This is a genomic window from uncultured Pseudoflavonifractor sp., from assembly GCF_944387805.1.
GTDB lineage: Bacteria > Bacillota > Clostridia > Oscillospirales > Oscillospiraceae > Pseudoflavonifractor.
The window spans coordinates 1-56,493 of the sequence record NZ_CALXGI010000004.1 but is presented as its reverse complement, the minus strand read 5'-3'; the positions used below and the strand labels follow the sequence as shown (position 1 = coordinate 56,493).

At 61.3% G+C, this 56,493-nt stretch carries 51 protein-coding genes and 2 tRNA genes (1 of these 53 only partly in view); 30 read left to right on the top strand and 23 right to left on the bottom strand.

The window, feature by feature from the left end; all coding sequences use genetic code 11:
- The 3 genes in view from infC to rplT are tightly spaced (at most 54 nt apart) and all read left to right on the top strand, a layout consistent with a single transcriptional unit that may run on beyond the window.
- On the top strand, window positions 1-188 hold the 3' end of the coding sequence (infC, locus tag Q0K06_RS02135; RefSeq protein WP_294547931.1) for a translation initiation factor IF-3. 376 nt of this gene lie to the left of the window's left edge; the window shows 188 of its 564 coding nt (coding positions 377-564); its start codon lies beyond the left edge, outside the window; the stop codon is at window positions 186-188.
- A 54-nt stretch (window positions 189-242) separates the two neighbouring features.
- Window positions 243-446, top strand: a complete 204-nt coding sequence (rpmI, locus tag Q0K06_RS02130; RefSeq protein WP_006574162.1) for a 50S ribosomal protein L35 — start codon at window positions 243-245, stop codon at window positions 444-446.
- 41 nt (window positions 447-487) lie between these two features.
- Window positions 488-844 carry a 50S ribosomal protein L20 gene (gene rplT / locus Q0K06_RS02125; protein WP_006574163.1) on the top strand — a complete coding sequence of 119 codons (357 nt, stop codon included), beginning with the start codon at window positions 488-490 and terminating at the stop codon, window positions 842-844.
- 124 nt (window positions 845-968) lie between these two features.
- Here the strand turns inward: rplT and Q0K06_RS02120 are convergent, their stop codons facing one another.
- The 3 genes from Q0K06_RS02120 to Q0K06_RS02110 all read right to left on the bottom strand — a co-directional run bounded on the left by Q0K06_RS02120 (window position 969) and on the right by Q0K06_RS02110 (window position 6,550).
- Window positions 969-3,482 (bottom strand): hybrid sensor histidine kinase/response regulator, encoded by a 2,514-nt coding sequence (locus Q0K06_RS02120; RefSeq protein ID WP_294547924.1) that lies wholly within the window; start codon window positions 3,480-3,482, stop codon window positions 969-971.
- Window positions 3,483-3,530: 48 nt separating this feature from the next.
- Window positions 3,531-5,072, bottom strand: coding sequence for a cardiolipin synthase (gene cls / locus Q0K06_RS02115; RefSeq protein ID WP_294547922.1), 1,542 nt, complete (start codon window positions 5,070-5,072; stop codon window positions 3,531-3,533).
- A 155-nt stretch (window positions 5,073-5,227) separates the two neighbouring features.
- On the bottom strand, window positions 5,228-6,550 hold the full coding sequence (locus Q0K06_RS02110; protein WP_294547919.1) for a putative ABC transporter permease: 1,323 nt from the start codon (window positions 6,548-6,550) through the stop codon (window positions 5,228-5,230).
- A gap of 184 nt (window positions 6,551-6,734) precedes the next feature.
- On the opposite strand from Q0K06_RS02110, the gene Q0K06_RS02105 reads away from it, so the two are divergent.
- A tRNA-Leu gene (locus tag Q0K06_RS02105) sits at window positions 6,735-6,821 on the top strand.
- 309 nt (window positions 6,822-7,130) lie between these two features.
- Window positions 7,131-7,697: a GNAT family protein gene (locus Q0K06_RS02100; protein WP_294547917.1), complete on the top strand. Its 567-nt coding sequence runs from the start codon at window positions 7,131-7,133 to the stop codon at window positions 7,695-7,697.
- A 214-nt stretch (window positions 7,698-7,911) separates the two neighbouring features.
- Here the strand turns inward: Q0K06_RS02100 and Q0K06_RS02095 are convergent, their stop codons facing one another.
- The 5 genes from Q0K06_RS02095 to Q0K06_RS02075 all read right to left on the bottom strand — a co-directional run bounded on the left by Q0K06_RS02095 (window position 7,912) and on the right by Q0K06_RS02075 (window position 16,793).
- On the bottom strand, window positions 7,912-8,247 hold the full coding sequence (locus tag Q0K06_RS02095; RefSeq protein WP_294547914.1) for a hypothetical protein: 336 nt from the start codon (window positions 8,245-8,247) through the stop codon (window positions 7,912-7,914).
- A gap of 263 nt (window positions 8,248-8,510) precedes the next feature.
- Window positions 8,511-12,773 (bottom strand): EAL domain-containing protein, encoded by a 4,263-nt coding sequence (locus tag Q0K06_RS02090; RefSeq protein WP_294547911.1) that lies wholly within the window; start codon window positions 12,771-12,773, stop codon window positions 8,511-8,513.
- 346 nt (window positions 12,774-13,119) lie between these two features.
- Window positions 13,120-14,496: a germination protein YpeB gene (ypeB, locus tag Q0K06_RS02085; RefSeq protein WP_294547907.1), complete on the bottom strand. Its 1,377-nt coding sequence runs from the start codon at window positions 14,494-14,496 to the stop codon at window positions 13,120-13,122.
- Window positions 14,497-14,581: 85 nt separating this feature from the next.
- Window positions 14,582-16,189: an ASKHA domain-containing protein gene (locus tag Q0K06_RS02080; RefSeq protein ID WP_294547904.1), complete on the bottom strand. Its 1,608-nt coding sequence runs from the start codon at window positions 16,187-16,189 to the stop codon at window positions 14,582-14,584.
- 142 nt (window positions 16,190-16,331) lie between these two features.
- Complete coding sequence (locus Q0K06_RS02075) at window positions 16,332-16,793, bottom strand: pyridoxamine 5'-phosphate oxidase family protein (RefSeq protein ID WP_294547901.1); 462 nt, start codon at window positions 16,791-16,793, stop codon at window positions 16,332-16,334.
- A gap of 274 nt (window positions 16,794-17,067) precedes the next feature.
- On the opposite strand from Q0K06_RS02075, the gene Q0K06_RS02070 reads away from it, so the two are divergent.
- The 3 genes from Q0K06_RS02070 to Q0K06_RS02060 all read left to right on the top strand — a co-directional run bounded on the left by Q0K06_RS02070 (window position 17,068) and on the right by Q0K06_RS02060 (window position 20,384).
- On the top strand, window positions 17,068-18,591 hold the full coding sequence (locus Q0K06_RS02070; protein ID WP_294547899.1) for a 4Fe-4S dicluster domain-containing protein: 1,524 nt from the start codon (window positions 17,068-17,070) through the stop codon (window positions 18,589-18,591).
- Window positions 18,592-18,841: 250 nt separating this feature from the next.
- A complete protein-coding gene (locus Q0K06_RS02065) occupies window positions 18,842-19,729 on the top strand; it encodes a hypothetical protein (protein ID WP_294547897.1) in 888 nt (295 codons plus the stop codon).
- Window positions 19,730-19,985: 256 nt separating this feature from the next.
- On the top strand, window positions 19,986-20,384 hold the full coding sequence (locus Q0K06_RS02060) for a DUF6465 family protein (RefSeq protein ID WP_294547894.1): 399 nt from the start codon (window positions 19,986-19,988) through the stop codon (window positions 20,382-20,384).
- Window positions 20,385-20,442: 58 nt separating this feature from the next.
- Here the strand turns inward: Q0K06_RS02060 and Q0K06_RS02055 are convergent, their stop codons facing one another.
- The 5 genes from Q0K06_RS02055 to Q0K06_RS02035 form a co-directional block, all read right to left on the bottom strand.
- Window positions 20,443-21,018 carry a Crp/Fnr family transcriptional regulator gene (locus Q0K06_RS02055; protein ID WP_294547890.1) on the bottom strand — a complete coding sequence of 192 codons (576 nt, stop codon included), beginning with the start codon at window positions 21,016-21,018 and terminating at the stop codon, window positions 20,443-20,445.
- Window positions 21,019-21,211: 193 nt separating this feature from the next.
- Window positions 21,212-22,087 (bottom strand): Hsp33 family molecular chaperone HslO, encoded by an 876-nt coding sequence (gene hslO / locus Q0K06_RS02050; protein WP_294547888.1) that lies wholly within the window; start codon window positions 22,085-22,087, stop codon window positions 21,212-21,214.
- Window positions 22,088-22,221: 134 nt separating this feature from the next.
- Complete coding sequence (locus tag Q0K06_RS02045) at window positions 22,222-22,971, bottom strand: class I SAM-dependent methyltransferase (protein ID WP_294547885.1); 750 nt, start codon at window positions 22,969-22,971, stop codon at window positions 22,222-22,224.
- Complete coding sequence (locus Q0K06_RS02040; RefSeq protein WP_294547882.1) at window positions 22,958-23,269, bottom strand: YerC/YecD family TrpR-related protein; 312 nt, start codon at window positions 23,267-23,269, stop codon at window positions 22,958-22,960. Before Q0K06_RS02040 ends, Q0K06_RS02045 begins: the two co-directional genes overlap by 14 nt.
- 120 nt (window positions 23,270-23,389) lie before the next feature.
- A complete protein-coding gene (locus tag Q0K06_RS02035) occupies window positions 23,390-23,671 on the bottom strand; it encodes an acylphosphatase (RefSeq protein WP_294547879.1) in 282 nt (93 codons plus the stop codon).
- Window positions 23,672-23,782: 111 nt separating this feature from the next.
- Here Q0K06_RS02035 and Q0K06_RS02030 point away from each other — a divergent pair, with 111 nt between their 5' ends.
- From Q0K06_RS02030 to Q0K06_RS02015, 4 genes are all read left to right on the top strand, one after another.
- Window positions 23,783-24,454 (top strand): RsiV family protein, encoded by a 672-nt coding sequence (locus Q0K06_RS02030; protein WP_294547875.1) that lies wholly within the window; start codon window positions 23,783-23,785, stop codon window positions 24,452-24,454.
- A gap of 181 nt (window positions 24,455-24,635) precedes the next feature.
- On the top strand, window positions 24,636-25,910 hold the full coding sequence (locus tag Q0K06_RS02025; RefSeq protein ID WP_294547873.1) for an adenylosuccinate synthase: 1,275 nt from the start codon (window positions 24,636-24,638) through the stop codon (window positions 25,908-25,910).
- A 189-nt stretch (window positions 25,911-26,099) separates the two neighbouring features.
- Entirely contained in the window at window positions 26,100-27,296 is a 1,197-nt protein-coding gene (locus tag Q0K06_RS02020; RefSeq protein ID WP_294547871.1) for a coenzyme F420-0:L-glutamate ligase, read from the top strand.
- Window positions 27,297-27,616: 320 nt separating this feature from the next.
- Window positions 27,617-28,747, top strand: coding sequence for a DUF3048 domain-containing protein (locus tag Q0K06_RS02015; RefSeq protein ID WP_294547869.1), 1,131 nt, complete (start codon window positions 27,617-27,619; stop codon window positions 28,745-28,747).
- Between the two features lie 57 nt (window positions 28,748-28,804).
- Here the strand turns inward: Q0K06_RS02015 and Q0K06_RS02010 are convergent, their stop codons facing one another.
- The 3 genes from Q0K06_RS02010 to Q0K06_RS02000 all read right to left on the bottom strand — a co-directional run bounded on the left by Q0K06_RS02010 (window position 28,805) and on the right by Q0K06_RS02000 (window position 30,377).
- Window positions 28,805-29,224, bottom strand: a complete 420-nt coding sequence (locus tag Q0K06_RS02010) for a cell division protein SepF (RefSeq protein ID WP_294547866.1) — start codon at window positions 29,222-29,224, stop codon at window positions 28,805-28,807.
- Window positions 29,225-29,613: 389 nt separating this feature from the next.
- Complete coding sequence (locus tag Q0K06_RS02005; RefSeq protein WP_294547864.1) at window positions 29,614-29,823, bottom strand: hypothetical protein; 210 nt, start codon at window positions 29,821-29,823, stop codon at window positions 29,614-29,616.
- A gap of 480 nt (window positions 29,824-30,303) precedes the next feature.
- A tRNA-Gly gene (locus tag Q0K06_RS02000) sits at window positions 30,304-30,377 on the bottom strand.
- A gap of 554 nt (window positions 30,378-30,931) precedes the next feature.
- Here Q0K06_RS02000 and Q0K06_RS01995 point away from each other — a divergent pair.
- Window positions 30,932-31,615 (top strand): VTT domain-containing protein, encoded by a 684-nt coding sequence (locus tag Q0K06_RS01995; RefSeq protein ID WP_294547862.1) that lies wholly within the window; start codon window positions 30,932-30,934, stop codon window positions 31,613-31,615.
- Window positions 31,616-31,669: 54 nt separating this feature from the next.
- Here Q0K06_RS01995 and Q0K06_RS01990 read toward each other — a convergent pair whose 3' ends face one another.
- Complete coding sequence (locus tag Q0K06_RS01990; RefSeq protein WP_294547860.1) at window positions 31,670-32,515, bottom strand: hypothetical protein; 846 nt, start codon at window positions 32,513-32,515, stop codon at window positions 31,670-31,672.
- Window positions 32,516-32,881: 366 nt separating this feature from the next.
- On the opposite strand from Q0K06_RS01990, the gene Q0K06_RS01985 reads away from it, so the two are divergent.
- From Q0K06_RS01985 to Q0K06_RS01975, 3 genes are all read left to right on the top strand, one after another.
- Window positions 32,882-33,256, top strand: coding sequence for a MarR family transcriptional regulator (locus tag Q0K06_RS01985; protein ID WP_294547858.1), 375 nt, complete (start codon window positions 32,882-32,884; stop codon window positions 33,254-33,256).
- Window positions 33,257-33,322: 66 nt separating this feature from the next.
- Window positions 33,323-35,056, top strand: a complete 1,734-nt coding sequence (locus Q0K06_RS01980; RefSeq protein WP_294547856.1) for an ABC transporter ATP-binding protein — start codon at window positions 33,323-33,325, stop codon at window positions 35,054-35,056.
- Entirely contained in the window at window positions 35,049-37,091 is a 2,043-nt protein-coding gene (locus Q0K06_RS01975; protein WP_294547854.1) for an ABC transporter ATP-binding protein, read from the top strand. Before Q0K06_RS01980 ends, Q0K06_RS01975 begins: the two co-directional genes overlap by 8 nt.
- 60 nt (window positions 37,092-37,151) lie before the next feature.
- Here the strand turns inward: Q0K06_RS01975 and Q0K06_RS01970 are convergent, their stop codons facing one another.
- The 3 genes from Q0K06_RS01970 to Q0K06_RS01960 are packed head-to-tail and all read right to left on the bottom strand — an operon-like array spanning window position 37,152 to window position 41,385.
- Window positions 37,152-39,467 carry a transglutaminase domain-containing protein gene (locus tag Q0K06_RS01970; protein WP_294547852.1) on the bottom strand — a complete coding sequence of 772 codons (2,316 nt, stop codon included), beginning with the start codon at window positions 39,465-39,467 and terminating at the stop codon, window positions 37,152-37,154.
- Window positions 39,464-40,471, bottom strand: coding sequence for a DUF58 domain-containing protein (locus tag Q0K06_RS01965; protein ID WP_294547850.1), 1,008 nt, complete (start codon window positions 40,469-40,471; stop codon window positions 39,464-39,466). Before Q0K06_RS01965 ends, Q0K06_RS01970 begins: the two co-directional genes overlap by 4 nt.
- On the bottom strand, window positions 40,471-41,385 hold the full coding sequence (locus tag Q0K06_RS01960; RefSeq protein WP_294547848.1) for a MoxR family ATPase: 915 nt from the start codon (window positions 41,383-41,385) through the stop codon (window positions 40,471-40,473). Before Q0K06_RS01960 ends, Q0K06_RS01965 begins: the two co-directional genes overlap by 1 nt.
- 421 nt (window positions 41,386-41,806) lie before the next feature.
- Here Q0K06_RS01960 and rimP point away from each other — a divergent pair, with 421 nt between their 5' ends.
- From rimP to ribF, 10 genes are all read left to right on the top strand, one after another.
- Window positions 41,807-42,262 carry a ribosome maturation factor RimP gene (gene rimP, locus Q0K06_RS01955; RefSeq protein WP_294547845.1) on the top strand — a complete coding sequence of 152 codons (456 nt, stop codon included), beginning with the start codon at window positions 41,807-41,809 and terminating at the stop codon, window positions 42,260-42,262.
- Window positions 42,263-42,308: 46 nt separating this feature from the next.
- The gene (gene nusA, locus Q0K06_RS01950; protein ID WP_294547843.1) at window positions 42,309-43,499 is read left to right on the top strand and encodes a transcription termination factor NusA; all 1,191 of its coding nucleotides are present in this window, start codon (window positions 42,309-42,311) and stop codon (window positions 43,497-43,499) included.
- A gap of 42 nt (window positions 43,500-43,541) precedes the next feature.
- Window positions 43,542-43,814 (top strand): YlxR family protein, encoded by a 273-nt coding sequence (locus Q0K06_RS01945; RefSeq protein WP_294547840.1) that lies wholly within the window; start codon window positions 43,542-43,544, stop codon window positions 43,812-43,814.
- Entirely contained in the window at window positions 43,807-44,397 is a 591-nt protein-coding gene (locus tag Q0K06_RS01940) for a ribosomal L7Ae/L30e/S12e/Gadd45 family protein (protein WP_294547837.1), read from the top strand. The genes Q0K06_RS01945 and Q0K06_RS01940 overlap by 8 nt, the downstream gene beginning before the upstream one ends.
- 125 nt (window positions 44,398-44,522) lie before the next feature.
- A complete protein-coding gene (gene infB / locus Q0K06_RS01935; RefSeq protein ID WP_294547829.1) occupies window positions 44,523-46,919 on the top strand; it encodes a translation initiation factor IF-2 in 2,397 nt (798 codons plus the stop codon).
- A gap of 203 nt (window positions 46,920-47,122) precedes the next feature.
- Complete coding sequence (locus Q0K06_RS01930) at window positions 47,123-47,533, top strand: hypothetical protein (RefSeq protein ID WP_294547827.1); 411 nt, start codon at window positions 47,123-47,125, stop codon at window positions 47,531-47,533.
- A gap of 54 nt (window positions 47,534-47,587) precedes the next feature.
- Window positions 47,588-47,977, top strand: a complete 390-nt coding sequence (gene rbfA / locus Q0K06_RS01925; protein ID WP_294547817.1) for a 30S ribosome-binding factor RbfA — start codon at window positions 47,588-47,590, stop codon at window positions 47,975-47,977.
- Between the two features lie 5 nt (window positions 47,978-47,982).
- On the top strand, window positions 47,983-48,930 hold the full coding sequence (locus Q0K06_RS01920) for a DHH family phosphoesterase (RefSeq protein ID WP_294547813.1): 948 nt from the start codon (window positions 47,983-47,985) through the stop codon (window positions 48,928-48,930).
- 10 nt (window positions 48,931-48,940) lie between these two features.
- Window positions 48,941-49,810, top strand: coding sequence for a tRNA pseudouridine(55) synthase TruB (truB, locus tag Q0K06_RS01915; RefSeq protein ID WP_294547810.1), 870 nt, complete (start codon window positions 48,941-48,943; stop codon window positions 49,808-49,810).
- Between the two features lie 3 nt (window positions 49,811-49,813).
- Window positions 49,814-50,719: a riboflavin biosynthesis protein RibF gene (gene ribF / locus Q0K06_RS01910; RefSeq protein WP_294547807.1), complete on the top strand. Its 906-nt coding sequence runs from the start codon at window positions 49,814-49,816 to the stop codon at window positions 50,717-50,719.
- A 50-nt stretch (window positions 50,720-50,769) separates the two neighbouring features.
- On the opposite strand, the gene Q0K06_RS01905 is transcribed toward ribF, so the two are convergent.
- Both Q0K06_RS01905 and Q0K06_RS01900 read right to left on the bottom strand, forming a co-directional pair.
- On the bottom strand, window positions 50,770-51,879 hold the full coding sequence (locus Q0K06_RS01905; RefSeq protein ID WP_294547804.1) for an LCP family protein: 1,110 nt from the start codon (window positions 51,877-51,879) through the stop codon (window positions 50,770-50,772).
- Between the two features lie 124 nt (window positions 51,880-52,003).
- The gene (locus Q0K06_RS01900; RefSeq protein ID WP_294547802.1) at window positions 52,004-52,279 is read right to left on the bottom strand and encodes a hypothetical protein; all 276 of its coding nucleotides are present in this window, start codon (window positions 52,277-52,279) and stop codon (window positions 52,004-52,006) included.
- Window positions 52,280-52,414: 135 nt separating this feature from the next.
- Here Q0K06_RS01900 and Q0K06_RS01895 point away from each other — a divergent pair, with 135 nt between their 5' ends.
- Genes Q0K06_RS01895 through Q0K06_RS01880 form a run of 4 tightly spaced genes read left to right on the top strand, consistent with a single transcriptional unit; the run spans window position 52,415 to window position 55,617 of the window.
- Entirely contained in the window at window positions 52,415-53,077 is a 663-nt protein-coding gene (locus Q0K06_RS01895) for a Crp/Fnr family transcriptional regulator (RefSeq protein ID WP_294547800.1), read from the top strand.
- Window positions 53,078-53,112: 35 nt separating this feature from the next.
- Entirely contained in the window at window positions 53,113-54,189 is a 1,077-nt protein-coding gene (locus Q0K06_RS01890; RefSeq protein WP_294547798.1) for an ABC transporter substrate-binding protein, read from the top strand.
- Window positions 54,164-55,030: an ABC transporter permease subunit gene (locus Q0K06_RS01885; protein ID WP_294547795.1), complete on the top strand. Its 867-nt coding sequence runs from the start codon at window positions 54,164-54,166 to the stop codon at window positions 55,028-55,030. Before Q0K06_RS01890 ends, Q0K06_RS01885 begins: the two co-directional genes overlap by 26 nt.
- Entirely contained in the window at window positions 55,027-55,617 is a 591-nt protein-coding gene (locus Q0K06_RS01880) for an ATP-binding cassette domain-containing protein (protein WP_294547792.1), read from the top strand. The genes Q0K06_RS01885 and Q0K06_RS01880 overlap by 4 nt, the downstream gene beginning before the upstream one ends.
- Before the next feature lie 50 nt (window positions 55,618-55,667).
- Here Q0K06_RS01880 and Q0K06_RS01875 read toward each other — a convergent pair.
- Window positions 55,668-56,493 (bottom strand): DUF1846 domain-containing protein (locus tag Q0K06_RS01875; RefSeq protein ID WP_294547790.1); only part of this gene is annotated, 826 nt, incomplete at its 5' end.

The following is a 56,493-nucleotide window of genomic DNA, read 5'->3' as shown; positions in this document are numbered from 1 at the left end:
ACCGGGTCAAGGTGACGGTCCGCTTCCGCGGCCGCGAAATGGCTCATACCGAGATCGGCAAGGATCTGCTGCTCAAGTTTGCCGAGCAGTGCGCCGAGGTGGCCACGCTGGACAAGGACCCCAAGCTGGACGGACGGCACATGTCCATCTTTCTGTCCTCCAAGGTCGGTAAGGACGCCAAGAAGTAAAACCGCCGTCCCGGCGGCTGTCCCAGGTATTTAACAGTAAAGGAGATCACGAAAATGCCTAAGCTCAAAACCCACAGCGGCGCCAAGAAGCGCTTCAACCTCACCAAGAGCGGCAAGGTCAAGCGCGCCCACGCCTTCAAGTCCCACCTGCTCAACGGCCACGGTAAGGACACCAAGCGCAAGAGAGGCCTCCGCGCCGGCGCTTACGCGGACAAGACCAACGAGTCCGCCATCAAGCGCATGATTCCCTACAAATAAGAATACTACCTTTTACTCATAACATAGGAGGCTTTTAACAAATGGCTAGAGTTAAGGGCGCGATGATGACGCGCAAGAGAAGAAATAAGGTCCTCAAGCTGGCCAAGGGCTACTGGGGCGCCAAGAGCAAGCACTTCAAGATGGCCAAAGAGCAGGTCATGAAGTCCCTGAAGTACGCCTACACCGGCCGCCGGCTGAAGAAGCGCGACTTCCGTCAGCTGTGGATCACCCGTATCAGCGCCGCCTGCAAGATGAACGGCATGAACTACTCCACCTTCATGAACGGCCTGAAGAAGGCCGGCGTGGAGATTAACCGCAAGATGCTCGCCGAGCTGGCCGTCAACGACAAGGCCGCCTTCACCGCCCTCACCGAGATGGCGAAGGCTCAGCTGGGCTAAGTCCTGAAATCCAGCCCGATACAGAGCGGGGCATGGCAGACGCCATGCCCCGCTTTTCTTAACTTCCGGCGGATTTTCCGCCCCTTCTCCAAGCAAGAGTCCCACTCCGCAGGCAGGCTGTATCTCACCCGCGCTTCATGCACTTCTCCAGCGTCTGGTAGAGCAGCGCCACGTCGATGGGCTTGGAGATGTGTCCGTTCATGCCCGCCTTGGTGGTCTTGTCAATGTCCTCGGCAAAGGCGTTGGCTGTGACGGCGATGATGGGCACTGTGGCCGCGTCCGGCTTGTCCAGCGCCCGGATGGCTTTGGCCGCCTCGCAGCCGTCCATCTCCGGCATCTGCATGTCCATCAGGATGGCGTCAATGGAGTAAGGGGCCGCCGCCTGGAAGATGCGCACTGCCTCCGCGCCGTTGAATGCCTGGAGCACCTCCATGCCGTTCATGGTGAGGATCTCGGTGGCAATCTCCATATTCAGTTCGTTGTCCTCTGCCAGAAGGATCTTCCGCCCGGCCAGCTGGAAGGAGACGTTTGTTTCCGGTTCCTTCCGCTCCCCGGCGCTCTCCTCGCCGGAAACTGCCTCCAGCGGCAGGGTGACGGTGAATTTGCTCCCCTTCCCCAGGGTGCTCTCCACAGAAATTTCACCGCTCATCTGCTGCACCAGGCTCTTGACAATGGGCATGCCCAGGCCGGTGCCCACGGTGGCGGCGCTGGTAAAGCGGGTCTCCCGGGAGTAGGGGTCAAACAGATGCTCCAGAAAGTGTTCCGACATGCCAATCCCCGTGTCCTCCACCACGATCTGGTATTTGCTGTGCCGCTGGAAGTCGAACTGCCGGACCTCCAGCCGGATGTCCGCCCCGGGATTGCTGTACTTCAGCGAGTTGGAGAGAAGGTTGTTGAGGATCTGGCCGATTTTGAATTCATCGCCTACCACAACCTCGTTGTGGAGATCCAGCTCAACGGAAAAGTGCTTGTCCTGCCGCTCCGCCTGGTCCCGGAAAATGCCCGCTGCGTCTTCTACGTACCGCTTCAGGTTGAAGCGCTTATTGTTGAGGGCGTTCTTCCCTGCCTCCATCTTGGACAGCTCCAGAATGTCGTTGATCAGCGCCAGCAGCTGCCGCCCGGAAAATTCTATTTTCTGCATATACTCCCGCATTTTACAGCAGTCCTCCTGGCTGTTCTGGGCCAGCTGGGAGAATCCGATGATGGCGTTGAGCGGAGTGCGCATGTCATGGGACATGCTGCTGAAGAAATCGGATTTGGCCTTTGTACTCTTCTTTGCCGCCTCCAGAGCCTCCTGGAGGATAATGGTGTGCTGGAGCTGCTGCCGCTTTTCAATGTCCACATCCCGGAAGCAGAGGATTACCTCGTCAGGGGCCAGCTTGGCATCGTACAGCGTGCGGATATTCACCCATCTGTACGTCTCTCCAAAGCGCCGGCGGTAGTCGCCGCCATAGTCGGCAATGTGCTCGTTGACCCGCTGGCGGATGCTGTCCAGGGAGAAGTTCAGCTCAAACTCCTGATACGTTCCCGACTCCACCACTTGCTTTACTGTGGCCAGCAGGAAGTCATACCCGCCCGTCTGCGGCGTCTGGGCCTTCAGATCCTTCGACATTTTGAGGGCCTCATAGGTCCCTTCGCGGAAATTCACCCGGTAGACGGCGTAGAAGGAGTCGCTGAGGATTTGAATGGTATTGCCCGCCTTCTTGATCCGCTTATTCTGCTGCAAATCACGTATCACCATAGCGGTCAGCACGCCGAAGAGCAGCACGCCCACGCCGGCCAGCACATTGAGCGCCGTATTGCGGTCCCCCATCAGGATGTCCCGGATGGGAATGGTCATAATCACAGTCCAGCCGTTGCTCATGACCGAGTAATAGGCCCCCCGCTCCACCCCCTCCATGTCCTCAAAGGAGGCATCGTAGGCGGACAGGGACCCGTCCTGAATGCCAGTCAGCAGGTAGTCGAGATAGGTCTGAAGAGTCTCCTCATCTGCCTCCCACTGGGTCACGGAGTAGAGCAGGGTGCCGGCGGTGTCGCAGAGAAAATAGGAGCTGTCCTCCGGCAGGGTCTGGGCCGTGTTATGCAGCCCCTGATTGCGGATATAGACGTCCATGGCCAGCACATCGCCGCTGCGGGCCAGCGCCTTGGAGATGGTAAAAACCGGCTCGCCTGTAATGACGTCGGTGTACACGTCGCTGAACACCACCGCGCCGCCGGCCTCCACCGCGCTGCGGTACCAATCCGTGGTCTGGTATTGGTAGTCCGAATCCCCCGCCCACGGATTGGCCGCCACAATTTTGCCGTCAATCACCGCGTATGGGTCCACTGTGCTCTCGCCCAGTATGGCGGTCAGCTTGGAAAAGTAGCCGCTGAGCCAGTCCTGAACCTGGTCCCCGTTCCCATTGTCAATCTCATCCACATACTGGGCGGCCAGATTGATGAGCTGCCGGAAGCTGTCCAGGTGCATCTCCTCTTCCACTGCGTAGCTCTTGGCCAGCGCCATGCCCAGATTCTGCGTATTCTCCAGCAGCTTGACCCGGACCAGAAGGACGCTGAATATGAGCAGGATGGCCACCAGAGCCAGCATGAGCATGCTCAGCGCCGTGTTGGATGAGACAGAACTCTTTTTCGCTTTCAAGGCTAGTCCTCCCTGCATATCCCGGACAGGCTCCGGGGCGATTGGCCGTTACAGCAGCGGTGCGAACAGCCGCAGCAGGCACTGCCACACCCGCAGCGCGGCGGAACGGCCGGAGCTGTACTGTTCCGTGACCTCCCGGCACTGGGGAAAGGTGTTTTGGAAGTCCTCCTCCACCTGCTTTACCGCGGCGCAGCCGTGAAAAAGTACCGCGTTCTCAAAGTGCAGGTACAGGCTGCGGTAGTCCATGTTGATGGTGCCCACCACAGCGGTCTCCCCGTCGGCCACGCACTGCTTGGCGTGGATAAAGCCGGGGGTATACTCATAAATCCGCACGCCGCTGCGGGCCAGCCCGGCGTAGTAGGACCGGGTCACGCTGTACACCAGCTTTTTGTCCGGGATGCCGGGGGTAATAATGCGCACATCCACCCCGCGCCGGGCCGCCAGGCCCAGCACCCGGGTCATCTCGTCGCTGATAATGAGGTAGGGCGTGGTAAACCACACTCGCTCTCTGGCTCCCTCAGCCATGCTCAGGTACACATTTTCCCCCACAAATTCCTGGTCCAGGGGGCTGTCCGCATAGGGCTGGACAAAGCCGTCCTCCCTGCTCTGATAGGGCACCGCCGCCAGGTAAGCGCTCATGTCGCCGTCCGTGGGACGGATGGCGTTCCACATCTCCAGAAACTGGGCTGTCAGGCTGGTCACCGCATCCCCCTCCAGCCGGATGCCGGTGTCCTTCCACCGTCCGAAGGGGTGGGTCAGATTGAAGTACTCGTCGGCCAGGTTGTAGCCGCCGGTGAATCCCACCGCGCCGTCAATGACCGTAATCTTTCGGTGGTCCCGGTTGTTCAGAAACACGTTGAACACCGGGATGACCGGGTTGAACACCCGGCACTGCACCCCCACCTGCTCCATCCGGCGGATAAAATCCCGGTTGATGAAGCCGATGCTGCCGATGTCGTCATAGATAAAGCGGACCTCCACGCCCTGGGCCGCCTTTTGGGCCAGGACATCCTTCAGCCTTCTGAAGGCCGCGCCCTCCTGCACGGCGTGGTACTCCATAAAAATAAACCGCTCCGCCCGCTCCAAATCCCGGAGCTGGGCCTCCAGCCCGTCGGCCGCCTCGGCATAGAAGGCCACATCCGTATTCCGGCACAGGGGGAACCCTCCGTACCGCTGCAAATAGCTGGCCAGATTGCCTGCCGGACCGCCCCGGGCCTTCAGGTCCTCCACCGCATCCGGCCGGCTGGGTACGGACCGCGCCAGGGTCTGGTCCACTTTTTCAAACCGCCGGGCCATCCGACGGGTTGTCCCGGAGCGGCCCATCAGCAGGTAGAGGCACACACCCAGTACCGGAAATGCCAGCAAAAGCAGCATCCACGGCATTTTAAAGGCCGCGTTGGTGTGCTTTCCGTACAGCTTCAGTACAATTACCAGGGCCGCCAGACGTGTGACGGCACTGAGGACGGCGGAATACTCATTGAGCCTGATATAGAGCAGGACAACCCAAAGCACCTCCAGCAGGATGCACAGTCCCACAAATACCAGGCGGCCAATGCTGTTTTGAACGCTGGTCCTCTGCTCTGTCGTCATAGAGCTCCTCCCCTGTTCTCTTTTTGTTTTATTCTGATCAATTATATCAAAGTTCCATCTCTCTGTTAAGCCCAGGCGGGAAAAAAGCGCCCACTTCCGTACAAAACAGCCCCCAGCTTCCATGCAGGAAGCCGGAGGCTGCGTGCAGGTTCCTTTTAATCCTCCACCAAAATGGCGTTGGGATAGACTCTGGCGATCCGCTCGTCGGGGTAGTGTCGGTCCAAAAAGTCGGAGAGGACGGTAGCGGGCGCGTCGGGATCAGTCTGACGCTGGTTGTACCGGGCCAGGGCCAGGGCGGACAACGCCATATTGCACACCATGAACACCACCAGCACCCAGGTGCCGATGCGGCCGATTTTGGGCGGAATCCGCTCAATCAGGCCGGAGAGCCTGGGGTAGATGCCCTTGAGCCACACCACAGCCGCAATGCCCCAGAAAAAGCAGTAGAGCAGGTTGATGCGTCCCCCCAGGTTGAAGGGGATATGGCTGTAATCCCAAAACACGGTGCCGAATACCAGCTCAGTAAACACACTGCACCCATACTCATAGGCGCCGCCCAGGATGGTTCCCGCCAAAAAGATGTAACGGTCGCTGCGGTCCTTATACTTGTAGAGCACGGCAGTGAACATTACCGCGCCCAGACCCCACACCACACTGAAGGCGCCATAGATCAGGCTGCTCCGGCTCATCCATACTCCCGCCGTCACCCGGCAGAACAGCGTCTCGATGACGTCGCCCAGGAAGGCGGCAATGACAAAGAGCCACACCAGCTTGTGAAAGCAGCAGCCCTCGGCAAAGACGCCGCTCTTCTCCGGCGTCTCCTCCTGGGCCTCCAGCAGCTTTTCCGCCTCCAGGTTGTGGGCGCTCAGGACCCGGCGCTGGACCCGGCGGGTGATGGCGTTGCCGAACAGGTTGGACAGATCGCGGAAGTCCTCCGACAGCCTGGACAGCCGCTTCAGGCGGAACCGGAGCTGGAGCATGGACACCAGGGAGACCACAAAGTCGGCCGCAATCAGCCCCAGGCAGACCAGCAGGGCAATGAGTCCTGCCAGTCTGGGAATTCGGTCCAGCAGCCCGGCCAGCATAGGGTCCAGAAACCGGATAGACGCCAGGGCCAGCAGTCCCCACACCAGCAGCAGCGGGAAGGAGATATACCCCTCAAACTGAAATCGCTGCCTGGTATAATCCCACCAGCGGCGGTGAAAGATGCGCTCCAGCAGGAAGCCGGTGACAAAGGTGACTGCCGCGGCGATGACTGCGCCTCCCAGCACCAGGAAAAAGGGGTGATCGGCCAGTTCAGGCAGAAAGATGGCAAAGAGTACCGCGCCGAAGCCATAGGACGGTTTGAGCGGCAGATTGAGAAAGCCGCTGTTGACAAAGGTGTGCCGCCGTACCGCAGCAGCCGCTACGCTGACGCACCACCCTGCCAGGGAGTAGACCAGGAAAAACCAGGCCAGCTGATAGAGGGTGTAGTCCATAACGTCTCTCCTTCCGGGGTGCGGGCCTCCCCGCGCTCTTACGTGGCTATTCTGCCATACTTTTCCCCATATTGCAACCCATGCGCCTGCGTCATCTCCTCAAAATTCTCCTTGAAATGGCGCTGAATTTCCTGTATAATATGGAGCAACGCATAGAAGCAGGCAGCTGCTTTCTTCTTTATACGCCGGTGTGATGAAATTGGTAGACGTAGCGGACTCAAAATCCGCCGCTGGCAACAGCGTACCGGTTCGAGTCCGGTCACCGGCACCACGTCGGAGCAAAGTCCGCTTTGCTCCGATGTCTTTTTATGCCCGAGGCAAAAAAAGACGTCATCCGCCCGCTCCCTTGCTCCTCCTTTCCAACTGCGACCCGCTGCGCTGGGCTCGCAGTTGGTAGGCCGCCTTGCAGGCGGCATTTTTCTCCATTCAGAAATATCGATTTTAACCGCCCCTTCCAAAACAAAAGGCAGCTGCTTTTGCTGTCGCCTTTTGTTTTGGGTTCTGCCGCCCGGAGGGCGGCTCCCCCCTCCGGCATTGCAATGCCTGGCAGCAGCAAATTCTTCCTGGGAGGTGCAGCTCTGTGCAGATCCAATACAAAAATATTATTCTTCGGGATCCGATCGCTTCCGACATTGAGGACTATGTACGTTGGTTCACCACTGAAACCGAGTGGTCCCATACGGACGCTCCGTGGGAGCCTCTCGAATCGGACGCGGAGAAGGAGCGCGCCGCTTGGCGCAAGTATTATGAGTCCGTGAAGGGCCTTCCCGAAAACGCCCGCCGCTGGAAGTTTGAAATCGAGTGGAACGGCCGGCACATTGGCTGGGTAAGCTCCTATCTCATAGACGAGCACTACAACAGCCTTGGCAAGGTCAAAGACGGTCAGACCGTCCACCGCGCGGTCGGCATTTCTATTTGCGAGTCCGACCTCTGGGGAAACGGCATTGGAACAAACGCTCTCCGCGCCTTTATGGACTACTTCTTTGAAAACGGCGCGGAGGAGCTTTATACGCAAACTTGGTCAGGCAATGTCCGTATGCTTCGCTGCGCGGCAAAGCTCGGCTTTGTAGAGTGCAACCGCAATGTGGGTTCCCGTGAGGTCGGCGGACAGAAATACGATGGACTGACCTTTCGCGTGACAAAATAAACCGGCCGCTCTTCCCACGTCACAGGCAGACGCGCCGAAAGAGCCCCGGGAACCATGGCTCAGGCTTTCGGCGCATGGATTTCTCCGCCGCCGAGCGCGCAGTTTCACCGGCGCGTGCGGCACGACCTGCCCCCATAAACACTTCAGCATCCCGGAACAAAGCAGGGCCGGAGGCACGCCGCTGTGTCCTCCGGCCCTGTTTGTTTTTCCCGTCTTACTGCTTCACCATCTGGGTGGCTACAGGGGTGGCGTTTTCGTCCCCCAGAACGCCGGTGTAGGTCACCTCCACCCGGTCGCCCTCGGCAAAGCCGCTGGTATCCAGCCCCTTGGCAAAGTCAAAAATCTGGTAGCTGTCGTTGTCCAGCAGCAGCACCAAAAAATTGTCCATCCGGTTGATAACGCCTGAGACCGTGGCCGTCTTGGTCTCCACTGTCCCGCTCTCGCTGGGCGCGGGGGAGGCGGACTGCCTGCCGGGGAGACCCAGCTTGGAGCAGGAGGCCAGGGAGAGCACCAGGGCGGCGCCCAGAATCATGGTAGCAATTCGTTTCATATCAGACTTTCCTTTCAAACTAATTCATTTTGTCGTCCCCCTGCCTGGGGGCCAGTGCTCCCACATTATAGCCCTGAATTGTGTAAAATCCATATAGGCTCTCTTAGCATTTGTTAAGGTTATCTTCACATTCGGGCGGATACGCTCTGTGAGTCCTGACGGCCCGCCGGACTCTCTTTGTCCGGTTCAGAGCCCCTGGAAAAAGCGGCAGCCCGCTGCACCGCGCATACTGTGCGCCGCAGCGGGCTGCCGTATTTTTCGTTTCAGCTGTCTGCATCCTCATAGAATTGGAACCGGTTCTTTCCCTGCCGCTTGCTCTTGTACAGCGCCAGGTCGGCCCGTTTCAGATAGCCGTCATAGTCGAAGTCCAGGCAGGAGACATAGGTCAGGCCCACACTGCCTGTCAGTATGGGGCCCGCCGTCTGCTCCAGGCTGGCCATCAGGCTCTCCAGACGCCGTTCCAGCTGCTCCCTCCGGAGGGCTCCCCTGATAAAGACCAGGAACTCGTCGCCGCCCAGACGCCCCACAATATCCTCGTGCCGGAAGGTGGCGGTCAGCGCCCGGGCCACGGTCTGGAGCGCCTTGTCCCCCTCCAGATGCCCCATCTTATCGTTGATCTGCTTGAAGTTGTCAATGTCTAATATCAGCAGCACGCCGCAGGGGGACCGATTGCACTCGCTCACGCACCGGACCACCTCCCGCTCGAAAGCGGTGCGGTTGTACAGGCCGGTCAGCGGGTCCCGGTCGGCCGCCTTGGCCTGGGCAAACTCCCGCTCCTTCTCCGCGTTGATATCCTTCAGATAAATAAGGGTGTACATATTGTGGGTGATATCCTCCCGGAACAGGTAGGTAGTCAGCTCCACCCAGTGGAGGGCGTCTCCCACCGGCCGGCGGTAGCAGAACCGGCTGCTGGTCTCCCCCCGCGCCAGCATCTCTTTCCACGCAGCCGGGTCCCGGTATCGTCTGAGCCGCTCCAGCTCCTCGTCAGAGATTATATGGGACAGCTGCTGTTCCAGTACCTCAATGAAGTGCCGGGAGCTCTGGCGGTAGTCCTGTTTGTAGGCCTGCCACAGCCCGCCCACGGACTTAATCTGTCCGCTCTCCAGGTCCACCTCCGCATAGGCGATGGCCTCGGACAGCAGCGTGTGGTAGAGTTTGCGCATCCGCATGTACTCCAGCTCCATGCCCCGGTCCGCGCCGATGGGCTCCAGCACGGCGATGACCGCCTCCTGTCCCTGCTCCTCCCGGTCCAGCCGCTGGGTTGTCAGCTTGAACCACTCATATGTCCCGCTCTTGGATTTGAGCAGCAGCTCCCGGCGCGCCTTCCCCGCTCCTCCGTGCAGCCCCGGGAAGGCGCTGCGGAATTGCGCTACAAAATGGGGATGGACAATTTCACTGTCAATCCAGCACTGGGGGAAGTCAGACTCGCGGGCCTCCTCTCCCAGCAGCAGCGTGCGCTCCGTGTGGAAGAACATGGTCTTTTCCGCCGCGTTGTACTCGAAGATGTCCCGCACGCAGGCCTCCGGCACCAGATTGGGCCGCTCCATGTCGTTAACAATGCGGTGATACCCCTTCAGGCAGAGCATGCCGTTCTCGTCCTGGAAGCGCATGCCGGTGCAGCGCACCAGCACATTCCCCCGCCGGGGGTGCCGCCAGCTGTACTCCATCTGAACGGGCCGCTTCGATCGGATCATCGTCTGCATTGACTCGTCCACATAGCGCCGGTAGCCGTCGTTGACCCTGCCGTACCAGAACTGGTAGCACTCCTCGGCGCTGGGCACGCCGGAGACGCCCAGAATGTGGAGCATCGCGTCGCTGGCCACCATTTCATGGCGGCCCTTCTCCCGGTCAAGACGGATAATCCACAGGCCCAGGCCCAGCATCTCAAAGACGTCATGGTAGTTGGCCCGAAGCAGCTCCCGGTACCGCTTCTCATTCCGCTCCTGCCGGATGCGGTTGACCAGAAAGCTGGACAGCACCCAAACCTGTGTGTCATCCTGGATCGCATAGCGGGGATTGTCCACGCCGATAAACCCGATGGTACGGCCGCCGTCCCGAAGCGGCACCGCAATCAGCCGTGCAATCCTCTGTGCGTCCAGAATCTGCCATTCCTCCGGGTTCTCCCGGCGCAGGGCATCCAGATTGAGAATGACCACGGAACGCCCCCGGTCAAAGAGCTCCATCCACCGCGCCACGGCCTGCGGCGGCACTTCCTGCAGATTCTGTGCCTGGGCCTCCACGTTGGGCGCGCACCACTCAAAGGTGTTGTCCCAATATCCCTCCCGCCGCGGGCTGGGCTCAAAGAGATAGGCCCGGTCCGCCTGGTAGAAATCACCCACTGAGGCCAGAACCCGGCTGATCGCCTCTCCGTAGTCGGCATTCTCCGCAAGGGTCCTGGTGTATCCGGCAATCTTCTGGGCGAAAATCAGCCGCTCCTGCGTGCTGCGGCTGACAATCTCATGCTTGGTAATATCCAGCGCCACCTCCATCCGCAGCCGTTTCCCCCGGTGGGTGATCATCTTGTCCTTGAGCAGAAAGTGCCGCCCGCAGTACTCGTTCTCCCTGTCCCAGATATAAAATTTGTCCTGCTTCAGCTTGGCGTTGGTGCAGAAGGAGCAGGGCTCATCCAGGCCCTGGAGGACCTTATAGCACTTTCGGCCCCGGTAGTCCCGCAGTCCCATGAGCCGCCGCCCCGCCGGACTGACATAGTAGAGCTCATAGGTATCCATGTCGCTGACATAGAAGATATCATTTTCCGCCTCCATAATGGCGGCGGCCATCTCATCCTCCGGCCAGTCTACCGCGGCGTCAATCTCCGCCGCATGGATCTGGCTCAGGTAGTTCCGCTCCCTTTCCACCCGTTCCATGTAGTCCGGGCTCTCTGTCCGGAAGTATCGCTCCTCCAGCTCCCGGGCGGTACAGGGCCGCGAGAACAGAAAGCCCTGGAGCAGCGCGGGATGGAGCTCCTCCAGCGCCGCCAGCTCCTCTTCCGTCTCCACGCCCTCGCAGCACACCCGAATCTGGCAGCTGTCGGCCAGTTCCAGCATGTTGCCCAGCAGGCGATAATTGTAGGCGCTGTGCTGAATGTTGTTGACAAAGCACCGGTCAATCTTGATCTCGTCAATTTCCAGTTCCTTCAGCCGCCCCAGGCTGGAGTAGCCGGTGCCGAAATCGTCCACGGAAATCTCTATGCCGTGCTTCTTCCACTGGAGAAACAGGTCGTTGATATGCGGATAGTCCAGCAGCTGCATGCTCTCGGTAATCTCCAGCGTCACCGCGCTGCCTGGCAGGCCGCTCCGGTTCACCGCGTCCAACACCTTCTGGACGATATTCTCCTCACACAGCTGGGTGTAGGACACGTTGACGCTCATGTGGAAATCAGGCGCCTGTCTGCGCCACACCCTGCACTGCTTCAGAGCGGTGTCCAGAACCCAGATGCCCACAGGGCAGATCAGCTTGCTCTGCTCCAGAATGGGCACAAACTCCGACGGGGGCACGCTGCCCCGCCTGGGAGAGGTATACCGCAGCAGTACCTCCGCGCCATAAATTCCATAAGTCGCGGAGAACACCTGAGGCTGGTAGACCAGGGAGAAGCCCTGGAACCCGGCCCGGACACTGTTGAGCAGTTCTTCCTTCAGCTCCAGGGTGGCAATCTCCCGCTCATAGTCGTCGGCAGAGAAAAACAGCAGCCGGTTTTTCCCCCGGGCCTTGGCGTGGTCCAGGGTGTTTTCAGCATACTGATAGAGGGTCTCGGCGTCGGGCACCATGTACTCCCGGTAGGGCACGCAGCCGCCGGACAGAGTACATTCCCCGGCCAGCAGCTTCTGGGCGCAGGAGAATACGGCTTCTGCCTGCCCGGCATCCGCCTTCGGCAGATTGACCGCAAAGCAGTCCCCATTGGTCCGGTAGATCTGCCGCGCCCCGTCCACCGCCCGCTTCAGCGCCGCGGCCACATGCTGCAGCACCTTGTTGCCATGCTCCCGCCCCATTTTCAGATTGATGGACTTCAGGTCGTCCACCCCAACCAGCAGCAGAAAACCGTCCTGCTCCTCCGCCAGCAGCTGTCCGCACTCCTGCCTGAGCCGGTGCATATTCAGCGCGCCCGTGAAGCTGTCCGCCTTGCCGTCCATGGCGTCCTCAGAGATGCAGCCAAAGGCCCAGACGGGCTTCCCGTTGGAATCTATCTGGCTCTTGCCGCGGCTGCTAATCCACACCACGTCTCCCCTGCGGTTGATAATGCGGTACTCCAGCCGGTGCACCCGATCCTCACCGCTGTACAGCCGTCTGTATGCCTCCTGCATAACGGGCAGATCCCAGGTGTATACCTTCTCAAGCCACTCCCGGCCGGAGATATACTCCCTTCCATCCTCCATCAGGTCATAATTCTTGCAGATATTCCTGGAAAAATAGAGGCGGTCTGTCTTAAAGTCAAAGAAATAGAAGTAGTCGTTGGAGCTCTCGCTCAAAAAGTCCAAGATGCTGCGGTATGTCTCCACCACATACTGCCTGTCCAATTCCATGCTCATTGCAACCTCTCAAGCTCTTCCGCCGTAATCCTGGCCTCTTTCCCGACCATGCCGACAGACGCCGTCCCCGATCTGCTTCTCCCCTCCGCAGCGAGATGCAGATTCTTGCGTCTGAAAAATATTCTTTTTCCGAATTATTGATTTTTATTTTACCATGCTTCCGTATTTCCTTCAAGTGACTTTCCGCGTTTCTCTGAAATCATGTTCTCAATTTTTTATCTTTATTCCGTTTTTCTCGGTTTTTATCAAAAATTGGTATATCTCATCACGAGCTCCGGCGTACGGAGGCAAATGCGCGCCCATCCGGAGAGAAGAAGGTCTCCGGATGGGCGTCAGGCGCGGTACGCTATATGGTCAGCGTTCCGCTCTCATCTTCAATGAGAAGCAGAATCTTTTCCTCGTTTCCGGTCTGGGCGTTTACATAGACAATATAGTGCCGCCCGTCCTCTGTCCGGCACTTAAACTCATGGCAGAGCACCTCGTATTTGCCGCTGGTGGGGATAATGGCCAGCTGATGGGACAGGCAGTCCAGCGCCGGGTCCAGCACCGCCCGGGCCGCTTCCTCGGAGACGGCCGGCGTCTCCAATCCCCTCTGGGTATGGTTCATCAGGTAGCCCTCGGCCTCAAATCCCACAATGCTGCCGCTGTCCAGCGCCACCGCCACTTTGACAAGGTCTGGATAGCACAGCACATCCCCCTGCCGGGCGGCAAAATTGACGGTGAGAATATTGTCCTGGCTGATATAGTAGCTGGGCTCCATATCCCCGTAACCCTGTGCGGCCAGGAATGCCCGGGCTGCCTCCACCCCCTCCTCCGCCGTGAGGGCGGCCTCTCCCACCGGCCGGGCGTTCATCAGCTCGGTCACCTTTCCGCCCTGGCGGGACACCTCGATATACACCTCGCCTCCGTCCACCACGGCGGAGAAGCTCCAGTAGGGGATGGCCCCCTCGCCGGTGGCTACTGACGTGAAAATCTCCGGCTTCAGGCCCATGAACTCCGCTGCCGCGGCCTGGGCCTCCTCCTGGGTCACCTCCTCCATCCCTTCCAGGGCCTTGGGCTGCTGCTGGGTGGAGAGGTGCTCGGAGAAAGGACCGTCGTAGATAAGGGTGGGCACCTCAGGGAAGTCGGCCTCCATGTTTTGAAAGGTACTCCCCGCCGTGTCCTCCGTGGTCTCCTGGGACTGGGCCAGCCGGGCCTGTGCCTGCTCCAGGTCCTCCAGGGTAATGGTCCCGCCGTGGATGCCGGCCTGCAGGTCCTGGAGCATCTGGGATAGCTGCCCCGAGGCGGCGGCCAGGGCCCGCAGGTTTTCCTTCTCCTCCTCTGTGGTCCCGCCTCCCGACGCCGTGCTCTTGGACAGGGCCGCGGCATAGTCCCCCACCTTGGCGGCAAAGGACGCGGTCTGGGCCAGCTCCACATTGCCGTAGGGCAGCTCGCCTACGGCCATCTGGGCCGACATGGCCCGGCCGAACAGCTCTGTGCACAGCTGCGCCAGCAGGGGCTGGGACGTGACATAGGCGGTCTTTTGCAGCGCCGCGTCCATCTCCGCCACTGCAGTGGTCAGCTCGGCAAAGGCGTGCTGGTATGTGTTGTTGACAATGTTCCGGTAGGTCTCTGCTCTGGCGTGGCTTCTGAGCGCCGCGCCGCCAGTCACCGCAAAGGCTGCCGCCGTAAAACTGATTATCAGCGTCTTTGCCCGCCGGCTGCGGAAAAACTCCCTGGTCATAAAAACCGCCCCCTTTGGACCTAGTTTGATCCAAAGGAGGCGGTTCTTTTCAGGTAATTTTTGTTATTCTCCGCTTTGGGACAGATTACTCCTGCTCCTCAAAGGACATGCAGTCAATGTAATGCCCGGTAAAGGCGGGGTGGGAGGAGAGCTCCAGATAGCCGCAGCGGTCCCGCACCGCCGTCAGCTCCTCTCTGGCCGGGGCGGAGAGCAGCGCCTCCGCCGCACCTGCCCCGGCGCTGTTGCCCACGCTGCGCAGCACCGGCAGCAGCCGGGCCGGGAACAGCCCAATGGCCGCGGCGCTCTCCTTGTCCAGATAGCTGCCAAAGCCGCCGGCCAGATACATAGCCGACACTCCATCTGCACCGGTCCCCGCCGCTTCCAGCAGGGTCTGGATGCCCGCGGCCACCGCCGCCTTGGCCAGCTGCAGCTTGCGCACGTCGCCCGCAGTGATGCGCACGCCTGCCGTCCGGTCCAGCCAGAACACGCAGCCCTCCTCTTCCGCCTCCTCCAGCCAGGGCCGGGTCTCTTGCGGGGCCTCGTCGGGCGGAAGCAGGCGGCCTGTCTCGTCCACCGCGCCCAGCTTCAGCAGTACGGCCAGCGCGTCCACCAGGCCGGAGCCGCAGATGCCCTTGGCTTGGCCGCCGCCGATGACGGTACACCGCAGCGCCCCCTTCTCCAGCCGGACCTGGCTGATGGCCCCGGTAACGCCCGACATGCCGCACACGATCTCCGCCCCCTCAAAGGCGGGCCCGGCGGCGGTGGCGCAGCAGGTAAAACCGTTCCGGTCCCCCAGGGCCATCTCCCCGTTGGTGCCGATATCCAGAAACAGCACCCGCCGCTCCGCCCGGTAGGCTCCAGAGGAGAGCAGTCCGGCTGTAATGTCGCCGCCCACATAGCCCGCCACACAGGGGGCCAGATAGACCTGGGCGTTGGGGGCGGGCAGGCCCACCTCCGCCGCAGGACGGCTGTCCCCAAAGAGGGAGAGGGGCCGGAAGGGCGCCACCGCAATGGACGCCGGGGAGAGGCCTGCAAAAATGTGTTCCATGATAGTGTTTCCAGCCACAGAGATATCCCGCACTTCCTCCAGTGTCCTGCCCGCGCCGGCGCACAGCTGCCGCAGCATGCCGGAGAGCTGCTCCCGGACAGCCCCGGTCATCTGCTCCAGCCCGCCAGGCGCCGTGTTTGCGTGGTTGACACGGGAGATTACGTCGGCGCCGAACACCCGCTGGGCGTTCATACCGCTGGCTACGCCCAGCCGCCGGCCATCCTTCAAATCGTAGAGATAGGCCACCACAGTGGTGGTGCCGATATCCACCGCCGCGCCCACTCCGCCGCCGGACGGAAGGGGCACACAGGGCTTGAGGGGAAAGTCCGCCCCGTCAAAGCCCTCGCTGGCAATGACCGCGTCGCTGCCGCTCACAGGCAGGCGCACCGTGCAGTCCCCCAGGATTTTGGCGGAGCAGGCCAGACGGCGGCGCTCTCCCGCCCCCCGCTTTTCCAGCTCGTGGGCGCCGGGCTCTGAGAGGGCGCCCTCCGCCTCCACCAGGCACTTACCGCAGGTCCCGTTTCCGCCGCAGGGGGCGTCCGGCTCCCGCAGGCCCGCCCGCTGAAGGGCGCTGAGCAGGGACTCCCCCCGCTCCCCGTGAATCCGGCGGACCTCCCCGCCCCGTATGACAGTAACCGTCGCCATGACAATCCTCCCCATCGTCCGTTTTTCCAGCCTGCACCGGGCAGGACTTTACGTTCACACTAGCACAGACTGCGGGGACAGGTCAAGGCACTTCCTTGTGTTCGTTGGTATTATTGCACGCTGTTGGCCCGGCAGCGCTCTTTCAGTCTCCGGAATTTTCCTTTCCGGTGGCTGTGTCGATGCGGACCTTCCACACCGCAGTGCGGGGCATCCAGGCCCGCGCCGCCTCGTCAAACCGGTCCATGTCCGCCGGGCAGTGCCGCAGGCACAGCAGCCGCAGAGCCTCCCGCTTCTCCGCCTCGTCCGTCACCTCATTGGCCGTACCCCGGGCCAGCACGGAGGAGTACTGGGCGGTGAACTTCCGGGGCACTGTCTCCGCCTCCTCCACAAAGGCCATCGCCACCTTGGGGTTGGCACGCAGGGCGTCCACCTTTTCCCCCTCCAGGGCGCAGTGGAAGTAGATGTTCTCCCCGCTGCGCACCGGCGTCAGAGGCACGCAGTAGGGCAGGCCGTCCACTCCTGTCATGGACAGCACCATGTATGCACAGCGGTCCATCACCTGGTGGATAAATTCTGTCCCCCGTTCCCGGTCTTTTCGTCTCATACGATTCGTCCTCCTTTTTTCTCCATGATAAGCGCTCAGCGGGTCATTTGCAAGGATCTCCTTTTCCTCTGTCCTGTGAAACGTACACGAAAGCCGGCCATTATAGTCTTCTTTTTCTTCTCTAATGTAAAAATCACATTTAATTTGCTCCTGATGATTTACAAGCGGGGATATTTGCGGTATTCTTTCACTGTAAGAAGAATCCCGCAGTTTTAGCGGGCAAAATCGGTTCTATCTGCAACACCGAAGAAACACAAGGGGGATCTAAAACAGTATGAGAGGCGTTGAAACGCGTATTCAGGAGATCCGGCACAGAATCTTCCGCGAGGTGGCCCGCATGGCCTACCACACCGAGTGGCCGGTGGACAAGCGCATTGAGGAGCTTCCCTATAAAATTATTCCCGGCGAGGTGGGCAATTTCCGCAACGACGTGTTCCTGGAGCGGGCCATCGTAGGCGAGCGTCTGCGGCTGGCCATGGGTCTGCCCTGCCGCAGCGCGGCGGAGCACGCCCCCCTGTCCGACAATATCGAGGCCGCCGACCGGGACGAGACCTACTACACTCCGCCCCTGATCAATGTTATCAAGTTCGCCTGCAACGGCTGCGCCGAGAAGAAGGTGCTGGTCACTGAAGGCTGCCAGGGCTGCCTGGCTCACCCCTGCGAGGAGGTCTGTCCCAAGGACGCCATCAAGCTGGACCGCTACAACGGCCGCTCCCACATCGACCAGGACAAGTGCATCAAGTGCGGCCGCTGCGCCGACGTGTGCTCCTACAAGGCCATCATCATCCAGGAGCGGCCCTGCGCCGTGGCCTGCGGCGTGGGCGCCATTCACAGCGACGCCAACGGCAAGGCGGAGATTGATTACGAAAAGTGCGTCTCCTGCGGCATGTGCCTGGTGAACTGCCCCTTTGGCGCCATCGCCGACAAGTCTCAGATTTTCCAGGTCATCCGGGCCATCCAGTCCGGCGAGCGGGTGTACGCCGCCGTAGCCCCCGCCTTTGTGGGCCAGTTTGGCCCCAAGGTCACCCCCGGCAAGCTCCGCGCCGCCATGAAGCAGCTGGGCTTTGCCGATATCTTTGAGGTAGCCATCGGCGCCGATCTGTGCGCCACCCAGGAGGCCGAGGATTTTATCCGGGAGGTCCCCGAGGAGCTGCCCTTCATGGGCACCTCCTGCTGCCCCGCCTGGTCCGTCATGGCCAAAAAGAGCTTCCCCGACCACGCCAACTGCATCTCCATGGCCCTGACCCCCATGACTCTGACCGCCCGCCTTATCAAGCACAATCATCCCAACGGCAAAGTGGTGTTCATCGGGCCCTGCGCCGCCAAGAAGCTGGAGGCCATGCGCAAGAGCGTGCGCAGCGAGGTGGACTTTGTCCTCACCTTTGAGGAGATGGCCGGCATTTTCGACGCCAAGCACGTGGACCTGGCCACCATTGAGGAGGACCCCACCGGCGTCAACGACGCCTCCACTGACGGCCGCAACTTCGCCGTGTCCGGCGGCGTGGCCCAGGCCGTGGTGGACGTCATCAAGGCGCGCTACCCCGACCGGGAGCTCAAGGTGGCCAAGGCCGAGGGCCTGCGGGAGTGCTACAAGATGATGAAGGACGCAGTGGCCGGCAAATACCCCGGCTATCTGCTGGAGGGCATGGCCTGCCCCGGCGGCTGCGTGGCCGGCGCCGGTACCATGCAGCCCATCAAGAAGTCCCAGGTGGCCGTCAACCTCTACGCCAAGCAGGCCAACCACAAGACCTCCAACGAGACCGAGCACATCAAGGAGCTGGACAAGCTGGTGGACTGAGTTTTCCATCTCCCCCGCCTCCGGGTACGGAGCGCCTCTTTCACGAGGCGCTCCGTTTTTCTTTTTCCGCAAAAATCAGCCTGCTTTTCCGTTTCTTCTCTCCGTTTGCGCCGTCCCTCCGCCGATCAGGCGCCCCATGATATGCGCCCGGGCCCGGAATGCCAATCCCTCCCGCACCAAACCGCCTTGCTGTCCATAGTATGGCGTGAGGGGCATTCAGCCTCTCACTACTCAATCGGGAGGTATTTCCATGCCTGAAAAGGTTATGCCCGGCCCCGTGCAGGACTCCGCCTGTATCCGCGAGGCCGTCTGCATCCATACCAAGAAGATTTTTGATTCCTGCCGGGACAAGGATTGCATTGAGGACCTTCGCTTTTACCCCACCCAGAGCTCCCAGTGCGCCATTGACCGGGCTGTATCCATCCGCGCCGGCCAGGCGGAGCTGCTCTATGTGTACATCGACGTGGAGCCCATCGGCTTCAACCGCGGCTTCTTCACCGTGGACGTCCGCTACTTCTACCGGGTCACTGCCGACGCCTTTGTGGGCGCTGCCCGGCCCGTACAGGTCTGCGGCCTGTGCGTGTTTGACAAGCGTGTCATCCTCTTCGGCAGCGAGGGCAGCGCCAAGGTGTTCTCCTCCGAGGCCGCCCTGGGCGCTCTGGACGAACAGAACATCATGAAGACCAACCTGCCCACCGCAGTGGTGGAGGCGGTGGACCCCATCGTGCTCAACATGAAGCTGGTGGACATGTGCGACTGCCGCCCCTGCTGCGACTGCGAGCTGTCCGAGATTCCGCCCTGCATCTGCTCCTGCTTCGGCGGCGACCTGTGCTTCGGCAGTGAAGGCAAGCGGGTCTATGTCACCCTGGGCCAGTTCTCCATCATCCGTCTGGAGCGGGACACCCAGCTGCTCATGCCCGCCTATGACTACTGCATGCCTGAGAAAGAGTGCACCTGCGGCGGCTGCGAGGACGATCCCTGCGAAATCTTCCGCCACGTCCAGTTCCCCGTGGATGAGTTCTTCCCCCCCAACGGCAGCGCGGGCGGCTGCGGCTGTGACCGCCCCGACCGGGACTGCGGCCACGGCGACCGCCCTGACCGCTGCCCGCCCTCCGCCGGCAAGGGCTGCCGGAGCTGAGCGCTCTTCCGCCAACGGGAGAGGGGCCGCCCTGTGCGCCCCTCTCCCGCTTCCTGCCAGGCGCCTTCTTCCGCAGTCAAAGGTTCGGTTTTATGCGGATTCGCCCGATTCAGTACGCATTAGCTAAATTCCATTCTGTCCGCTTTTGAAAATTCTTACATTTTATATATGACAATTGCCGGAAAATTGTTGTAGAATAATCGTAGCAAATCATATGAAAACATGTCTGAACAATATGGACTGGAGGAATTGAAATATGATCGCTGGTGCGAAGCGTCGCGAGGCCGCTGTGAAGGCTGCCGCGGAGAAGGCCGCTCCTAAGGCCGAGGTCAAGCCCGAGGCTGTCACTGAGGTTGCCGCCGAGGCTGCCCCCAAGGCCGCTGAGAAGAAGGCCGTTCGCAAGACCGCCGCTGCTGCTAAGAAGGCTCCCGCCAAGAAGGCCGCTGAGACGGCTGTGGAGACCAAGACCACTATTATCCTGGAGTACTGCGGACGTCAGGTCACGGAGAACACCATGATCGCCGGCGCCAAGCAGGTGTGGGCCGAGGCCGGCCACACTGAGGCCATTGAGACCATGGAGCTCTACGTCAAGCCCGAGGACGGCGCTGTGTACTGCGTCATCAACGGCGAGCCTGCCGGCAAGTTCTGTTATTGATCTCCGTCTCAAGAGAGCGCCCGGAGCCGTTACACGGCTCCGGGCGCTCTCTGCTTTCTTACCCCTGCTTCTTCAGCTCCTGCTTCAGCCTGCTCAGGGTCACGGGCGTCATATTGAGAAAAGACGCGATGTACTTGTTGCTGATTTTCTCGCTTAATCCGGGATATACCTGCTGGAACCACTGGTAGCGTTCCATGGCGTTGTACTGATAAATGGCGATTTTCAATTCCCAGTGGGTCCTGGCCGACTCCACAATGAGCTGACGGTACAGTTCTTCAAGTGCGGGATAGGTCCGGAGCAGCCGGTTAATTTCAGAAACGGCAATGCGCACAACCTCACATTCGCTCAGCGTTTGAATATCAATGGGCGCGGCCTGGGTAATATCTGAGCTGGGCATGACCGGCGCGCCGCACTTGAATACCAGACAGTCTGTAATTTCCTTACCGTTTACATCAGAGAGCACACCCCTGACAATTCCCTGCATGAGGAAATACACATGGGCGGGTACATTTCCCTGTCGGATCAGATACTCCCCTTTTCTCAGTACCCTTGTCTCTGACACACGGAGTGCCTCCTGCACCAGTGTCTCGTCGGAGATTCCAAGGGCCTTCTGAAAAAAATCAATCAGCAGCAACCCTCTCCCCCCTTCCTTATTATGGTGCTTATTATATTACAGGCTATCTTTTTTTGCCGCATTATCCCATGTTAATTTTCCTAATTATTATAGGAATTGGGAGTTTTGTCCTGCTTTATTTTGATAAAGAACGCCCCCTGCCGGTAGGCAGGGGGCGTTCTTTATCCCATATCTGTGCGGAGCGCTTCTTCTGTCACATTGCAGCCAGAATGGCCTCCAGCTCCTCCTTGGAGTAGTGATACACCTTGTCGCAGAACTGACAGGTGAGCTCCGCCTTGCCCTGGTCGGCGATCAGCTCCGCCAGGTCTTTCTTTCCCATGCTGATGAGGGCCCGGGTCACCCGGTCCCGGCTGCAGTAGCAGCGGTACTCCACCGGGCTCTCCTCCAGCACCTCCATGTCGAAGTCGGACAGCACCTGCAGCAGCAGGCCTTTGGCGGTCAGTCCGTCCCGGAGGGCGTCGGTCACCGCGCCCACCCGGGCCACTCCCTGCTCGATGGTGCGGATCACGCTCTCATCCGCGCCGGGCAGCAGCTGGATGAGGTAACCGCCGGCGCAGAGGACGGACTGGTCGGTGTCCAGCAGGACCCCCAGGGCACAGGCCGTGGGGATCTGCTCGCTCTCCAGAAAATAGGCCGCGATATCATCGGCAATCTCGCCGGAGAGCAGCTCAATGGTGCCCACATAGGGCTCCTTCATATTCAGGTCTTTGATGATGGTGAGGGAGCCGGCGCCCACGGCGGCCCCCACGTCCAGCTTTCCGGGCCGCTTCCGCGGCAGATCGGCTGCCGGATTCTGGACATAGCCCCGGACGTTGCCTTCGCTGTCCGACACGGCGGTAATGCCGCCCAGAGGGCCGTCCCCCTTCACCCGCAGAGTGAGGGAAGCCGCCTCCTCCTTGAGCTGGTTGCCCATCATGGACGCCCCCATCAGGGCGCGGCCCAGGGCGGCGGTGGCGGTGGGCAGAGTCTTGTGGATCTGGCGGGCCCGCTCCACCAGGGCGCCCGCCGTAATGGCGGATGCCTTTACCGGAGCATCCTTGGCCAACATGCGAATAATCTGATCAGACATAAATGCGTTTGTTTCCTTTCTCTTCCGTGGAAAAGGTGCGCGCGCCTTTTCCAATGGCGAATAAGATGCAGCCCGCCGGGCGCATTATTTGTCCCCACTCAGCGGACAAATTTCACGCTTGCGGCCTGCTGTGTTCAGCCCTTCTTCACAGCAGTGAAGAAGATGCGCTCCTCTCCCGGCACGGGGGCGCGCATTTTCAGGCAGCCATGGCGGCGGATGCGGGTGAAGCCGGCTTCCCGCAGGTATTCCTCCAGCTCGTCAGGCTCGTAGGCGTACTCCTCATGGACCTCCTCACCCCGGCTCCAGCGGCCGTCGGCCTCCAGGCGGAAGATATCCATGCCGTAGGTGCAGATGCGCCGCCGGGGGGAGTACTCCGCCCGCCAGACGCAGTATGCGTCGTCAGTCTCGTCGATAAACATGCCCCCGTCCAGGCCCCGAAGCTTGTCCGGCGTGTTGATGTCAAAGAGGAACAGCCCGCCGGGCATGAGGAACAGGTGGACCCGCTGGAATGCCTTCCGAAGGGTCCTGGGGCTGGTGACATAGTTGACGCTGTCCAGGCAGCAGACGCAGGCGTCAATGGTGCCGTACAGGTCCAGCTTCTCCATGCTCTGGCACAGGAAGATGGGCGGCTCGCCCTCCAGGTCCCGGCACTTCTCCGCCGCCACGGACAGCATCTCCGCCGAGCGGTCCACGCCGATCATCTCGTAGCCCCGGCCCATGAGTTCCGCCGTCAGGCTGCCGGTGCCGCAGGCCAGGTCCAGCACCGTATGGATGGGCAGGGCGCTGCGGGCAAAGTGCTTCTCAATGTAGTCCGCCCACCGGCCGTACCGCACGTCGGTGGTCAGCTCATCGTAGCACCCGGCCAGGAACTCATAGCTTTCCATCGGCCTTCAGCTTCTCCTTCACCCGGGGCAGCACAGTGGTGTATCCGTCCGCGCCGTAGTTGAGGGAGCGGTTCACCCGGCTGATTGTGGCGCTGGACGCCCCGGTCCGCTCCAGAATGTCGTTGTAGATCATGCCGTTGGACAGGAGAATGGCTACCTCAAAGCGCTGCTCCATGGCGCGCAGCTCGGCCACAGTGCACAGATCGGAGAAAAATTTCTTGCACTCGTCCAGGTCCTTGAGGGTGAGAATGGTCTCATAGAGAATATCGCTGTGTTCCTTCTTGTCACCCTTGGTCATAGGCTGACAGCCTCCTTTTGGTATATTTGGTAAGGGTTCGCTTTCATGATTTATCATTTTATATTTTAAATCACTGAAGCATGAAAGTAAACAGAATTTGTCCCTTTTGCGGGGAAAATTTCACCACAGGCTGCCCCGCTCGTGGAAGGACCGTTCTCCTTCCTCAGGCGTCAGGGCATAGCGCTCTACGCCGTCCACCCGGGCATACCTGGGCCCCTGGGACACGGCCTGAATAAACTCCTCTACCGGCCCCTCGTCCCCCTGGACCTCCATCTCCACGTCGCCGTCCTCCCGGTTGCGTACCCAGCCGGTCAAATCCAGCCGGGCGGCTGCGGCGCAGGTGAACCACCGGAACCCTACCCCCTGGACCCGGCCGGACACCCGGATATACAGCCGAACCATGCCGCACTCTCCTTTCTCTTTTGCTTTAGCGTAACACAGGGAAAAACTTCTGTCAAATCTTCTTCTGATACATAGGATGGGGCAGAACGGTTTGAAAAAGGAGGGGCGTCTATGCTTGGAAAACGCCGGGTGGAGTCGGTGACAATAGAGGCTGCGCCGGAGGAGCAGGTGCTGACGCTGGAGGAGGAACCGGTGCTGGCGCTGTCCCTCCGGGCGCCGTCGCTGGAGTGGGACACGCCGGGCCTGCGGCGCATTGACCGCTGTTTCGCCCGGCAGGCCCAGGTCTGGCGAACCCGCTGGGAGGGGCCGCTGTACGCCATGGCCTGCGCCGCCCTGCGGGAGGCCAGGGCGCAGTCCCGTCCCTTTACCCCCTGGACAGCGGCGCTGGACTTTACCGTCACCCGCAGCGGCGGCGGAGTGCTCAGCCTGCACGCCGACGCCGCCGAACAGCACGGAACCGCGCGGCCCCTGCTGGTGCGGTCGGGCGAGACCTGGGACCTGTCCTCCGGTACCCCGGTTTCTCTGTCCTCCCTCTTTCCGCCCAGGACTCGCTGGCGGCGGCAGGTGCTCTCCGCGGTGGCGGACCAGTGCGCCCGGCGGGCCGCCTCCGGGGAGTTCCTGTTCTATGAGGACTGGCCCCGCCGGTTGGAGGCGGACTTTGCCCTGGACAATTTCTATCTTACAGAGGACGCCCTGGTCATTTTTTATCCCCTCCACACTCTGTGTCCCGCCGCCGAGGGCATTCCGGAATTTTTTCTCCCCAGCCCAGAGATTTTCCTGTGACGGACACCCTTTTCCATCCTCTTCCGTCCGAGGCGGACATCTTCCAGTCTGAGAAGAAATGTTCCGCTCAAATCTGATTTTTTACATTTTGTCCCTTGTAATCTGAACAATCCGGGGATATAATATCGTCCGTCCGTGGGAAAAGGCCAACGCGCGAATCCCCGCGGCAGGAGGAACGATTATGGTCAAAGCAATTGTAGGCGCAAACTGGGGCGACGAGGGCAAGGGCAAGATCACTGACCTGCTGGCCGAGGAATCCGACGTTGTCATCCGCTTTCAGGGCGGCGCCAACGCAGGCCATACCATTATCTGTGATTATGGAAAGTTCGCACTGCATCAGCTCCCCTCGGGCGTGTTCTATCCCCACACCACCAACATCATCGGCAACGGCGTGGCCCTGGACGTGCCCAAATTCATCCATGAGCTGAAAACCCTGACCGACGGCGGCGTGCCCGCCCCCCACATCATTGTAGACCAGCGCACCCAAGTGCTGATGCCCTACCATGTGCTCCAGGATACCTATGAGGAGGAGCGCCTGGCCGGCGCCGCCTTCGGCTCCACCAAGTCGGGTATCGCCCCCTTCTACTCCGACAAATATGCCAAGATTGGCATTCAGGTCTGCGACCTGTTTGATGAGAAGCGGCTGATGGAGCGGCTGGAGCATGTCTGCGTCATCAAGAACGTGCTCTTTGAGCATCTGTACCACAAGCCCTCTCTGGACCCCAAGGAGCTGTTCAACACCCTCATGGGCTACCGGGACATGGTGGCCCCCTATGTGGGCGACGCGGTGGCCTTTGTCCACCAGGCCCTGAAGGAGGGCAGGAAGATCCTGCTGGAGGGCCAGCTGGGCTCCATGAAGGACCCCGACCTGGGCATCTACCCCTTCACCACCTCCTCCCACACCCTGGCCGGCTACGGCTGTGTGGGCGCCGCGGTGCCCCCCTCCGCCCTGACCGAGGTGGTGTGCGTCACCAAGGCCTACTCCTCCGCCGTGGGCGCGGGCGCCTTTGTGTCCGAGCTGTTCGGCGATGAGGCTGACGAGCTGCGCCGCCGTGGCGGCGACGCCGGTGAGTTCGGCGCCACCACCGGCCGCCCCCGCCGGGTGGGCTGGTTTGACGCCGTAGCCACCCGTTACGGCTGCATGGTCCAGGGCGCCACAGAGGTGGCCCTTACCGCCATTGACTGCCTGGGCTACCTGGATGAGATCAAGGTGTGCACCGGCTATGAGATTGACGGCAAGGTCACCGCCGACTTCCCCGTCTCCCCCCTGCTGGACAAGGCCAAGCCGGTCTATGAGACCCTGCCCGGCTGGAAGTGCGACATCCGGGGCGTCACCGAGTACGACAAGCTGCCCAAGGAAGCCCGGGACTATGTGGACTTCATTGAGAAGCACATCGGCGTCCCCATTAAGACTGTGTCCACCGGCCCCAAGCGCCACGAGATTATCCGCCGCTGAGTTTTCCAGTTCCAACCGCCCCGGTCCATTGGCCGGGGCGGTTTGCTGTCTTGTTCCCGCCCGGCGCATTTTCTCCCTTTGGGGAGGGAATTCTCTATTGTGCGGCCGGCCCGGCTTGTAGTATAATAAACTGCCGGGCGGTTTTCAGCCGCTCTGTACAAAAAATTGAAAATTTAGGAGTGTTTTTTCATGAGCCGGATGGTCGGTACTGTTTCCCGCGGCATTCGCGCCCCTATTATCCGCAGCGGCGATAACCTGGTGGATATCGTCACCTCTTCTGTGCTGGAGGCCGCCAGGGATGACGGCTTCACCGTGCGCGACCGGGATGTCATTGCCATTACCGAAGCCATTGTGGCCCGCAGCCAGGGCAACTATGCCACCGTGGACGACATCGCCGCCGATGTGCGTGCCAAGCTGGGCGGCGGCACCGTGGGCGTCATCTTTCCCATCCTGTCCCGCAACCGCTTCGCCATCTGCCTGCGGGGCATCGCCAAAGGCTGCAGCAAGATTGTGCTGATGCTCTCCTACCCCTCCGACGAGGTCGGCAACCACCTCATCAGCCTGGACGCCGTGGACGAGAAGGGGGTCGACCCCTACAAGGACGTGCTCACCCTGGAGCGCTATCGTGAGCTCTTCGGCTATGAGAAGCACCCCTTCACCGGCGTGGACTACGTGGAGTACTACCAGAACCTGATTCAGGAGTGCGGCGCCGAGGTGGAGATCATCTTCGCCAACGACCCCCGTGCCGTCCTGAACTACACCAAGACCGTCCTGGCCTGCGACATCCACACCCGCAAGCGCACCAAGCGCCTGCTCCAGGCCGCCGGCGCTGAGAAGGTCCTCACTCTGGACGACATCATGACCGCCCCCATCAACGGCAGCGGCTGCAACGAGACCTACGGCCTGCTGGGCTCCAACAAGGCCACCGAGGACAAGGTGAAGCTCTTCCCCCGTCCCTGCCAGGACCTGGTGGAGGCCATCCAGGCCAAGATGCTCGCCGAGACCGGCAAGCACGTGGAGGTCATGGTCTACGGCGACGGCGCCTTCAAGGACCCCGTGGGCAAGATTTGGGAGCTGGCCGACCCCGTGGTCTCCCCCGCCTACACCGCCGGCCTGGAGGGCACTCCCAATGAGCTGAAGCTGAAGTATCTGGCCGACAACGACTTCGCCGCCCTGTCCGGCGAGGCTCTGCGCGACGCCATCAAGGAGCAGATCCGCAAGAAGGACGGCAGCAGCCTGGTGGGCAACATGGTCTCCCAGGGCACCACCCCCCGCCGCCTTACCGACCTCATCGGCTCCCTGTGTGACCTGACCTCCGGCTCCGGCGACAAGGGCACCCCCATTGTCTATATCCAGGGCTACTTCGACAACTACACCACCGACTGATTTTCGGTCTCTCCAGCCGCCTGGACAGTTCTGTCCGGGCGGCTTTCAGCCTGTCGAAGCGTCTTTTCGACAGGCTGCTGCACTTTTTCAAACTTTTGAAAGTTTGAAAAAGTGGTTTGATTGCACGCGAAAGACAACCCTGACGGTTTTCTTTCACACTATCTTTCCCTCCGAAACCTTTGGCCGAAGGGTTTATCGACAGCCTGCAGCCGCCCGGACGCCCGTCGTCCGGGCGGCTTTTTCTACCCGCTCCGCCCTTGACACCGGCAGCGCCGCCAGGTACTATAAAAACAGAATCTTGACGAACGGAGGCCCATGCCATGCGACTGCGCCGGATGCTCCCTCTCTGTCTGTCCCTGCTGCTTCTGCTCTCCGCCTGCGGCTCCAAGACGGCGGAGGTCACCCCCACGCCCCCGGACATCCCCACCCTGCCCGCCAGAACCGAGGCTCCCGAGCCCTCCCCCACCCCCACTGAGACGGCGGAGCCCGAGTACACCGGTCCCCGCAACCCCCTCACCGGCGAGCCCATGGAGGAGGAGTGGGTGAACAAGCGCCCGGTGGCCATCATGCTCAACAATCTGGAGCAGGCGCTGCCCCAGCAGGGCCAGTCCGAGGCGGATATCATCTACGAGTGCCTGGAGGAGGGCGGTATCACCCGCATGATGAGCGTGTACCAGAACCCCCGGGATGTGGGAGTCATCGGCTCGGTCCGCTCCACCCGCACCTACTACCTGGAGCTGGCCCTGGGCCATGACGCCATCCTCATCCACGCGGGCGGCAGTGATGTGGCCGGTGTGGAGGACGCCTACGGCAAAATCAGAGCCTGGGGCGTCACCTCCCTGGACGCCGTCCGTGGCCCCTACATGAGCAACAGCGAGGGCGGCAATCTGATGTGGCGTGACCCGGGCCGGAAGTCCACCAACGGGTACGTCCACAGCGTCATCACCACCGGCGCGAAGATTGACGAGATCTTCTCCGCCGCCTCCTTCCGGCAGGAGCACGAGGAGGGCTGGAGCTACCAGATGGACTTTGCCGACGACGGCACCCCCGCCGGCGGCACCGACGCCCCCGTCATCACGGTGCCCTTCTCCAACTACAAGACCGGCGTATTTACCTACGACCCGGAGACCAAGCGCTACCTGGTCTCCGAGTACGGCGCGCCCTACATCGACGGCAACACCGGCGAACAGGTGGGCGTGACCAACGTGGTGGTGCTGCGCACCGCCTGCCGCAACACCGGCGACTCCTACGGCCATGTCTCCGTGGACCTGTCCAGCGGTGGCACAGGGTACTTTGCCTGCGGCGGAAAGGTCACGGACCTGGTGTGGAGCAAGTCCGAGCCCGACGGGCAGCTCTACTACACCGACCTGGAGGGCAACCCCATCGTCTTTGGCCGGGGCAAAACCTATGTGAACATTGTTCCCCTGGACGCTCAGGTGACGTTTGAATAAAGCCGATACAGAAAGAAGAGGACCGGCCAGCGGCCGGTCCTCTTCTGTTCTCTGTTGTCAAAAGCCCTGGGCGTCCTCAAAGTCAAAGCCGTCCGGGTCCTTTTCTTCCTCGCCGTCCAGCAGCCTGGCTCCTGCGGGCAGGAGCAAATAGGCGCTGTATCCAATCTGAACCATCTGCCCGTCCCGGCCGTAGGCCGCGCCGCTGAGAAAGTCCACAATGCGCCGGGCCGCCTCCCGGGAGGCGCTCTCCAGATTGACCGCCACCGCATAGCCGTCCAGCAGGCAGTCGGCAATCTTGCCCGCGTCCACATACTTGCCGGGGGTCAGCACCATGACCTTGCCTACGCCCGTGTCGTCAGCCGGGGAAAAGCCCTGGCCCGGCTTCTTGTTCTCCGGCGGATCCTTCTCCACCGCACCGTCCGGCGCTTCCCAGCTCTCGCCCAGGATACGCGCCCGCACCTTGTTCCAGATTCCCATGCTTTTCCCTCCCTGGCGTTTTTCTACATTATAGCGCAGGATCCCGCGCTTTACAAGGAAGTTCTCCACTTTTTGTATAACTTCCAATTCCCTTTTGTGTTCCCGGAGACTAAAATTCAAAATTCGATGTAGGAATATTCATCTGGGGCATGTGATGCCCCACCTCAAGCCTTGAAAGTCAATTCCTCGCGGGTTTTCTCCTTCCGTTTCGTCATAGCCGGTTACTCCTTTCTGCTTGTCGGCATGGAAGGCATGGAAAAAGGGCAGCCGGACACATTCCAACTGCCCTTTTGACAGATTATTTCACTTTTACAGTAGATTACAGAATATAAATGGTAATCGGTAATTATTGTGCCGGCTGATGTTCCCTAAAGTATCTTTCAATACTGTCAAGATAAAGCGCCCGAAACTTTGTTTCTTGTGCTTACAAATTTCCGGTCAATTATACCAAGTACTCCAGATATAATCAGGCTGGCAAGTACTGCCCCTAATACCACTGGCTTTACGCTTTCTGTTAAATCCCCCAAAAGTAGTAATGCCACAAATTCTGCTCCGCCTAAAAGTGTAGAAATCTGAATGATCCTAATAACATATTTCATGCCTACGCCTCCTTAAAAACTGAACCCATTTTATTTTTATCGTCCATCTTTTTTTCCTCAATTTCTTGTTCGTCGCCCTGTTTCTTTGCGAAAAGTATAACACAAGGCGCTGGAAAAATCTATATCATTTCTCCTTTTATGGTTTTATTATACAATACCTTCCCGCATGTTCCTGGATTTTTGCCAACAGGCGGAAGGGCGGCTTTGCCGCCCTGAGCATTGAAATCCCGAAGGGTGGAGCCGCCCTCTGGGCGGCGGAACCCAGAATAAAAGTCAACTGCTTTCGCAGTTGCCTTTTATTCTGGAAGAGACGGTTAAAATCGATATTTTCCAAGGAAAAAGCAAAACCGCCGCGAAGCGGCGGCCCCAAGCCCGCAGCCCAGCGTGAGCGGTTGCGGTTTGGAAAGGAGGAGCAGCGGCGTGAGCGCGCTCTGACTGATAAAATAAGTCGGAGCAAGCGATACAAAGCTTGCTCCGACGTGGAGCAGGTGAAGGGAATCGAACCCTCGTGTTCAGCTTGGGAAGCTGACGTTCTGCCATTGAACTACACCTGCATCTGAAATTGACTTTGATAGTATAGCACACAGAACTAAAAATAGCAAGAATTTTTTTACAACACAAAAATACATAATTTATTTACAATTTGTTTATCTATTTTCTACAATTGTCTCTTGTTTCTTAACTGTAACCGCAGTATAATAAAGTTAACAAATTAGAGAGGGGGTTGAGGCCATGACGTGGACTGACATCCAGAGTACGGATGTCGACGAATTGATTTTTGGCGGCGATGAACAGGTTATCGTCAGCGATCGATAAACTCGACATACATACCGTGCTGTACAGAAGTTCCACACCCGACCATGGTGTGGCTTTTTGTTTATTCGGCGGTCTCCGGTTTTGTCCGGGGCCGCCTATTTTTTATTCCCCGCTTCCACAGGTTTCAGCTTCCCGCATGCCCTGGTTTTTTGATTTTATTTAAACAATCTTAACCATTTCTCTATGGCATCTTCGCCTCCTCTGTGGTAGCCTTATGGTAATGTGTGTCGGATATGGCCGTACGCAGCCATCCGGCGCCCATTGCGGCAATATAAGACAAGGGGCTTGTCATATGAAAAAAAGAAATCGCAAGTGGATTGCCACGCTGGTTCTCACTATTTTAGTCCTGGGCGGTATTTTTCTCTTTCTCTGGAACACCGGCTTTTTCGCCGCTGCAAAATCCCTGGAGGGCATTCAGGACTATATCGCCCGTTTCTCTCCCTACTCCCACCTGGTCTTTTTCCTGGTCCAGCTGGCTTCGGTGGTCATTGCGCCTATTCCCAGCAATATCACCGCCGCAGGGGGCGCCCTGCTCTTCGGCATGTGGCCCGCCTTTCTGCTCACCGCAGGGGCGGTGGTGCTGGGCTCCGCGGCGGTATTCTGGCTGGCCCGGATACTGGGGCAGTCCTTCGCGGGCCGCTTTGTCAGTCAGAAGGTGTCCGACCAATACCTGGACCTGATCCGCCGCAAGAGGGACGTATTTCTGGCGCTGGTCTTTCTCTTTCCCTTTTTCCCCGACGACCTGATTTGCATCCTGGCGGGTTTGACCGACATCAGTTTCTCCCGTTTTCTGGTGATTGTGGTCCTCACCCGGCCCTGGGGGCTGCTGGTGGCCTCGGCCGTGGGCGGCTCGGTCATCTCTATTCCCATCTGGGCTATGGTACTCATTGGCCTGGCCGGTCTGGCCCTGTTTCTGGTTGCCATGAAGTACGGCGACCGGTGGGAGGCCTGGCTGCTGGAAAAATTCAAGCAGTAAGAGATAAGGGAGGCATGTGCCGTCCGGCGCCATGCCTCCCTTATTTTCCGTTCTTCAGCCGTCCTTTTTCCCTTCTATGCAGTGATAGCCCGCCCAGGGGTCCAGGTGGTCAAAGAGCTGGCGCTCCCCCTCCCAGAGCTGGTAGCGGACCGGGGGATGCTCCCCCTCGCCCTCCGGCCTTACGGCCAGGCAGAGCCCGCCCTGGCGGACAATGACCCCTTCCGCCGACCAGTGCTCCACGCTGGCGCCCCGGTAGGTGACCAGGCGGTACTCCCGCCCGCCGTAAAGCACCGCGCACAGGCAGCTGACGCGTGGACCCGCCAGGGTGGACATCCGCTCTACGCTGACCAGGATGCTGTTGCTCCGCTCTTCCCGCCAGATGCTCTGGCTCCACAGTGAAGCCATGGGCCGCTCCGTGCCCCGGAACGTCTCGATAAATCCGGTGCCGCCGGTAAAATCAATCCGCCGTCCATTGAGCAGCAGGACCCCCTCCAGCCGGTGTCCCATGCTGATGACCCCCCGGCGCACCGGAAAGACAGGTAGCGCCCCCAGCGGCCCCATCAAATCATACTTCAGCGGCGTAAAAGGTCCGTACCGCAGTTCGCCGCAGAGAGTCATGCCTCCGGTCCGCAGGTCCAGCCACAGCCCCTTCCGATTGAAGAGGCTGCCCTTCACCCACACCTGAAACAGCCCCTCAGAGGCCTGAAAACTCTCTCCCGGGCAGCTGACGTCCCACGCGCCCTCCCGGGACTCCACCCGGATGGCGGCTGTGGTTCCCCCCGCCCTGTCAATGCGCAGCATGGGGAAGAGCGACAGCGTCTCCCCGCCGGGCGCCTGGTGCCGCAGCTGCCAGCCTTCAAAATAGGGCCCCCGCTTTCTGGCCCCATAAAAATATTTCACCCTTCATCACCTGGACTTCATTTCTCCCCTGCCTGCCGGTCCCCCGGCAGGCATTTTCCTGTTAGCTTACATGTTAGCACGTCCCTCCGCCGATTGCAATTCCCCTTCCCCGGAAAACTTTGCCCTCCGGCAATTGTTTCCCGCATCTTATGATATTTTAAATTTATGTCTATTTTTTCACGTTCTTTCCTCTTACTTTTTGCGAAAAAGCAAATTTCTATTTTCCCTATTGACATCCATTTTTTATCTCACTATAATATGTTAGCTATCTAACTAAAGTGAGGGGGGGGGGCGATCGCCATACAACGCCAAAATTCCGTTGGCTTTCTCATCCGCAGCCTGTCCAACCTGCTCAGGAGAAAGATGATGGAACTGTCGCCTCCATCGGACGAGCGCCACGGCAGCACAGAAACCGAGTGTCTCATCATGGGTTTTCTCTGTGATTATCCGGACCGGGCGCTCTACCAGCGAGATGTGGAGGAGGCATTCTGTATCCGCCGTTCCACCGCCTCCCGCTTTCTCCAGAACCTGGAGCGGGACGGCATGCTCGTCCGTCAGAGCGTTCCCCAGGACGCGCGGCTGAAAAAGCTGATCCCAACGGAAAAGGCCCTGGCTGTCCATGCGGATATTGCGGAGAAGTTTCAAATTGCCGAGAAGCTCATGACTGCCGGCCTGGCAGAGGAGGAACTGGAACAGTTTATTGCCACAGCGCGGAAAATTCAGCGCAATCTGCTGAAATAGTTTCTCAAGGCGGCTGCCCGCCCGGCCCCTATATCCCCACGATTCCAAGTGCAAAGGAGCGATTTCATGATCAAACGTCTGATCGCCTGTATTCAGGAGTACAAACGGGACACCATTTTGACCCCCATCTTCGTTATCTTTGAGGTGGCCTTTGATGTCCTAATCCCCATGATGATGGCCCAGCTCATTGATAAGGGCATTGAGGCCGGAAACATGACAAATATCCTGCTTTATGGCCTGCTGCTGGTGGTTATGGCCGTTGTAGCCCTGATTTTCGGCGCCCTGTCCGGCCGGTTTGCCGCAAAGGCCTCCACCGGCTTCTCCCGCAACCTGCGCCGGGAGATGTATCATAACGTACAGCAGTTCTCCTTCTCCAACATTGACAAATTCTCCACCGGCGGCATCATCACCCGCCTGACCACCGACGTGACCAACGTGCAGATGGCCTTCATGATGATCATCCGCATCGCTGTGCGCTGCCCCATCATGCTCATCTGCGCCTGGGCCCTTACCTTCACCATCAGCCCCAAGCTGGCCCTTATCTTCCTGGTGGTCATTCCCATTCTGGCGCTGGGCCTGTACTTCATCATGACCAGCGCTCACCCCATCTTCGAGCGGGTGTTCAAAAAGTACGACTGGCTCAACAACGTGGTGCAGGAGAACCTGCTGGGCATCCGGGTGGTTAAGTCCTTTGTCCGTGAGGACCATGAGCGGGCCAAGTTCGGCAACGTCTCCAACGAGATCTTTACCGACTTCACCAAGGCCGAGAAGCTCATCTCCTTCAACGCGCCTCTGATGCAGCTGTGCGTGTACGGCTGCATGCTGACCGTGTCCTGGCTGGGCGCCCATCTGGTGGTGGGCGGCGAAATCACCACCGGCAACCTGACCAGCATGTTCAGCTACATTATGATGATCCTTATGAGCCTGATGATGTGCTCCATGATTCTGGTGCAGATTATTCTGGCCCGCGCCTCCGCCGAGCGTATCTGCGAGCTGCTCAACGAGGAGAGCGACCTGAAGAACCCCGCCAACCCTGTCACTGAGGTGAAGGACGGCTCCGTGGTCTTTGAGAACGTCAGCTTCAGCTATGCCAACGACCCCTCCAAGGAGTGCCTGAAGGATGTAAACCTGACCATTAAGTCGGGCGAGACTGTGGGCATTCTGGGCGGCACCGGCACCTCCAAGACCACCCTGGTCCAGCTCATCCCCCGTCTGTACGACGCCACCGAGGGCCGGGTGCTGGTAGGCGGCGTGGACGTCCGGGACTACGATATGGAGGCCCTGCGGCAGCAGGTGGCCATGGTGCTCCAGAAGAACGTGCTCTTCTCCGGCAGCATCAAGGAGAACCTGCGCTGGGGCGACGCCGACGCCACTGACGAAGAGATGGTCCATATGTGCCGTCTGGCCCAGGCCGACCCCTTCATCCAGGAGTTCCCCGACAAGTACAATACCCACATTGAGCAGGGCGGCTCCAATGTGTCCGGCGGCCAGAAGCAGCGGCTGTGTATTGCCCGCGCCCTGTTGAAGCGGCCCAAGATCCTCATTCTGGACGACTCCACCTCCGCCGTGGATACCAAGACCGACGCCCTGATCCGCCAGGCCTTCCGCAACGAGATCCCCGACACTACCAAGTTCATCATCGCCCAGCGCATCTCCTCCATTGAGGACGCGGACAAGATTCTGGTGATGGAGGGCGGCAGAATCAGCGCTATGGGCACCCATCAGGAGCTGCTTCAGAACTGCCAGACATACCGTGAAATCTATGAGTCCCAGACGAAGGGAGGCGGCGACGATGAATAAGAATTCCCAGCCCTCCGCCGGCAAGCGCCACACCGCCGGCCGGATCCTCAGCTATGTGTTCGCCGGCTACAAATTCCGCTTCTTCCTGGTGCTGCTGTGCATTCTGGTCAGCGCCATCGCTTCTGTGGGCGGTTCTCTGTTCCTCCAGGCCCTCATCGACGACTACATCGCCCCGCTGCTGACCATGGAGACCCCGGTGTACACCGCGCTTCTCCAGGCCCTGCTGATGATGGCCTGCCTGTACGTCACCGGCGCCCTGTGCACCCTGGCCTATAACCGGATTATGGTGGCCATCTCCCAGGGCGTGCAGAAGACCATCCGCGACGACCTGTTCAGCCACATGCAGACCCTGCCCATCAAGTACTTTGATACCCATGCCCACGGCGACGTGATGAGCGTGTACACCAACGACGTGGACACCCTCCGTCAGATGCTCTCTCAGAGCATCCCCCAGATGTTCAACTCTGTGGTCATGATCGCCGTTACCTTCTTCGCCATGCTGTTCAAAAACGTGTGGCTGACCCTGGTGGTGCTGCTGTGCGTGTGCTTCATGTTGCTGGTCACCCGGTTCATCGCTGGCCGCAGCGCCAAGTACTTTATCCGCCAGCAGATGAAGCTGGGCGACCTGAACGGCTACATTGAGGAGATGATCAACGGCCAGAAGGTTATCAAGGTCTTCTGCCACGAGCAGGAGGCCGAGAAGGGCTTTGACGAGGTCAACGACGCCCTGTGCGAGAGCGCCTATCAGGCCAACAAGTACGCCAACATCCTCATGCCCATCATGATCAACATCGGCAACATCCAGTATGTGATTGTGGCCATGGCCGGCGGTCTGATGGCCCTGGGCGGCTTTGACGCCGGCATTACCCTGGGCGTCATCGCCTCCTTCCTCCAGCTGTCCAAGAGCTTCAGCAACCCCATCAGCCAGATTTCCCAGCAGCTCAACTCCGTCATCATGGGTCTGGCCGGCGCTGAGCGTATTTTCAGGCTCATGGATGAGCCCTCCGAGGAGGATCACGGCGTGGTCACCCTGGTGAATGTGTCCTACGACAAGTCGGGCAGCCAGCTGGAGGAGAGCGAGAACCGGACCAACCTCTGGGCCTGGAAGGTCCCGCACAGCGTGGGCGCCACCATGGTGCCGGTGCGCGTACAGGAGGACGGGCGCCTCACGGAGCTGAAAAAGCCGGAGGACGGCTCCACCTGGGCCTGGAAATACCCGGAGACGGAGACCGGCCCCTCCTACCGCGTCATTCACGGCCCTGTGCGCAACGTGGAGGGGGAGAATTACTACCTGATCAAGCTCTCCGGTGATGTGCGCTTCGACGGTGTGGACTTTGCCTATGAGGAGGGTAAGACCATCCTCCACGGCATCACCCTCTTCGCCAAGCCCGGTCAGAAGCTGGCCTTTGTGGGCGCCACCGGTGCAGGCAAGACCACCATCACAAACCTGATCAACCGGTTCTATGACATCGCTGACGGAAAGATCCGCTATGACGGCATTTCTATCAACAATATCCGCAAGAGCGACCTGCGCCGCTCTCTGGGCATTGTGCTCCAGGAGACCAACCTGTTCACCGGCACGGTCCGGGAGAACATCCGGTACGGCAACCTGGACGCCACCGACGAGGAGGTGGAGGCCGCCGCCGTGCTGGCCAACGCTGACGACTTCATCCGCCGCCTGCCCCAGGGGTATGATACCATGCTCACCGGCAACGGCGCCAACCTGTCTCAGGGCCAGCGGCAGCTCATCGCCATCGCCCGTGCCGCTGTGGCCGATCCCCCGGTGATGATTCTGGATGAGGCCACCTCCTCCATCGACACCCACACCGAGGCCCTGGTCCAGCAGGGCATGGACAGCCTGATGAGCGGGCGGACTGTGTTCGTCATCGCCCACCGGCTCTCCACTGTCCGCAATTCCGATGCCATCATGGTGCTGGATCATGGCCGCATCATCGAGCGGGGCAGCCATGACGACCTGATTGCCCAGCACGGCGTGTACTACCAGCTCTACACCGGCGCCTTCGAGCTGGAGTAAGAGTTTCCTTTCGTATACAAAAGCCTGCCTGACGCATCTGCGTCAGGCAGGCTTTTTTGTTTAATATAGCCCCAGAATATACCGGAACACCAGCCGCTCCAGCCGCCTGCAGCTCCGGTCCGCCGCGTTTGCGTCCCGCTCCATCAGGGTACGGGCGTTCTCCCGCTCCTGCTCCGTCAGCACGTGGGCGCTGAAGGCGGCCTTCTTGGCCAGGGCCTCCAGAGTTGGGTCCACGGCGCCGCCGGTACGGGCGGCTACCTTCTCCATGTAGAGGTACATCTCAATCACCGCCCGGTTGGGATCGGCCTGGCTGAATTTCCGGGCTCTGCTCCGGGCGGCCAGACGGCGGCGGAGCACCAGTCCCGCCGCAGCCAGCGCCAGCACAGCCGGAATGGTCAGCAGCCACAGCCAGGGACTGAGAGACTCCCTCTCCTCTGTCTCCGGCACCTCCACGTTCTGGGTGGGCCGGGGCGCCTGGCTGTGAGTAGGGGCGGGGGTGGGCTCGGCTGTCTGGGTCTCAGAGGGCTCCGGGGTCTCCTCCGGCTCCCGCTCCCAGGCAAAGGTGCCGTCATAGCCCGGCGTCACCTCCACCGGCTGCCAGCCGTATCCGCCCAGATACACCTCCACCCAGGCGTGGGCGTTGTAATCCGGTACGTCCACCCACTCCCCCGCCACCGTGTCCGCCACATAGCCGGACACATACCGGGCGGGAATTCCCATGCTCCGCAGCATCAGGGTAGCGGTGGTGGCAAAGTGCATGCAGTAGCCCCGGCCCTCATTCAGGAAGTGGGTGACAAAGTCCGTCCCTTCCGGGGCGGCGGGGGTATCCGGATCGTAGACCGCGATGGAGGCCAGGTAGGCCGCAATATACCGGCCCAAAATAACCCCGTAGTACGGCATGCCCTGTTCTAAGAGCTCCTCCGCCTCCTCCACTGTGTTCTGGCTGCGCCACACCTGCATATCCTGCACCAGTCGGGCGATCTCCGGCGCCAGTTCCTCAGGGATCTGGAGGTAGTTCTGGTTGACAAAAAACCGATAGTTCTGCTCCGCCAGGGCGGCGTCTCCCGTGAGCCGGGCCCGGAGCGGGCTGGCTGTCTCCCGGGCGTAGAGGATGTGGGTCCACACGCCGGTGCCCCGGGCCAGATATGCGTCTCCCACAAACTCCGCGCCGGTCATCCGATCGGGGGTGGTACTCAGCTGGTAGGGGGTGTACACGAACCGGTCGGCCGCGCCCACGTTCTCCACCTCGATGCGGGTGGTATCCGCGCCGGAATTCGCCATGGCGGGGAAATTGATGGGCTGATAGTCCCCAATACCGTCTATCGACAGTTCTGTCCCGCTCGCTATGGAGGAGATGGCAGCCATATTGGGCACAGTAAACGTCCAGCCCTCCCGCATCTGCCGGTAGGTCTCATCGGGCAGCTGTTCCCACCCGCCGCCGGTGTACACGGCGGAGGAGAAGCCCCGCAGGTAGATATGGCCGGTGGTCTCGCTGCGCACCCGGAGGGCCGTGTCGCCGTCAAAGTCCAGGGGCCCCACCCGGCTCAGGTCAATCTGGTCAGTGCCGGAGGCCAGTCCCAGGTCCGCTCCGGCGCTGGTCACGCCCCGCCCGGCCGCTGCCAGGCGGTCAATGATCTCCAGCCGGGCCTCCTCCGCCCAGCCGGTCTGCTCGTAGTCCTCCCGGGGCAGGGCCAGCTCCAGCCCCACCAGCAGCAGTATGCACAGAGGCAGCGTCATGAGCACGGTCTTGGCGCTGCCGGACAGGTCAGTCTTTTTGGTCTGCCGCACCAGCAGGCCAATGCTCCAGAACAAAAGCAGCATCAGCAGGGGCGTCCAGCCGGGCGTCACCGTCACAGACAGGGGCAGCGCCAGCAGAGGAAACGTGCCCCAGAAGGTCAGCCAGAAGGACCGCATTCTCTGCCACAGCCAACCAATCCAAAAGCCCAGGGCAGCAGTCACCAGGAGAAACAGGGCGGTAACGGCCGCCGCCTCGCTCCCCAGGGTTGTCTCCCCAGCCAGGGATGTGATATCCAGAGTCACATTGCTGCCCAGAGCCCAGGCAAAGATGTTCACCACCTGCCGGGCCAGCACCAGCCCGCCCAGCGCCAGCAGATCCAGCCAGCGCCAGACCGTTGCCGCCAGACCGGCGGCACAGCCCAGATAGAGCGCTCCTCTGACCCAGCGCCAGGGCAGAGCAAACACCGCTGTAAAGAAAAGAACACACGCCAGGCAGGTGACCGTAACCGCCCGGTAGTCTACCGGCAGGTGAAAGGCCGAAATAAGGCAGAAGACCGTGCCGTACAGGCCCAGAAAAAGCATGAGGCAGTCGGAGAGCACCACCATCGTGCGGCGGGTAAGGGTGAGATTTTCTTTCATTGGGCGCCCTCCTCTCCCCCGCCGTCCCCGGCGGTGATGTGGAGGCTGCGGACCAGGGCGTCGCCGCCGCTCCCGCTCAGCCTTCCTGCCCCGGCGTGTCCGCTATCGGGGGCCGGCGTGGAGAAAATCTCCCACTGGCAGGCACGCAGTTCAGTCAGGCTGGACACCTTTCGCTCCCTGATTCGTCCGGTATCCCCCAGCCATCGGACGGCGTGGGGCCGCTCCCGCTCGATGAGAGCCCGGGACACCGCGTCCAGCCGGTCCTGAATGACGTCCAGCTCCTCCGGGGTGCCGAAGTGGTCAAAGCTGAGGACAATGACGGCCTTCTGAGGCTCCAGGGTCTCCCGCACCACCAGGGAATCCACCTTGGTGGACAGCTTCCAGTGGACCGAGCGGAGGGGGTCTCCCGCCCGGTAGGGCCGCAGGTCGTAGTCCTCTCCGGGGCCGCCGCCGGGCCGGGGGCGCATGACCTGGTTCTTCTCCGCTCCCAGCAGGGCAGGCACCGGCTCGGGGGGCAGGTCCAGGGGGAGCACTGCCAGCTCGGTTTCCGGCGGGGTGGGCCGCCGGAGGGCGAACAGCCCCAGCAGATCGCACACCCGCACCCGTGCCACCCGGCATCTCACCACGCCGCAGTGGCCGGTGGGGAGGCTTTCCCGCCGGACAGCCCCCAGGGACGCCCCGGACAGTCTGACCCGGATCCGGCCGGACTGACCGTTCATGGCATTGTCCCACACCAGGTCCGCCGTCAACCGCCCCACCGGCAGGCGGCTGCGGCTGACAACGGTGAGCTGGGCCTCCGCCGTCTCGTTCCGGCGCACCGCCCGGGCGGACACTGCCAGCTCCACAGTGCACCCCAGCATCCCCGGCAGGCTTACCAGCAGGGCGAACAGGGGAAACACCAGAGCCAGCACCAGGACATAGAGTGAAAAATAACCATTAAAGCAGATGAAAAAGAGTACCGCCGCCCCCAGCGCCAGCAGGTACCCAATCCGACACCGGGCCATTACCGCACCCTGGGCGGAGCCACCGCCCGCAGCACGTCCTCCAGCGGATCGTTCTCCCCGGCTCTGGGGGAGAGGATGAGCCGGTGGGCCACCGTATCTTTGAACACCAGCGTCACGTCCTCCGGCAGCACATAGTCCCGGTTCCGGACAAAGGCAGCGGCCTTGGCCATGGCGGAGAGGGCCAGAGAGGCCCGGGGACTGGCCCCCTGTTCAATCATGGGGTGAACCCGTGTGGCCCCTATCAGGGCCACGATATAGTCCAGCACCTGCTCAGACAGGTGGACGGCATCCACCTGCCGCTGGAGTTCCAGCAGGCCTCCGTGGTCCACCACCCGCTCCACACCGTCCAGCGGGTTACCTCCCTGCTTACGGCGGAGCATCTCCTTCTCCGCCTCGGGGGCCGGGTAGCCCATGGACAGCCGTACCATGAACCGGTCCATCTGGGAGTCGGGCAGCAGCTGGGTGCCCGCGGCCCCCGCCGGGTTCTGGGTGGCGATAACGATAAAGGGCCGGGGCACCGGGTGAGACACGCCGTCCACCGTCACCTGCCCCTCCTCCATGGCCTCCAGCAGAGCGGACTGGGTGCGGCTTGTGGCCCGGTTAAGCTCGTCGGCCAGGAACAGATTGCACAGCGCCGCGCCGGGCTGGTACTCCATCCTGCCCGTCTCTTTATTATAAAGAGAGAAGCCGGTGATGTCGGAAGGCATCACGTCAGGGGTAAACTGCACCCGGTTATAATCCAGGGACAATGCCCGGGAGAAGGCCAGGGCCATGGTGGTCTTGCCCACGCCGGGGATGTCCTCCAGCAGGATATGCCCCCGGGCCAGGATAGCCAGCAGGGCTCGAGCCAGCACCTCATCCTTGCCTACCACCGCTTTCTTCACTTCCTGCAAAATATGTGCTGCCTGGTTCATATCGCTCTCCTCATTTCCCTTTCATATGTGGAACCATGTCCGATTCCATCCATACGCCCTGTCAGAAATGCGGGCGTTTTCTTTTCATTGATATTATTTTAGGGATAATCCTCACTTATGTCAACGCAGAAAACAGCGGCGCGGTTGACTGCCGCTCCAGTTCTCTGTGATAATATCGCAGCAAAGTGAAAACATGTTGCATCCAGTCCGTTTTTCTCCTCCTGCCTGCTGTTCCGTTCATTTTTACCCGCCCGTTCCCAGTGAAAAAACGTGGAAAGGCCTTGCAATAAAACGTGTTCCGTGGTATACTGCATATGATAGTAGAGGAAGTATGGTGAGAGTGGGGCTTTGCTCCGCTCTTTATTATTGAAAAAAACCGGTTTGGTTTTTTCTGACATCTTGTACCGAAGGAGGCTCCTATATGGCGAAAGTCACCGAGCTGGTCCGTGTGCTGGCCCAGCCCATTGCGGCGGAAAACGGCTGCGGCATCTGGGACGTGGAGTATGTACGGGAGGCGGGTACCTGGTTTCTCCGGGTCTATCTGGACAAGGAAGGCGGCGTGACCATCGATGACTGCGAGGCTGTGTCCCGCCCCTTGTCCGACGCCCTGGACGAGGCTGATCCCATTGAGGGCAGCTACACCCTGGAGGTCTCCTCCGCAGGCATTGACCGGGTTCTCCGGCACCCCGAGCACTTCACAGCCTTTCTGGGCTCCGAGGTGGAGGTCCGCCTCTACCGCCCCATGGAGGGCCGTAAGGACCATGTGGGCCTTCTGAGAGGTTATGACAACGGCGATGTGACAGTAGAGCTCCCCAGGGGAGCCGTGACCTTCCCCAAGAAGGACGTAGCCCAGGTACGGCTGTACGTCCGTGTTTGATTCCCGCCGGGAATCCGTTATGGTATAAGGAGTTTGATGAAGGATTATGGCTAAGAGAAATACAAAAGCTCAGAAGAGCAATGAGCTGGACGGCAAGGAGTTCTTCGCCGCCATTGATATGATCGAGCGGGAGAAGGGCATTCCCAAGAGCTATATGCTGGAGAAGATCACCCAGGCCCTGATCAGCGCCTACAAGCGGGACCACGAGGGCGCCGGGGACAATATTGTGGTGGACACCAACGAGGAGAAGGGCGAGGTCCGCATGTTCGTCAAGAAGGACGTGGTAGAGACTGTGGACAATCCTTTCACTGAGATTGGTCTGGCCGACGCCCGTCAGCGTCTTCCCCGCATCCAGCTGGGCGACGTGGTCCGCGTGGAGGTCAAGACCAGGGACTTCGGCCGCATTGCCGCCCAGACCGCCCGCCAGGTCATCATCCAAGGTATGCGGGAGGCCGAGCGGGGCATGATCTATGATAAGTTCAGCTCCAAGGAGCATGAGCTGCTCACCGGCGAGGTTATCCGCATTGATCCCCGGTCCGGCTCCGCCAGCCTTCGCATCGGCTCTGGCAGCGAGGCCACCGAGGCCTTCCTTTCCGTAAGCGAACAGGTCCGGGGCGAGACCATCCACGAGGGCGACCGGCTCAAGGTCTACGTGGTGGAGGTCCGCCGCTCCACCAAGGGCCCCCAGGTTCTCATCTCCCGCACCCACCCCGGCCTGGTCAAGCGCCTGTTCGAGCTGGAGGTGCCCGAGATTTACGACGGCACTGTGGAGGTTAAGTCCATCGCCCGTGAGGCTGGCAGCCGCACCAAGCTGGCTGTCTGGTCCGCCGACCCCAACGTGGATCCCATCGGCGCCTGCGTGGGTCCACGGGGCCAGCGGGTAAACAACATTGTGGAGGAGCTCAAGGGCGAGAAGGTGGACATCATCAAGTACTCCGAGGATCCCGCCGAGTACGTGGCCGCCGCCCTCTCCCCCGCCGACGTCATCAGCGTCACCACTCTGGACGACGGCAAGAGCTGCCGGGTGGTGGTGCCCGACGACCAGCTGTCCCTGGCCATCGGCAAAGAGGGCCAGAACGCCCGTCTTGCCGCCAAGCTCACCGGCTTCAAGATCGACATCAAGCCCGCCTCCAACCCCGGCGGCGATGATGAGGAGCGCGACGAGGTGCTGGCGGACGATGCGTCCGTGGAATCCGCTGAGCCTGCCGGCACCGACGACGAGCCCCTGGACGTGTAATTTATGTTCTGATTTTTCCCGTGGAAAGGGGGCGCTTGTCCCATGCCAAAAAAAATTCCCCTGCGCCAGTGCCTGGGCTGCCGGGAGATGAAGCCCAAGAAGGAGCTGATCCGGGTGGTCCGCTCCCCCGAGGGCGAGGTCTCTCTGGACTTCAAGGGCAAAAAGCCCGGCCGCGGCGCTTACGTCTGCCCCAGCCCCGAGTGCCTGAAAAAGGCCCGGAAGGCCAGGGCGCTGGAGCGCGCCTTCTCCGCCCCCATGCCCGACGAGGTGTGGGAGGCCCTGGAGGCGCAGATGAAGGAGGCCCCCGATGTCTAACGCCATTCTCTCCCTCATCGGCCTGAGCAAAAAGGCCGGACGGCTGGAGGTGGGCGAGGAGCCGGTGGGCGCGGCCGCCCGCGCCCGCCACGCCAAGCTCCTGCTGGTGGCCAGCGACGCCGCCGCCAACACCCGCCGCCGCTGTGCCCATTTCGCCGAGGCAGGCGCTGTGCCCTGGGCGGAGCTGCCCTTCACCAAGGAGGAGCTGGGCGGCACCGTGGGCCGCAGCTCCTGCGCCCTGGTGGCCGTCACCGATATCGGCTTTGCCTCTTCCCTGGCCGCCAAGCTCTCCGCCCTGAATCCGGAGCAGTACGGCGACCTGGCCGCCGCCCTGGACACCAAGGCCCAAAAGGCCCTCCAGCGGCAGAAGGAGCAGCGCCAGCACGAGAAAAATCTCCGTGAGGGCAAGCGCAAGCCCTGGGCCGCTCCCCCCAAGGAGCAGAAAGCCAAGCCCGCCAAGGAGCAGCAGGTCCCCGACTCTGTCCGCAGGCTGCCCATAAGCGGCTCCCCCCGGCCCAAGGCCCCGAGAGGCAAGCTCACCGCCAGAATCCGGTCCCGCCAGGCTCCCAAGTCCCAGACATGAACAAGTTTTTCCCGCCGCTAGGGCGGTTTCCCATAGAGAACGTATCCGTTTCGAGCAGAGAGCTTGTTCCAATAAGAAAGCGCAGGAAATCCTGCCTGCGTTTTCCTATTGGTGCAGGCTCCACAATGGAGGTGGCTCATTTGCTGAACAAATACCGTGTGCATGAGGTTGCAAAGGATTTTAAAATGAACTCTAAGGATATCGCCGATATCCTCACCAAGTACGCAACCACGCCAAAGAACCATATGCAGGTGCTGGAGGACAGCGAGCTGTCCATCATCTTTGAGTATCTGACCCAGCACAACCAGGTGGACAGCATCGAGAGCATTTATGCCGATGTGTACCACGAGCCCAAGAAGGCGGAGGCCCCCAAGGCCGCTCCCGCCCAGCAGGCTCAGCCCCAGCAGAACGCCAAGCACAGGGAGTCTCCCAAGGCTCCGCAGCAGCAGGGCCAGCGGCCCGCTCCCCAGCAGAACCAGAATCCGGCCCAGAACCAGCAGCGGCCGCAGCCGCAGGTTCAGGAGCGCCGTCCCACCACCCGCGTGCCCGAGAAAAAAGTGGTGGACACCCGCAAGAGCGGCAACGTGAACCTGGATAAGTACGACGAGCGCTTGGAGTCCTTCACCTCCGAGCGCCAGCAGCAGGGCGGCGGCAAGCAGAAGTTCCAGGGCCGCAACCAGCGCCGGAACAACAGCTTCCAGGGCAGCAAGCGCCGGGCCGAGGAGCAGGAGAAAATGCGCCGGCTCCAGGCTGAGATTGCCAAAAAGCACCCCACTGTGGTCAAGATCCCCGATGAGATCGGCGTGGGCGAGCTGGCCAGCCGGATGAAAAAGACCGGCGCCGAGGTGGTCAAGTGCCTGATCAAGAACGGCGTTATGGCCTCCCTGAGCGACATCATCGACTTCGACACCGCCGCCATCATCGCGGAAGAGATGGGCTGCAAGGTGGAGAAGGAGGTCATCGTCACCATCGAGGAGAAGCTCATCGACACCGCCGAGGACAAGGAGGAGGACCTGGTGCCCCGCGCCCCCGTGGTGGTGGTTATGGGCCACGTCGACCACGGCAAAACCTCCCTGCTGGACTATATCCGCAACGCCCACGTGGCGGCCGGCGAGGCCGGCGGCATCACCCAGCACATCGGCGCCTACCAGGTGGACGTCCAGGGCAAGCCCATCACCTTCCTGGACACCCCCGGCCACGAGGCCTTTACCGCCATGCGCGCCCGCGGCGCCATGATCACTGACATCGCTATTCTGGTGGTGGCTGCCGACGACGGCATTATGCCCCAGACCGTGGAGTCCATCAACCACGCCAAGGCGGCCAACATTCCCATTATCGTGGCCATCAACAAGATGGATAAGCCCACCGCCAACCCCGAGCGCATCAAAGAGCAGCTCACCAACTATGAACTGGTGCCCGAGGAGTGGGGCGGCGAGACCATCATCTGCCCCATCTCCGCCAAGACCGGCGAGGGCATCGACAACCTGCTGGACATGGTCATCCTGACCGCTGAGATGCAGGAGCTGAAGGCCAACCCCAACCGCTCCGCCCACGGCGCCGTTATCGAGGCCCGGCTGGATAAGGGCCGCGGCCCTGTGGCCACTCTGCTGGTGCAGAACGGCACCCTCCATCAGGGCGACATCATCATCGCCGGCACCGCCGTGGGCCGTGTCCGCGCCATGACCAACGCCCGGGGCGAGAAGGTCACTGAGGCCGGCCCCTCCGTCCCCGTTGAGATCATCGGCATGAGCGAGGTGCCCGGCGCCGGCGACGACTTCCACGCCGTGGCTGACGAGCGCATGGCCCGGGAGCTGGTGGAGCAGCGCAAGCACGACCAGAAGATGGCCGCCTCCGGCGGCGTGAAGCAGAAGGTCAGCCTGGACGACCTGTTCAGCCAGATTCAGCAGGGCGAGATCAAGGACCTGAACATCATCGTCAAGGCCGACGTTCAGGGCTCCGCCGAGGCGGTGAAGTCCTCTCTGGAGAAGCTGTCCAACGACGAGGTCCGGGTGCGGGTCATCCACTGCGCCGTGGGCGCCATCAGCGAGAGCGACGTCATGCTGGCCACCACCTCCAACGCCATTATCGTGGGCTTCAACGTCCGCCCCGACAACAACGCCAAGGACACCGCTGCCCGCAACAAGGTGGACATGCGGATGTACCGCGTCATCTACGACTGCATCGAGGAGATCCAGACTGCCATGAAGGGCATGCTGGCCCCCAAGTTCAAGGAGGTCTTCCTGGGTCAGGCCGAGGTTCGCGAGGTGTTCCGCATCACCGGCGTGGGCATGGTTGCCGGCTGCTATGTCACCAACGGCAAGATGCAGCGCGGCGCTCAGATGCGCCTCCTGCGGGACAATATCGTCATCTACGACGGCTCCATCGCCTCCCTCCAGCGCTTCAAGGACAGCGTGAAGGAGGTCGCCCAGGGCTACGAGTGCGGCATCACCTTCGAGAAGTTCCAGGACATCAAGCAGGGCGATGTCATTGAAGCCTATCTAATGGAGCAAATTGAGGTATAACTCTACTTCTTGCGGGGTTCCCCCGGTCCGGCACAGCCGGCCCGGCCTGCGCTAAAAATTTGCCACCGGCAAATTTTCTTAACGCTGCGGTGGAGCAGATTGAAGTGTAATCCCTTATCCCCGATTTTACAGACCCCAAAAGCAGGGCGGGCGTTTTCGCCCGCCCTGCTTTGCTTATTTCTTTCCCAGAACAGGAGGTCTCCATGAGCTGCGTGTATCTTCTGGCCGCTTCCCACCCCCTGCGCCTCTGCGATTCCGCCCTTCGCCGTCTCCGCGCGGTGAAGGTTGGCCGCACAGACTTCACAGTTGAGGAGGACGGCTTCTCCGTTCAGCCCCATGAATACTACCGCTGTGCGGTGAACGACCTGGCTTTGGACATGCAGCCCTATCGGTACGAGCTGAACCTGGCTCCCACCCGGGAGGACGCCGCACAGCTTCGGGCCTATCTGTCCAAGAACTGTGCCCGCGGCGAGACTGTAGAGCTGTGGCGCCTCTGGGTAGGCGGCGAGACGTACAGAGTCCGCCGTTTTTTCGGGCCCCTGTCCGCCCTGGAGCAGGACACCCTGGAGCAGCTGGAGGAGCATCCCCAGACCTGCCTGACCATCACAATATAGCGCGGAGCGTATGTTTCAAGCGCTTCGCCCACTGATTTGAAAGGAGAGCCGATTATGGCGAGCAATCGAATCGGACGCATCAATGAAGAAATCCAGCGGGAGCTCTCGGGCCTCATCCGCACGGTGAAGGACCCCAGAGTCCACGGGCTGGTCTCCATCACCGCAGTGGACACCACCACCGACCTGCGGTATGCCAAGGTCCACGTCAGCGTATTGGATAAGAGCGACGTGGGCGAGGTGGTCAAGGGCCTCAAGTCCGCCGCCGGCTATCTCCGCCGGGAGCTGGGCGCCGCCCTTTCCCTGCGCTATACTCCGGAGCTTATCTTTGAGAAGGACGACTCCATGGCCCAGGGCGCCCACATTCTGAGCATGCTGCGGGACCCCGAGGTGGTCAAGCCCGCCAATCCCGCCAACGCCCACATCAATCTGGACAGCGAGGAGTGACCCCCATGACCTATATCCAAGCCGCCGAACTGCTGCGGCGTCAGGACAACATTCTCATTCTTACCCACCGCCGCCCCGACGGGGACACCATCGGCTGCGCGGTGGGCCTGTGCGCTGCCCTGCGGAAGCTGGGCAAAACCGCCTGGCTCCTGCCCAACGCCGACGCCTCCAGGCTCTTCACCCCCTATCTGGAGGGATATCTGGCCCCTGATGGCTTCTCCCCCGACTTTGTCGTCAGCGTGGACATTGCAAGCCGGGGGCTTTTCCCAAAAAACGCCCAGTGCTGGCTGGAGAAGGGCGTGGATCTGGCCATCGACCACCACCCCTCCAACGAGGGCTTCGGCAGAGAAAACTGCGTGGACCCGGGTCGGGCGGCCTGTGGTGAGCTCATTTACGACATCATCTGCCAGTGGGGCCCCGTCTCTCCCGCCGCCGCCCTGCCCCTGTACCTGGCCGTGTCCACCGACACGGGCTGCTTTGTGTACAGCAACACCACCTCCGGCACCCATCGGGTAGCCGCTGCCCTGATGGATACCGGCATCGACTACCGGAGCGTCAACAAGCGGCATTTCCGCACCAAGAGCTTCAAGCGCCTGCGGCTGGAGAGCATGATCACCCGGGACATGGAGCTCTTTGACAACGGCGCCATCGCCATCGCCGCCGTCACGCTGGACATGATGAAGGCGCTGGACGCCCACGAGGAGGACGCTGAGGACATCGCCGCCTTCGCCGGACAGATTGAGGGCGTGGAGACCGCCGTCACCATCCGTGAGCTGTGCCCCGGCGAGTGCAAGCTCTCCGTCCGCACCTCCGCCGGACTCAACGCCTCGGCGGTGTGCGCTCTGCTGGGCGGCGGCGGCCACGCCGCTGCCGCCGGATGCTCGGTGATGGGCACTGTGGCCGATGCCAAGGCCGCCATTCTGGACGCCATCCGCCAGATTCAGCAGGGCTGAGGAGACGGCCATGGCGAACGGAATTATTGTAATTGACAAGCCCTCCGGCTGGACCAGCATGGATGTGTGCGCCAAAATCCGCGGCGTGCTCCACGAGCGCCGGGTGGGCCACGCCGGAACCCTGGACCCCATGGCCACGGGAGTACTGCCCGTCTTTGTAGGCCGGGCTACCCGGGCGGTGGAGTTCGCCGCTGAGGGCGGCAAGGAGTATGTGGCCGGGCTGCGTCTGGGCGTTGTGACCAACACCCAGGACACCTCAGGTACGGTGCTGGAGGAGAAGCCCGTATCCGCCGACCGAGCCGCCCTGGAGGCCGCACTGGCCCCCTTCCGGGGAGACATCCTCCAGATTCCCCCCATGTACTCCGCCATCAAGCGGGACGGCAAGAAACTCTACGAGCTGGCCCGGAAGGGCCAGGAGGTGGAGCGGGAGCCCCGTCCTGTGACCATCTACGGGCTGGATGTGGTGGAGCAGACCGGCCCCGCCGACTATCTGCTGCGGGTCCAGTGCTCCAAGGGCACTTACGTCCGCACCCTCTGCCACGACATCGGTCAGGCCCTGGGCTGCGGCGGGTGCATGTACTCCCTCCGCCGCACTGAAGCCGCCGGATTCTCTCTGGACCAGGCCGTGACGCTGGATGCCATTCTGGCGGCGGAGGACCCGCAGAGCCTGCTGCTGCCGGTGGACACCTACTTCTCCCGCCATCCCTCCCTGACGCTCCCTGCGTACGGGGAGAAAAAGGTGCGCAACGGCTCGGCGGTATCTGTGCCCCAGGCGGCTGACGGCCAGTACCGGGTCTATGGTGAGAGCGGCGCCTTCCTGGCTCTGGGCCAGGTAAAAAACAGCCGTCTCACCACCATCAAGAGCTTTTTCGAGGTGTAAGCAATGGAGCAGAAGAAAAGGGTCATCGCTCTGGGGTTTTTCGACGGCGTACACCTGGGCCACGGCGCTCTGCTGAGCCGTGTGTCCCAGGTTGCCCGGGCGCTGGGCGCCATCCCGGCCGCCGTTACCTTTGACACCCATCCGGAAAACTTGATCATCGGCAGCCCCATGCCCCTTATCAGCTCCCCTCTGGACCGGGCGGAGCTGATGCGCCGGTATTACGGTATCCAGGAGGTCATTGTGGCCCACTTTGATGACCGGATGATGCACATGCCCTGGCGGGATTTTGTCACTGACTTTCTCGTCCGGGAGAACGGCGCCGTCCACCTGGTGGCGGGCCATGATTTCCACTTCGGCTACAAGGGAGAGGGCAACCCGGAGCGGCTAAAGGCTGTCTGTGCCGAACTGGGCATTGGATGCGACATCATCCCCAAGGTGGAGCTGGACGGCATCACCATCTCCTCCACCTACATCCGCACCCTGCTGGCCCAGGGAGAAATGGAGCGGGCCAACTACTTTCTGGGCCACCCCCACACCCTGACCGACACGGTGTCCCACGGCAAAAAGCTGGGCACCACTCTGGGCTTCCCCACGGTGAACCTCCACTTTGCTCCCGGCGTGCTGGTGCCCGCCCACGGCGTATATGCCACCAAGGTCTGGTTTGAAAACGGCAGCAGCCGTCCGGCGGTGACCAACATCGGCGTCCGCCCCACGGTGGACGACCACGGAACGGTCAACGTGGAGGGCTTTATTCTGGACTTTGACGGGGATCTGTACGGCCAGACCATCCGTATGGAGTTCTACCGCCATCTCCGCGGGGAGCGGAAGTTCCCCAGTCTGGAGGCTCTGCGGGCCGAGGTCATGCATAACGCCGACCAGACCCGGGCCTATTTTGCAGCCCATCCCTGAGCACAAATAAAACGCGCGTCTGCCGCTCGGCAGACGCGCGTTTTATTTTCTCACTTGACCTGGAACATATTGGTCATGTCCATGGTGATATCGGTGCTGTAGGGGTTAAGATAATTGTTGATGATCTCCAGGGACTCCTCAGGGTAATACTGCCAGCACCAGCTCCAGCCCTTGTAGCTCACCTCGCCATTGCCGGGGAAGATGGCGGTGGTGACGCTGCTGTCAAGGTCCACATAGATGGCCCGGGTGGCGAAAAAAGCCAGGTCGCTGGCCGACATGTTGGTCTTCACGTTCTCCCCCACAATCTCGGTAAACTCCTTGATCTTGGGGATACTGTTCCAGGACACCAGTTTGCGGGCGATGGCCACCATCAGCTCACGCTGGGTCTGCTCCCGGTTGGTGCCGCTGCCGGCGTACACGTCGTAGACGTTGTTGGGATAAACGCCCGGCCCGTCGGAGTTCTTGCGGCAGCGGGCAATCTCCAGCACCTGCTGACCGGTGAGGCCATAGTGCATGCCCTTGTCGTAGTGGATGTGGAGGTTCTGGTCGTCGGCGTCGTAGTTCATATCCACGGGGACATAGAAATCCACGCCGCCCACTGCGTCCACAATCTCCACAAACGCCTTCAGGTCCACCGTCACATAGAAGTCAATGGGAATGCCCAGCATATCGGCCACTACGGCCCGCAGCTCGTCAATGCCGCCGTAGGAGTAGGCGGAGTTGATCTTATAATACCTGTGGCTGCCGTACTTTCCATTGACCAGAGTATCCCGGGGGATGGACACCAGGGCTACCTTCTGGTTGGGCACGTCGTAGGACGCCACCATAATCGTATCCGAGTTGCCGCTGACCTGGTCGCTGGCGGCCAAAAGGAAGGTGTAAAACTGGTCTTTCCTCTCCAGGGGCTGCTGGCTGGGCGTAGCTGTGCTCTCGTCAATATCCGGCGTGTCCGGGTTGTCCGCGGGGTTTTCCGCCGGCGCATCGCTGGCAGGCGTCGGCGGGGTCTCCACTGTGGGCGCGGGGACCAGAATCTGAAACAGCGCATAGGTGGTCACAATCACCGCAGAGAGCACCACCACAGCGGCATAAAAGGTCCGCAGCGCCCTGCCCAGCGGCGAGCCCCGCCGTCGCTTCTTCCTTCTCTTTCGTGCTCCTGCCATGGGGAATGATCACGCCCGCTTTCTTTCGTGTTATGTCAACGAACACTATTATACTGGATTAGACGAGCAGGGGCAAGAAAAAGTTGTTGAACTTTATATTCTTTTAATGTTTGGCTGTCCCCTGTCACAGCTTGGCCAGCAGCGCCGCTGTCAGGGCGTTGACCGCCCCCAGCAGGTCCACCAGCGACTGATTCTGGCGCACCGACTGCTCCACCAGCTGCTCCAGCAGCGCCCGCTCCGCCTCGCTGTCCCGGCAGCTCCCCTGCGGGCGGACAAAGACTGTATTGGGGTTGATATATCGGTTCATGGGCGTCTTTTCCAGGGCTTCCCGGGCGCTCCCGGGCCGGGCGGCATCCCGCCCCTGCCCGTCCCGCCGGGCCCGGCATCTGCATTCTGCCATCGGCATTACCTCCATTCTCTGCCCTCATTCTATGCACCCCGCCTTGCCTACGCGCCGAAAGATGCTTGACTTTTCCAGAAAAACACGGTATTCTAAAAATTGTATCAAATGAGACAGTTTTGGGAGGCGGTATATATGGCGGAGCTGGGGCGATCCGATCTGGCTCTGCTGGCCCGCACGCCCCTCTTCCAGGGGCTGCCCGGAACCCTGGCCCTCCGTGCAGCCGCTGACCGGAGAGCCACTCTTGCCCAGGCAGCCCGCGGGGAGACCATCTACACCCCCCACGCCTTCTCCCGCAGCCTGGGGGCGGTGCTCTCCGGCAAGGTTGAGGTGCGCAAGGGGGAACTGATTGTCAGCGTGCTGGAGCCGGGGGATCTGTTCGGCGCCGCCGCTCTCTTCAACGACCGCACAGACTACGCCGCCCAGCTCACCGCCCGCTCCCCCTGCCGTCTGCTGCTTCTGCCCCAGGAGCTGGTAGAGGAACTAATGGCCGCCTCCCCCGCCCTGGCCCGGCAGTACATCCGCTATCTCTCCGGACGCATCCGCTTTCTGGAACAGAAAATTGACAGCCTTATTGCCGGCACCGCTGAGGAGCGGCTTACCCGCTTTCTCCGCACCAAGGTCCGGGACGGGGTAATCCCTCTGGACTGCTCGCTCACCGGCCTGGCTGGGCGGCTCAACGTAAGCCGGGCCTCGTTGTACCGGGCGCTGGACTCCCTGGAGCACCGCGGCGCTATCCGGCGGGAGGGCAAGGCCATCCGGGTGCTGGACCCGAAGCTGCTGGAGCCGGAACCGTAACCCACTGTGATTTTATGAGAAAGGATATGACCCCCATGAAGAAGAAATGTCTCGCACTAACCCTGGCGCTGGCCCTTGTCCTGGCCCTGGCGGGCTGTGGAAATCCCCAGGCCTCCGTCTCTCCCTCCCCTTCCGTCTCCCCCTCGCCCACTGAGAGCGTGGAGCCCACCCCCACCCCCACTCCCGAGGTAACCCCCACCGAGCCCACCGGCGACCGGCCCCAGGTGTCCCTGGCCGTCCTCAGCGGCCCCACCGGCATGGGCGCGGCCAAGCTCCTCTCCGACAATGACGCCGGCACCACCGCTCTGGACTATGACGTGACCATTGCCGCCAGCCCCGACGAGATCACCGGCAAGATCATCAACGGCGACCTGACCATCGCCGCCATCTCCACCAACCTGGCCGCCACCCTCTATAACAAGGACGCCGGCATCCAGATGGTGGCGCTCAATACCCTGGGTGTGCTCTATATTCTGGAGAACGGCGAGAGCGTTCAGTCCATGGCCGACCTGGCGGGCAAGACCATCTACGCCCCCGCCAACACCAGAGGCTCCAACCCGGAGTATGTGCTCAACTACCTGCTGGAGCAGAATGGTCTCACGCCCGGCGAGGATGTTACCATCGAGTGGGCTCCCGCTGATGAGATTACCACCGGAATGGCGGACGGCTCCATGAGCCTGTGCATGCTGCCCGTGCCCGCCGCCACCAGCGTGCTGATGCAGAATCAGTCCACCCGCCAGGCCCTGGACCTGACCGAGGAGTGGGACAAGGTGACCACCGACAACAGCGTCCTTACCATGGGCTGCCTGGTGGTCCAGGCCGACTGGGCTGAGGAGAACCCCGACCTGCTGAACACCTTCCTGGAGGAGTACGCCGCCTCCATCGACTATGTGACCAGCAATCCGGATGCCGCCGCCGAGCTCATCACCCAGTACGGCATCACCCCCAAGGCCGCCATCGCCAAGGCCGCCATTCTCCAGGCCAACATGGTCTGTATCACCGGCAAGGACATGATGGAGGGCATTCAGGGCTACTTCGACGTGCTGTGGCAGGCCGATCCCACCTCGATCGGAGGGTACATCCCCGATGACGCGTTCTATTACATCCCCTGACAATCAAAAAACGCCCGGCCGCTCCATGGGCCGGGACATCCTGCGGGCTGTCATACCCCCTGCCTTCTGGCTGGGGGTGTGGCAGCTTGCCGCTATGTGGGTGGGCCGGAAGGCCATTGCCGCCGCCTGGGCGGCCGGAGACAGCGCCGCGCTGGTCAAGGCTGTCATAGAGGGTAAAGCCCTCCTGCTCCCCGGGCCTCTGCTGGTGCTGCGCACCCTGGCGGAGCTGGCCGTCACCCCCCTGCTGTGGCAGAGCGCCGCCCTGTCCCTGGCTCGGATCTTCTCCGGCTTTCTGGGGGGCGCTGTGTTGGGCGGCCTGCTGGCCGCCGCCTGCGCCGCCTTCCGCCCCGCCCGGCTGCTGCTCTCCCCCGCTGTGGGCGTCATTCGGGCCACGCCGGTGGCCTCCTTCATTATCCTGCTTCTGCTGTGGGTGACCACAGGTTTAGTGCCCGCCGTGTGCGCCGGGCTGATGGTGCTGCCGGTGGTGTGGGGCAACATGTACAAGGGCATTATCCAGACCGACCCTCTGCTGCTGGAGGGGGCCAGAACCTGGCGCTTTGGCCGGTGGAAAACCCTGCGGCTGGTGTATCTGCCCTCGGTGCTGCCCTACTTCGCCAGCGGCTGCTCCACCGGCCTGGGTCTGGCCTGGAAGGCGGGCGTGGCCGCCGAGGTGCTCTGCGTGCCCAAGCTGGCCATCGGCTCCCAGGTGTACTACTCCAAGCTCTATCTGGAGACACCTTCCCTTTTCGCCTGGACCATCACGGTGCTGGCCCTCAGTTTCCTGCTGGACCGGATATTCGGCGCCCTGTTCCGCCGCATGGAGAGGGGGCGGGGGGCGTGAATGAACTGCGCATCACCGGCGCCGCTGTCCGCTTTGGAGACAAGATTGTGCTGGACAATTTCTCCCTCACCCTCCCTCTGGAGGGCATCACCGCTCTGTCGGCCCCATCCGGCTCCGGCAAGACCACCCTCATGCGGGTCATTGCCGGGCTTCAGTCCGGAGAATCGGGCACCGTGGACGGCCCTGCGCCCCGGGACATCGCCGTCCTCTTCCAGGAGGACCGGCTTCTGCCCTGGCGCACCGTGGAGGAGCACATCACCGACGTGCTGCCCTCCAGACGCCGCCAGGAGGCAGAGCACTGGCTGGCCCTGGCCGAGCTGACCGGAGAGGAGAAGTCCTTCCCCGCTTCCCTGTCCGGCGGCATGTGCCGCCGTCTGGCGCTGGCCCGTACCCTGGCCCTGGGCGGGGCGCTCTATCTGCTGGACGAGCCCTTCAACGGAGTGGACCCGCCCCGGATTGGCCGCATTCTCTCCCGCATCCGGGAGTTAGGCGTTCCCGTTCTGCTGGCCAGCCACGACCGGGAGGTGCTGGACCTGGCCGACCGGGTCATTGTGCTGGAGGGACCTCCTCTGCGGGTGGTCCCCTGAGACGAAAAACGCCCCTGTCAGCGTCAGGCTGACAGGGGCGTGCTGTTTTCTTACCGGTGGTAGAGCTTGTTGGTCTCATACTGAGGCTCGCAGGTCAGGTGCATGCCCAGCTTGCCGTAGGTCACGCTGTCCGCCGGGGAGAGAATGACGCTGGAGTGGGCGTCGCAGCCACGGAGCGCGGAGAGCTGCTCCAGCGCGGAGGCGGCCAGGGGGTCGGCGGCAGCGGAAATGGCCAGGGCGATGAGAATTTCATCGCTGTGGAGCCGGGGGTTGGTGGAGCCCAGGTGCTTGACCTTGACCGTCTGAATGGGCATGATGGCCTCGGGGGAGATGAGGTGCTTCTCGTGCTCAATGCCTGCCAGCTGCTTCAGGGCGTTGAGCAGGGCGGCGGAAGAGGCGCCCATCAGACCGGTGGTCTTGCCGGTGACCACCTGCCCGTCGGGCAGCTCGATGGCGGCGGCGGGATTGCCGGTCTCCTCGGCCACCTGGATGGCGGCGGCAATCACCGGACGGATAGCAGGGGTGATCTTGGCCTGCTGCATGAGCAGCTCCAGCTTGTACACCGTCTCGTCCCCGGTCTGGTTCTGCTTGCGGTCGCAGAGGGCAGCGTAGTACCGGCGGACAATCTCCTGCCGGGCGGCGTCCTGAACGGCCTCGTCGTCAAAAATACAGTTGCCCGCCATATTCACGCCCATGTCGGTGGGGGACTTGTAGGGGCACTCGCCGGTGATCTTCTCAAACATGGCGGACAGGACGGGGAAGATCTCCACGTCCCGGTTGTAGTTCACGGTGGTCACGCCGTAGGCGGACAGGTGGAAGGGGTCGATCATGTTCACGTCCCCCAGGTCGGCGGTGGCGGCCTCGTAGGCCAGGTTC

Excerpts from the sequence above, each read along its gene's own strand:
- Q0K06_RS01885 (WP_294547795.1), top strand. The coding sequence starts at position 54,164 with ATGACGCGTTCTATTACATCCCCTGACAATCAAAAAACGCCCGGCCGC.
- truB (WP_294547810.1), top strand. The coding sequence starts at position 48,941 with ATGGCGAACGGAATTATTGTAATTGACAAGCCCTCCGGCTGGACCAGC.
- Q0K06_RS02090 (WP_294547911.1), bottom strand. The coding sequence starts at position 12,773 with ATGAGCATGGAATTGGACAGGCAGTATGTGGTGGAGACATACCGCAGC.
- Q0K06_RS01930 (WP_294547827.1), top strand. The coding sequence starts at position 47,123 with ATGAGCTGCGTGTATCTTCTGGCCGCTTCCCACCCCCTGCGCCTCTGC.
- Q0K06_RS01895 (WP_294547800.1), top strand. The coding sequence starts at position 52,415 with ATGGCGGAGCTGGGGCGATCCGATCTGGCTCTGCTGGCCCGCACGCCC.
- Q0K06_RS01995 (WP_294547862.1), top strand. The coding sequence starts at position 30,932 with ATGAAAAAAAGAAATCGCAAGTGGATTGCCACGCTGGTTCTCACTATT.
- Q0K06_RS01985 (WP_294547858.1), top strand. The coding sequence starts at position 32,882 with ATGGAACTGTCGCCTCCATCGGACGAGCGCCACGGCAGCACAGAAACC.
- Q0K06_RS02020 (WP_294547871.1), top strand. The coding sequence starts at position 26,100 with ATGAGCCGGATGGTCGGTACTGTTTCCCGCGGCATTCGCGCCCCTATT.
- Q0K06_RS01960 (WP_294547848.1), bottom strand. The coding sequence starts at position 41,385 with ATGAACCAGGCAGCACATATTTTGCAGGAAGTGAAGAAAGCGGTGGTA.
- rbfA (WP_294547817.1), top strand. The coding sequence starts at position 47,588 with ATGGCGAGCAATCGAATCGGACGCATCAATGAAGAAATCCAGCGGGAG.
- Q0K06_RS02005 (WP_294547864.1), bottom strand. The coding sequence starts at position 29,823 with ATGAAATATGTTATTAGGATCATTCAGATTTCTACACTTTTAGGCGGA.
- Q0K06_RS02015 (WP_294547869.1), top strand. The coding sequence starts at position 27,617 with ATGCGACTGCGCCGGATGCTCCCTCTCTGTCTGTCCCTGCTGCTTCTG.
- cls (WP_294547922.1), bottom strand. The coding sequence starts at position 5,072 with ATGACGACAGAGCAGAGGACCAGCGTTCAAAACAGCATTGGCCGCCTG.
- Q0K06_RS01890 (WP_294547798.1), top strand. The coding sequence starts at position 53,113 with ATGAAGAAGAAATGTCTCGCACTAACCCTGGCGCTGGCCCTTGTCCTG.
- Q0K06_RS02025 (WP_294547873.1), top strand. The coding sequence starts at position 24,636 with ATGGTCAAAGCAATTGTAGGCGCAAACTGGGGCGACGAGGGCAAGGGC.
- Q0K06_RS01980 (WP_294547856.1), top strand. The coding sequence starts at position 33,323 with ATGATCAAACGTCTGATCGCCTGTATTCAGGAGTACAAACGGGACACC.
- Q0K06_RS02095 (WP_294547914.1), bottom strand. The coding sequence starts at position 8,247 with ATGAAACGAATTGCTACCATGATTCTGGGCGCCGCCCTGGTGCTCTCC.
- rimP (WP_294547845.1), top strand. The coding sequence starts at position 41,807 with ATGGCGAAAGTCACCGAGCTGGTCCGTGTGCTGGCCCAGCCCATTGCG.
- Q0K06_RS02080 (WP_294547904.1), bottom strand. The coding sequence starts at position 16,189 with ATGGCGACGGTTACTGTCATACGGGGCGGGGAGGTCCGCCGGATTCAC.
- Q0K06_RS02040 (WP_294547882.1), bottom strand. The coding sequence starts at position 23,269 with ATGACCAAGGGTGACAAGAAGGAACACAGCGATATTCTCTATGAGACC.
- Q0K06_RS01940 (WP_294547837.1), top strand. The coding sequence starts at position 43,807 with ATGTCTAACGCCATTCTCTCCCTCATCGGCCTGAGCAAAAAGGCCGGA.
- nusA (WP_294547843.1), top strand. The coding sequence starts at position 42,309 with ATGGCTAAGAGAAATACAAAAGCTCAGAAGAGCAATGAGCTGGACGGC.
- Q0K06_RS02065 (WP_294547897.1), top strand. The coding sequence starts at position 18,842 with ATGCCTGAAAAGGTTATGCCCGGCCCCGTGCAGGACTCCGCCTGTATC.
- Q0K06_RS02010 (WP_294547866.1), bottom strand. The coding sequence starts at position 29,224 with ATGGGAATCTGGAACAAGGTGCGGGCGCGTATCCTGGGCGAGAGCTGG.
- Q0K06_RS02075 (WP_294547901.1), bottom strand. The coding sequence starts at position 16,793 with ATGAGACGAAAAGACCGGGAACGGGGGACAGAATTTATCCACCAGGTG.
- ribF (WP_294547807.1), top strand. The coding sequence starts at position 49,814 with ATGGAGCAGAAGAAAAGGGTCATCGCTCTGGGGTTTTTCGACGGCGTA.
- Q0K06_RS02030 (WP_294547875.1), top strand. The coding sequence starts at position 23,783 with ATGCTTGGAAAACGCCGGGTGGAGTCGGTGACAATAGAGGCTGCGCCG.
- Q0K06_RS01905 (WP_294547804.1), bottom strand. The coding sequence starts at position 51,879 with ATGGCAGGAGCACGAAAGAGAAGGAAGAAGCGACGGCGGGGCTCGCCG.
- rpmI (WP_006574162.1), top strand. The coding sequence starts at position 243 with ATGCCTAAGCTCAAAACCCACAGCGGCGCCAAGAAGCGCTTCAACCTC.
- Q0K06_RS01975 (WP_294547854.1), top strand. The coding sequence starts at position 35,049 with ATGAATAAGAATTCCCAGCCCTCCGCCGGCAAGCGCCACACCGCCGGC.
- hslO (WP_294547888.1), bottom strand. The coding sequence starts at position 22,087 with ATGTCTGATCAGATTATTCGCATGTTGGCCAAGGATGCTCCGGTAAAG.
- Q0K06_RS01970 (WP_294547852.1), bottom strand. The coding sequence starts at position 39,467 with ATGAAAGAAAATCTCACCCTTACCCGCCGCACGATGGTGGTGCTCTCC.
- ypeB (WP_294547907.1), bottom strand. The coding sequence starts at position 14,496 with ATGACCAGGGAGTTTTTCCGCAGCCGGCGGGCAAAGACGCTGATAATC.
- Q0K06_RS02045 (WP_294547885.1), bottom strand. The coding sequence starts at position 22,971 with ATGGAAAGCTATGAGTTCCTGGCCGGGTGCTACGATGAGCTGACCACC.
- Q0K06_RS01900 (WP_294547802.1), bottom strand. The coding sequence starts at position 52,279 with ATGGCAGAATGCAGATGCCGGGCCCGGCGGGACGGGCAGGGGCGGGAT.
- infB (WP_294547829.1), top strand. The coding sequence starts at position 44,523 with ATGGAGGTGGCTCATTTGCTGAACAAATACCGTGTGCATGAGGTTGCA.
- Q0K06_RS01945 (WP_294547840.1), top strand. The coding sequence starts at position 43,542 with ATGCCAAAAAAAATTCCCCTGCGCCAGTGCCTGGGCTGCCGGGAGATG.
- Q0K06_RS01965 (WP_294547850.1), bottom strand. The coding sequence starts at position 40,471 with ATGGCCCGGTGTCGGATTGGGTACCTGCTGGCGCTGGGGGCGGCGGTA.
- Q0K06_RS02110 (WP_294547919.1), bottom strand. The coding sequence starts at position 6,550 with ATGGACTACACCCTCTATCAGCTGGCCTGGTTTTTCCTGGTCTACTCC.
- Q0K06_RS01920 (WP_294547813.1), top strand. The coding sequence starts at position 47,983 with ATGACCTATATCCAAGCCGCCGAACTGCTGCGGCGTCAGGACAACATT.
- Q0K06_RS02070 (WP_294547899.1), top strand. The coding sequence starts at position 17,068 with ATGAGAGGCGTTGAAACGCGTATTCAGGAGATCCGGCACAGAATCTTC.
- Q0K06_RS02060 (WP_294547894.1), top strand. The coding sequence starts at position 19,986 with ATGATCGCTGGTGCGAAGCGTCGCGAGGCCGCTGTGAAGGCTGCCGCG.
- rplT (WP_006574163.1), top strand. The coding sequence starts at position 488 with ATGGCTAGAGTTAAGGGCGCGATGATGACGCGCAAGAGAAGAAATAAG.
- Q0K06_RS02035 (WP_294547879.1), bottom strand. The coding sequence starts at position 23,671 with ATGGTTCGGCTGTATATCCGGGTGTCCGGCCGGGTCCAGGGGGTAGGG.